Below are 46743 nucleotides of genomic sequence, written 5' to 3'. Positions count from 1 at the left end.
CTAACTTCCACTATTTAATGTGGTGGGGGTGGAATTTAGTTTTGCAATTGAGGAAAAGTGAACAATAGTTGAAATAATATACGTAAATGCAGTAATATACAATTAAGTAGGATATAATAGTCTTATACTAATGTTCATAAATTAATGTAGACTAGCATTTAGGCTAGTTATTTTTTAAAAATTAAAAAAATAAATTTAAATGTAAATAGTGGGGTTGTTAGATATGTCAGAAAAAAGGATCTTTAATGAGGAAATTGAAACTAAAGAGAAGATTGATATTAAAGAAAAAATAGAAACTAAGATTAGAAAACCCAGTAACTATATGGTGATTATTCATAATGATGATTATACAAGTATGGAATTTGTTGTGCAGGTCTTAGTTGGAGTTTTTAAAAAACAAGTTGTTGAAGCTACAAAAATTATGTTTGATGTACATAAGGAAGGTAGTGGTATTGCCGGAATATATAGCCACGATGTAGGCTTAACAAAGATTGATCAAACTATGGAAATGTGTGAAGAAAGTGGATTTCCATTGAAATTAACATTAGAAGAGGAGTAATTATGCAATTAGATGATATAGTAAATGAGATTATTACCGCAGCTTTTAATGAAGCTCAAATGTCAAATCATGAGTACTTTACCCCTGAACATATTCTTTACGCTTCTTTATTTTTCGAAGAGGGTATAGAAATAATAGAAAATAGTGGTGGTAATGTTAAAAGACTTAAAAATCAAATAAAAAAATTTTTAAAGGAAAACATAGAGGTCGTAGAAGATACAGAGCCAATACAAACAGTTGGAATACAAACAATTTTATCAAGTGCTGCAGATCATGTTATGTTATCTGGAAAAGAATTAGTAAAGATAGGCGATGTTATTGTTGCTATGTATGATGATGAGGAAAGTTTTGCTTCTTATTTCTTAAGACAACAGCAGATGAAAAGGCGAGATCTTCTTAATTATATAGCACATGGCATATCTGTAGTGGATACACTTGATTTTTCATCTGGTATAGATAGTGAAAGAGAAGATCAAGTGAGTTTCACGCAAGATGAAGAAGAGACAGAATACACTTATGATGAAGATATGGATAACCCAAATGAAAAAGTAAACTTTTTAAGTAGATTTACAGAAGAGTTAACGGAAAAAGCAAAAAAAGGACAAATGGACCCACTTATTGGGAGAAAAAACATTCTTTTAAGAACACTTCAGGTATTATGTAGAAGACTTAAAAACAATCCAGTTCATGTAGGGGAACCGGGAGTAGGTAAAACGGCCATTACTCAAGGACTTGCACAAATGATTGTTGAAAATAAAGTGCCTAAATTATTGCAAGGAAGCAAAATATATTATTTGGATATGGGAGCATTAATTGCAGGTACAAAGTATAGAGGCGATTTTGAGGAACGTATCAAAAAAGTATTAAATGAAATTAGTAAAGAAGAAAAACCAATTGTATATATTGATGAAATCCATACTATAGTTGGTGCAGGTGCAGTTTCTGGGGGATCCATGGATGCTTCAAATATTTTAAAACCATTTCTTGCGGATGGTAAGGTAAGGTTTATTGGATCAACTACTTATGATGAATATAAAAAGCATTTTGAAAAGGATAGTGCATTAGCTAGAAGATTTCAAAAGATAGAAGTTCCAGAACCATCCACTCAGGACACTTTTAATATTCTTATGGGGCTTAAGGATAAATATGAAGAGTACCATAATGTTACGTACAAGGATGAGGCTTTAAAAACAGCAGTAGAATTATCTAGTAAGTATATTAAGGAGAGGTTTCTACCAGATAAAGCTATAGATATTATGGATGAAGCAGGTGCTTATGCAAGGCTCCATGCTGGCGATAATGATGAAAATATTGTTATAACAGTGGGTGCAGTAGAGAAAATAGTTGCTGCCATTGCAAAAATTCCAGAGCAAAGTGTATCAAGTAATGAAGTTGATACATTGAAAAACTTAGATGCTAATTTGAAGAAACAGGTGTTTGGACAAAGCAATGCTATAGATACATTAGTAAAGGCTATAAAAAGATCTCGAGCAGGCTTTAATGAAGAAGACAAACCAATAGCATCTCTTCTTTTTGTAGGTCCTACAGGAGTTGGAAAGACAGAAATAAGCAAACAATTAGCTAAGAGTTTAGATATACCACTTATTAGATTTGATATGAGTGAATATCAAGAGAAACATACAGTAGCCAGACTTATTGGTTCACCACCAGGGTATGTTGGCTATGAAGAAGGTGGAATGTTAATTGAGGCTATTAAAAAGAAGCCATATTGTGTTCTGCTTTTAGATGAGATTGAAAAAGCTCACCCTGATATATTTAATGTGCTTTTACAGGTTATGGACTATGCAACACTTACAGATAACACTGGTAAAAAGGCAGATTTTAGAAATGTAATTTTAATTATGACTTCAAATGCAGGAGCTAGAGAATCTAGTAAACATATAGTTGGATTTGGAGAAAGAGTGGGTGCTAGCGGAGCAATTACTAAAGAGGTTCAGAGAGTATTTTCTCCTGAGTTTAGAAATAGATTGGACAATGTAGTTGAATTTAATAAAATTGATAAAGTTATGGCTCTTCAAATTGCAAAGAAAGCAATGAAGTTGTTTGAAGAAAAACTATTAACTAAAAATATAAAGTTAAAGGTAACAGATGCATTATACGATTGGTTAAGTAAAAAAGGTTTTTCAGAGGATTATGGTGCAAGAGAAATTAATAGAGTTGTTCAACAAGAAATTAAAACTTATTTTGTTGATGAGGTGCTCTTTGGAGAACTTAGTACTGGTGGTAGTGCCACGGTTGACATTGTTGATGATAAACTTACAATAACAAAAGACAAGTCAAAAGAAGAAAAAGAAAAACATAAATAAAAAATACAAATAAAAAGATGTTGCTAATTAAAACGGCAACATCTTTTTATTTGATTTTCTCTGTTTTTGAAAATTGGTTACTTAATATAATAATATCTACGGTCCTATTTTTAGCTTTTCCAGCTGCAGTTTTATTCGTAGCTACTGGCCGATTATCACCATAGGCTACTGCAGATATTTTTTTAGGAGAAATTCCTGCTTTTGAAATAAGTAGTTCTGTAACATTAGTTGCACGAATTGCAGAAAGCTGCCAATTAGACTTAAATTCATTATTACTCATTGGAGTACTGTCTGTGTGTCCTTCAATTCTTACATAATTATTAACGTGATTTAGTATTTTACCTATGCTAATTAGCTTTTTAGTCGACACTTCTTTAACATCTGCTGCACCAACATCAAAGAGCAGTGAAGTTCTAAGACTTACCGCAAGTCCTCTCTCATCAATTTTAGTAGAGACGTTACTGGCTAAGCCATTAGTTTTCAAATAATTATCAACATTTTTTTTAATGTTTTCCATATTATTTGATTCTAATGCATTAGCATATTCTGAAGCCTTAGTATCTACTGATTGTTTAGCAGGTACACTTCCGCTCGAATCTAAAACACTTACACCAGATCCATCTCCAATAATACTTTTACCATTACTACCATTAAAAGCTGCATTAAGTGATTGAGATAATTGTTTGTATTTAGTAGTGTCTGCATTACTTGATGCATACATAATAACAAAAAATATCATAAGTAAAGTTATTAAGTCTGAATAAGTTAAAAGCCATCTATCATTACTAGCTTCCTTATTTTCCCTCCTTTTCTTCATTATGCTGCTCCTCCATTATCTATTTCATCAAATTTTCGTGCTTGTTTTTTATCAAGGAACCCTTTTAATTTCTCGGCTAAGATATTAGGGTTTGCACCTTCTTGCATAAGAAGAACAGCTTCAATTATTAATTGCTTTTCTTTAATTTCTTCATTATTTAAATCATTTAATCTTGAAGCTAGAGGAAGAAATATTAAGTTTGCAGACCCAACACCATACAAAGTAGCTATAAATGCAACGGCTATTTTTTCCCCTAGAATAGATGGGTCAGAAAGATTGCTTAAAACTTGAACTAGACCCATAACTGTACCTATAACACCCATGGTAGGTGCAAATCCACCTGCTGATTCAAAGATTGCAGCATTTTCTTTATGCCTATCATATGTGGACTCAAGTTCGAATTCTAGTATAGTTTTTACCATCTGTGGGTCTACACCATCAACTACTAGTTGTAAACTTTTTTTTATAAATGGGTCTAATTCGTCAGTTATTTCTCCCTCAATACTTAGTAATCCCTCTTTTCTAGTTTTAAAGGATAATTGTTTAAAATAACTCACGATTTCTACCAAATCCTTTTCTTTAGCTGTGAATATAAGTTTAAGCATTGCTGGGATATTCGCTAGTTTTTTAGGAGAAGTACCAAGACCTACGGATCCAATTGTACCTCCAAATACTATCATAGCGGCACTTCCAGCTGCAAGCATAATAGGACTTCCACCTTCTAAGATGAATGCAACTATCAGTGAGCCAAAACTTATTAATAAAAATATAACTGAAAAAATATTCATAAAATCCTCCTACTATTGCAGTTTACATCATAATATAACGGTATGTAAACAAAGTTTATATTCTGAAATTAAAATAATGCCATATAATAATCTTCGAACAAAGTTATAATTTATTTAGCTTTTTAGACAAATTAATTAGATTTTTACTGATTTATTATTATTTAAATTAGATTAAAATAGTTATAGTATAATTTAATAATTAATTTCTGTTATATGATTAAGAGGTGTACATTAGGAAAATGAGAATAAAAAAACTTCAAAAGGAGTATATAATTCCTTTTGAAGTCAATGATATCTTTAAATCTTTAATTTAATGTTACTATTTTTTTGGAATAATCTCTGTCCAGTAGCCATCTGGGTCCATAATAAAATAAATTCCCATAGGTTTATTTTCATAACATATGCAGCCCATTTTTTTATGATGTGCATAAGCTTCATCAAAATTATCTGCAACTACAGCAAGATGAAATTCATTTTCACCTAAATTATATGGTTCTGTTCTATCTTTCATACAAGTAAGTTCTAGCTTATGCTCGGTTGTTTCATCACCTAAAAATGCAAGAGTAAAGCTGCCATCTGATGGATGATGACGCCTAATTTCTATAAAGCCTAAAGCATCTTTATAAAATTTTATACTTTTTTCTAAGTCCAAAACATTTATATTATTATGATCAAAAGAAAATTTCATTTAATATAACCACCTTTTTAAGAAAATTTAATATATTAGATATACTATATTCTCATTATAAACTTACTTTAAATTATATTCATAGAATTATTAAAATAATAAAATATTATTTTAATAATTTTATTTACTTGAAACCTACGTTTGTATATAATTTTAGTATAATATTATAATTTAGGCGTAAGTATATAAAGGAAACTTAAGTTTATATATTTAATTTACATATAATCTAATTAAAATAAAAATAGTGTGTTAACACTATCAATAATGTAGGGAGCGATAATTTATGAAAGAAGCAAAAATATACTATATATACCATAGTGGGTTTGTCGTTAAGACTGAAAACCATTTTCTGATATTTGACTATTATAAAGAACCTATAAAAAACAAGTTAAAAGGATTGTTATTACCTGAAAATATAAAAAAAAAGAAAAATGTGTATGTGTTTTCATCCCATAGTCATGCGGATCATTATAATCCTAAAATTTTAGAATGGGAAAAATATAATGATAAAATACAATATATACTTAGTAATGATATAAAAATTGATAAAGATAAGTCAAATTATAATTTTATGGAGGAGGGTGACGAAAGAAAATTTAAGGATGTTTACGTAAAAGCATATGGTTCAACTGATATTGGAATATCATTTTTAATAAAAGTAGATGGATTAACTATTTTTCATGCTGGAGATCTAAATTGGTGGCACTGGAAAGAAGATAGGTTAGACGAACAAATACTTGCTGAATCATTGTTTAAGGCACATATAGAGAAGTTGGAAGAAGAAAAACCGATAGACATAGCGTTTTTCCCAGTAGATCCTAGACTAGAAGAGTTTTATTTTGTAGGGGGAGAATATTTTGCAAAAAAGATTCAGCCAAGGTTACTTATACCAATGCATTTCGGAGATGCAGTTGATATTACTAGGCAATTTGCAAGCCGAATGAATAAGATTAATATAAAAACTGTTGAAATAAAATATTCAGGTCAGGAAATAACATATTAAAAAAAAATTTTTAGTTGTATAAAGTAGAAATTAGAAAGTAGGATAAGATGGATGAGAAGAGAAACTAAAAATGAAAATATTTTTAATTATATATATATTATGATTGGAGCTACAATACTTGCAGCAGGTGTAAACTTGTTTTTTGCAAATCTTAAATTAGTAACGGGTGGGGTATCAGGTCTTGCTATTGTTATAGAGTATTTATCTATTAAGAATTATGGAGTAGATATCCCTTTGTGGTTTACTAATATGGTAGTAAATGTGCCACTACTTGCTATTGCTATAAAACTTAAGGGAAGAGCATTTGTTGGTAAATCCATGTTTGCTGCAGCTTATCTATCTTTTGCATTGTTTTATACAAGCTTTATACCAACACCGAAGGTTGATCTTTTGATAGCTAGTATATTTGGTGGCGTCTTTGTTGGGATAGGCTTAGGATTTGTATTAAGAGCATCTGCAAGTACTGGGGGAACAGATCTTGCTGCTAATATTATAAAAGTTTATTTGAAAAATGTTCCAATTGCCAAAATCATATTAGCAATTGATTCGACTATAATATTATTAGGTGCTTTTGTATTTGGAATTGAAAAGGCTATGTATGCATTAATATCCACGTATATAGTTTCAAAAGTAATAGATAGTATACTTGAAGGTATAAATTTTTCAAAAGCAGTATTTATTATTTCGGATTATTCAAATGAAATAGCAGAAATTCTAATGAAAGATTTAAATAGAGGAGTAACCGGAATACATGCTACAGGTATGTATTCTAAGGGCGAAAAGCAGGTATTATTTGTAGTAGTTGGAAAAGATGAAATATTGCCTCTTCAAAAAATGGTTAAGGAAATTGACACCAAGGCATTTATAACTGTTGCAGATGTACGTGAAGTGTTAGGAGAAGGATTTACGCAGTAAGAGGGGAAAATTAAGTATTATATTAATACTATCAGAATGTTTTTAAATTTGAAAAATAGATAACATTTCCAAAGTATATTTCTAAGTCTTCATGCACAAAATAGGTTTAGAAAGGGAGTGTTTATATATGAATGATAGAATAAACAGTAAACCAATAACATTTGACCACCCAGAAAAACTTACGCAGGGAGTTTCTTTAGTAGAAGGAGATGTAACAGCAAAAAGTTTCATCAGTGAAGTTGATGGACATGTAACATCTAACATTGTTATTGAAAACAAAGCTACAGGAGAAATGGCTAAGAGAGATGCAGTTATTGGTGAAATAGTTGAAGATGAGGATGAAGAAGAAGTAGATGCATGGGAAATTGAACGAGACGATATATAATTCCTTAACGTATATTTATATAATTAAATTATAACTTTTATCCTATAAAGTAGATTATGTAATAGATCTACTTTATAGGACATTTATATATATGAGGTAAGTTATAATAAGAGTTTGACATTTATTATTAAAGACATTATAATTTAATTGTCTATATAAAGTAATTAATGCATATAATAGTGTTTATAAGGTAAATGTAAAGACTTCGACGAGAAGAGTAGATATAAAAGGTAGTTTTAGCGATTTGGTGATGGTGAGAGGCCAATACGAAATTTATATTGAAGAACATCTTTGAGTTGCTAACCGAAATCATTAGAGAGTAGGCTTAGACGGGTCCAATCCGTTAATTGTTGGGTAGTATCAAATTATATTATGAAATATAATTTTGTACTAATTAGAGTGGTCATATTTTATGACAAATTGGGTGGCACGGCGAAATTATAGTTTTTCGTCCCTTTATTATTATGGGATGAAGGGCTTTTTTTATTATGTATAAAAGTATTAAATTATAAGGAGGGCAATTTTATGGAAAAATTGTTAGTGAAACAAATTTATAGAAGTAGTGAGAAATATGCAGATCAACTAGTATCTATCTCAGGATGGATAAGAACGCTAAGAGCATCTAAAGCGTTTGGATTTATAGAAGTAAATGATGGAAGTTTCTTCAAAAACATTCAAGTAGTCTTTGAAGAGAAGTTAGAGAACTTTGCAGAAATATCTAAATTACCTATAAGTTCATCACTTACTATTGAAGGAAAATTAGTTTTAACACCAGATGCTAAACAACCATTTGAGCTTAAAGCTACTAAAATAATAGTTGAGGGAATGTCAGATACTGATTATCCACTTCAAAAGAAAAGACATTCTTTTGAATATTTAAGAACTATTGCACATTTAAGACCAAGAAGTAATGCATTTTCTGCAGTGTTTAGAGTACGTTCATTAACTGCTTTTGCTATTCATGAATTTTTTCAAAAGAGAAATTTTGTATATACTCATACACCAATAATTACGGGGAGTGATTGCGAAGGTGCAGGTGAGATGTTTAGAATTTCTACTCTTGATTTTAGTAATATTCCAATGGACAAAAACAAAAAGGTTGACTATTCACAAGACTTTTTTGGTAAAGAAACTAGTTTAACTGTAAGTGGGCAACTAGCAGCAGAGGCTTTTGCATTAGCGTTTAGAAGTGTTTATACTTTTGGACCAACATTTAGGGCAGAGAATTCTAACACAGGAAGACATGCTGCTGAATTTTGGATGGTAGAACCTGAAATAGCTTTTGCAAATTTAAATGATGATATGAAACTAGCAGAAGATATGATGAAATACATAATAAAATATGTTATGGAAAATGCACCAGAGGAAATGGAGTTCTTCAACAGTTTCGTGGATAAAGGTTTAATTGAAAGATTAAATAATGTTGTTAACTCTGAATTTGGTCAGGTTACATATACTAAAGCTGTAGATATTTTAATGAAATCAGGGAAAGAGTTTCAGTATCCAGTAACTTGGGGCTGTGATCTTCAAACTGAACATGAAAGATATTTAACAGAAGAGGTATACAAAAAACCACTATTTGTAACTGATTATCCAAAAGAAATAAAATCTTTTTACATGAGGGTAAATGAGGATGGTAAGACGGTTGCCGCTATGGACTTACTTGTACCAGGAATAGGCGAAATTATAGGTGGAAGCCAAAGAGAAGAAAGACAGGATATTCTAGAAGCTAGGATGGAAGAATGTGGTCTTAATAAAGAAGATTATTGGTGGTACCTAGAACTAAGAAAATACGGTGGAACTAAGCATGCTGGATTTGGATTAGGATTTGAAAGAGCAATTATGTATATTACAGGTATGAGTAACATAAGAGATGTTATTCCATTCCCAAGAACAACTGGGTCTGCTGAATTTTAATCTAAGAAATCTAGAAATGATATAATGTAATGTATACAGATATAAATAGAAATAAAATCTCTTAGCCATTAAGCTGAGAGATTTTATTTTTAAATGTGTTATTATAAGTTATTACATTAAATTAATTGTAGTTATATTCACATATGAAAGTTAAAATGAGGGGGTAATAAGCATGAAAACAATTATTAAAGAATATGTATTGATAACTGTGGGAATAGCACTCGTAGCGTTAGGACTATACTTTTTCTTAATACCAAATAATTTAGCAGTAGGTGGTGTTAGTGGCCTGGCTATGGTTATAAATCAGTATATGCCAGGTATTACTATTGGGTCTTTAATGTTTGTATTAAATATTGTATTATTTATTGTAGGATTTATGTTCATAGGGTCAAGTTTTGGAGTAAGGACATTGTATGCTAGTTTCGGATTATCTGGCATGATATGGGGATTAGAAAAACTTTGCCCTATGAGTGGGAGCATAACGAATGATATATTTCTAGAATTAATATTTGGTATATTAATTGGGGCCGTAGGTATGGGTATGGTGTTCAATCAGAATGCATCAACAGGAGGAACAGATATAATAGCTAAAATGCTTAATAGGTATTTTCACTTAGAGATAGGTAAATCTCTTCTTATAGCAGATTTTTTCATAACAATACTCGCAGGGGTAGCATTTGGTCCTAGAATAGGAATGTATGCCTTACTAGGAGTTATTATCAATGGATATACAGTTGATGCAGTTATTGCTGGAATTAATAATTGTAAAAAAGTTGAAGTGGTTAGTTCAAGGGGCGAAGAGATAAAGAGGTTTATAATTGAAGATTTGGAGAGAGGAGCAACGATTTATACAGCTAAGGGAGCTTATACTAATGATGAAAAAGAAATTATAACTACTGTTTTAGGTAATAAGCAATTTGTAAAATTAAAAAACCATATAAAAGAAATTGATAAAACGGCTTTTATAATTACGTATAATGTACATGAAACTGTTGGAGAAGGTTTTAAAGATATAGATGAATAAAAAAATGAAAAAAACAATCTATTGACGAAAGTCAATAGATTGTTTTTAAATATGTTGTAATTAAGCTTCAACTGGTGCTCCTGTAGGACAAACACCTGCACAAGCTCCACAATCGATGCAAGTATCAGCATCAATAACAAATTGTGAATCTCCTTGGCTTATAGCGTTAACTGGACATTCAGGTTCACAAGCTCCACAGCTTACACATGCGTCAGTAATTTTATATGACATAATAACAACCTCCTTTTTTTACTAATTTACTACATAATATCATAATTGAACTAATAAATAAAGCGTTTTTTTGAAATAGAAAACTTTGCTAAAGAATTAACAAAATATATACATTTTATAGGTATTATATCAAACATATATTTATATTTTTGTATTAAAATTAAATAATAGAAATATTAAATCTGTTAAATATATGTAACTTACAAAAAAATAGAATATTTAATCTATGAAAAATTAATTCGAAGATTAAAGTAACAGTATTAAATGAACTGAATTAAACAATAGTTACAGCTAAAAACTAAATTTAACACAGTTCATTTAACACTTATGGTAGTTAGTAACTTTTAGCTGTATCTATATAAATGATGAGCTCATCCATGTAGCTATGAGTTAGTAACTATTGATAATATTATGTGTAAATTTCACGTAAGTATTCAATATAAAATAAAGAAATATTTTTTATCATTTAGTACCCAAATATAAAATGTTAAATTGAATGAATATTAAATATTGTCATCATTAGCTACTGACTATTCAATTTATCTTTGAATTGTATGTAATTGTTTACTGGAATATAATGAAGTCAAGGTAATTAATAAATTGTTACTTCATTTACATTCACTAATATGATTACAATATAGGGCAAACATAAGTAACTTGATACAATCTTTTAATAATTTTGGAGGAGTTTTATGAAAGGTTACAAGATTAATTTACGTATAAAGAATATTTTGCAAATTATATGTAATGAGAATGAGTATATTACAACTGCTAAAATAGCAAAACATTTAGACGTTAGTGGGAGAACCGTATTAAGAGAGATACATGAAGTAGAAAAATTCCTTAAACAAAATGGAGTAAGACTTGATAAAAAGACAGGAGTTGGTATTAAAGTAATTGGTACACGCCTTGAGAAACAAAGTATTATCAACTTGTTAAATGGAGAAAAGGATGAAACAATATACTCTCCAAAAGAGAGAAAAAATATAATTATTAGTGAATTACTTCAAAATCAAGAGCCAGTTAAATTATACAATTTTACTAGAACTTTAAAAGTTACTGAAGCAACAATAAGTAATGATTTAGAAAAAACAGATGAATGGTTTAAAAGGCATAGTTTAAATCTAATTAGAAAACAGGGACTTGGGGTATATGTAGAAGGAAAAGAAAATCATATAAGAAAAGCCATGGTTAGCTTAATTTATGAAAATACAAATGAAAGCCAGCTTTTAAACCTAATAAGGCAAAATTTAGATGATTCAGTAGTTGTCGCAAAAGATATAGAAGTTTCTTCTAGAAATAGGCTACTTAATTTAATAGATAATGAAACAATAAAGAAGATAGAAGTTTTAATTGAGAACATTGAGAAAGAAAGAGATTATAAGTTAGTGGATAGCGCGTTTGTTGGGTTAATTGTTCATATTGCACTTGCTATTGAAAGGGTAAAAAAAGGAGATAAAATAACCATAGATCATGAGTTCTTAAAAGAACTTAAGACAAGCCCTGAGTATTTAATTGCATCTGATTTATCTATTAATATATCAAAGTGTTTTGAAGTAGAAATACCAGAAGATGAGATAGGTTACATAACAATGCACATTAAAGGATCTAAAAATTACAAGGAAAAATATAAAACAGGAAATAAGATAATAGGAAGTTTTGAACTTATAAAGTTATCAAAGGAAATTATTAAAACAGCAGAGATTGAAACAGGAAGATTCCTTGGGAATAATGAGGAGTTGTTAAATGGATTAGTAAATCATCTTGGAACTGCCATTACAAGGTTAAAGATGAAACTTGATATTAGAAATCCACTTCTAGAAGAAATTAAGACTAATTATGATGATTTAATGAGGACTAGTACTAAATGTGCAAAAGTAGTTGAAAAACATATAGGAATAAAAATTCCTGAAGCTGAAATTGCATTTATCGCCATGCATCTAGGGGCTGCAATTGAAAATAGTGAAAAACTAATTAAACCTATTTACAGGGTTGCAATTGCTTGTGCTACGGGTATGGGAACTTCAAGACTTCTTGCTATAAGAATAGAAAATGAGTATGACAATATTCAAATTGTAGATATTATATCTACAATTCACATTGAAGAAAATTTTCTAAAAGAGAATGAGATAGATTTCATTATATCTACAGTTAATATAGAAAAATGTTCTAAACCAGTAGTAAGAGTAAATCCATTGCTTTTTAAAGAAGATAAAGATAAAATTGCAAATCAAATAAAGGATTTTAAAAACACAAATATTAAACATTCATATAAGAAAAATAAAGAAATCAAATTCAAAGACAAATTAATTTCATTAAATATATATAGTGAAGCGATAATAGAGATATTAGATAATTTTTTCCTTAAAGAAATTCCAGAAATGAGTAGCGTTGACGCTTTAATAATTGAAGCGAGTAGAGCAATAGAGCAAGATCCAGAGACGACAGAAAAAATAAGAATAGCGTTAGAAAGTAGAGAAAAAAAAGGTAATACAGTAGTAACTGGACATGAGATGATATTGCTTCATTGTAGAACAGATATTGTACGAAAATTATATTTTGGGGCTGTAAAGTTATCTAAGGGATTAGAATGTTTAAATGGAGAAGGTAAAATAGAAAACATTAAGCTTGGAATTATAATGCTTGCACCAGAAGATTGTAGTGCACTACAAATAGAAGTGATAGGGTATGTAAGTAAAATGCTAATTGAAAGAGTGGACTTCCTTAAATATTTAAAGGCTGGAGAAAGAGATTATGCATTTAATGAATTAAATGATATTTTAAAAGAATTTTATAAGCAAAAAGTAAATAATTAATGGAGGTATGAGTTATGGATAATACATCTAACATAAAAAATAAAGGAAAAACTAAAGAAAGAGTACAAGGGTTTGGTAGATTTCTAAGCGGAATGATACTTCCGAATATTGGCGCATTTATAGCATGGGGGCTAATTACTGCATTATTTATACCAAAGGGCTGGCTACCAAATTCTAATTTTGCTAAATTAGTTAGTCCAATGATAACTTATCTTTTACCATTATTAATAGGTTACACTGGTGGTAAAATGGTAGGTGGAGTAAGAGGTGGAGTAGTTGGGGCAATCTCAACTATTGGAATTATAGTAGGATCAGATATTCCAATGTTCATGGGCGCAATGATAATGGGACCTCTCGGTGGTTATGTTATAAAGAAATTTGATAATCTTATTGAAGGAAAAGTTCCAGCTGGTTTTGAAATGTTAATTAATAACTTTTCATCAGGGATACTTGGAGCAATGCTAGCATTGATTGCATTCTCGGGAATTGGTCCAGTAGTTCTAAGTTTAAACGGTCTTCTAAAAGACGGAGTAGAAGTCATAGTAAAAGCAGGGTTGTTACCTTTAGCATCTATATTTATAGAACCAGCAAAAATATTGTTTTTAAATAATGCAATAGGTAACGGAATCTTGGTTCCAATAGGTGCACAAGAAGCTAAAACAATCGGGAAATCAGTATTTTTCTTATTAGAATCAAATCCAGGTCCTGGACTTGGAGTACTACTCGCTTATTGGGTGTTTGCAAAAGGTGCAGTTAAGGAGTCAGCACCAGGTGCGATAATAATTCACTTTATAGGTGGTATACATGAAATTTATTTTCCTTATGTTTTGATGAACCCTTTACTTGTAATAGCAGTTATTTGCGGTGGCGCAAGTGGAATATTCACATTCCAAATTTTTGGAGCAGGATTAATTGCAGCAGCATCTCCAGGTAGTATAATTGCAGTACTTGCAATGACACCTAAGGGTGGATATTTTGCGGTAGTAGCAGGAGTACTCGTAGCAGCAGTGGTATCTTTCTTAGTATCATCTGTAATAATAAAAAGTACTAATAAAAAAACAGATGGCAATGAATTAGAAGAAGCAAAATTAAAATCTAGTGAACTCAAATTAAAGAAAAAAGATGAAATAGGTGAGACAAATGGAGTAGTAGCCAAAACTTTTAATAAAATAATATTTGCTTGTGATGCAGGAATGGGTTCAAGTGCAATGGGAGCAACAACTTTAAGGACTAAATTTAAAAGGGCAGGATATAATATTAAGGTAGTAAATTGTGCAATTGAAGCTATCCCAAAGGATGCTCAGATTGTTATAACTCATGAAACACTAACTGCAAGAGCAAAGAGTGTGGCTCCAAATGCTGAGCATATATCAGTTAAGGATTTCCTTAATAATCCTGCTTTTGAGATTCTCTCAGCAAGATTAAAACCTGTTGCTGATACTAATATACAGATTCATACTGAAGACAAAAGCGCTTTAAAAAATGAAGGTAAGAATGAAAGCAAAATTCTTGAAAAGAAAAATATAAAATTAGGTCTTGAAAGTACAGATAAGTATACAGCAATTAAAATGGCAGGTAGATTATTATATGAGGGTGGATATGTAGAAGAAGAATATATTGATGCCATGATTCAAAGAGAAGATGATCTTTCCACATATATTGGTAAAGGGATAGCAATTCCTCATGGAGTTGGTGAAGCTAAGAAAAACATTAAAAAAACAGGAATGGTAGTGCTTCAATTTCCAAATGGAATTAAGTTTGATGAAGAATTAGCATATCTCGTAATTGGTATTGCTGGAGTTGGAGATGAACATTTACAAATACTTTCTAATATTGCAATTGCAATTGAAGGGGAAGATGAAAGTATTACTGATAAGCTAAAAAGTACAGAAGATGTACAGTATATCTATGATTTATTTACAATAAAATCAGAAGATTAAATTCAAGATTAAATTATTAATAATAAGAGGTGAAATATGATTACAACAATAACAATAAATCCAGCAGTTGATAAGACTATTGAAATAAATAATTTCAGTGTAGGGAATGTTAATAGAGTTGCATCTGTTAGATTAGACGCTGGTGGAAAAGGAATTAATGTATCAAAAGTAATAAAGAATTTGGGTGGTGAAAGCCGTGCAATGGGAATTCTCTCAGGCACCTCAGGAAAATTTATAAAGGATTATTTAGATGAGATAAACATTTTAAATGACTTTGTTTTTACAAAAGGTGAAACTAGAACAAATATAAAAGTTGTTGATATGCTTAATCATACTAATACTGATATAAATGAGGCTGGTCCAGAGGCAAGTCTAAAGGATTTAAGTGACGTATGTGATAAAGTATTTAATAATATAAATAGTGATGATACTATAATTTTATCAGGAAGTGTTCCTAGTAACGTAGACAAGAAAATTTATGGTAATTGGATTACTAAGGCAAAAGAAAAAGGCGCAAAAACAATATTAGATGCTGATGGGGAAATGCTTAAGGCAGGTATAATAGCTGGACCTTACCTTGTGAAACCAAACATTGATGAGCTGGGAGCTATGTTTAATAAAAAAATAGGAGGTGTTGTGGAAACTGCGCAAATAGCGAAAAGTTTGCTTAAATATGGTATCATTATAGTAGCAGTTTCATTAGGGAGTGAAGGAGCAGTATTTGTAACAAAGGAAAGCACTATATATGCACACGGTCTTAAAGTAGACGTGAAAAGTACGGTAGGAGCTGGAGACTCAATGGTTGCAGCACTTGCATATTCACTCGAGAAGGGACTTAGTTTTGAAGATACAGTGAAGCTATCTGTTGCAACAGGCGCCGCAAATGTAATGACAGAAGGAACAAAAGCGAGTGATATTAAAACAATTATAGAACTTGAAAAACAAGTAGTATTTGAATATTTATAATAAATAAAAAAGGTGGTAATATATATGAAAACAAGAGCAGTAAGATTATACGGTAAAAAAGATTTAAGAATGGAAGAATTTGAACTTCCTGAAATAAAAGAAGACGAAATACTTGTAAAAGTAGTATCAGACAGTATATGCATGTCTACTTATAAAGCAGCAATACTTGGAACTGACCATAAGAGAGTACCTAGTGATGTAGCAGTTAATCCAGTAATTGTAGGACATGAAATGGCAGGAGATATAGTACAGGTAGGTTCAAAATGGAAAAATGATTTTAAAATTGGAAATAAATTTTCTATGCAACCAGCATTAAACTATAAAGGAAGTATGGATTCACCTGGATATTCTTATAGATATTGTGGTGGAGACGCGACTTATATAATAGTTCCACATGAAGTAATGGAACTTGGGTGTTTATTAAACTATGAAGGTAAAGCATATTATGAGGCATCACTTGCTGAACCAATGTCTTGCATTATTGGAGGTTTTCATGCAAGTTTTCATACAGTAATGGGTAGTTATGAGCACAAAATGGGAATTGTTGAAGGCGGTAAGCTTGCGATGCTAGCAGCTGCTGGTCCTATGGGCTTAGGTGCAATTGATTATGCTATGCATTGTGATAGAAAGCCATCTCTAATTGTAGTAACAGATATAGAACAAAGTAGATTAAATAGAGCAAGTGCAATATTTACTAAAGAAGATGCAAAGAAAGTTGGAATAGAATTAATATTTGTTAATACAAAGGATATAGAAGATGTTCCAGCTTATTTAAGAGGATTAACAGGTGGAACAGGTTTTGATGATGTATTTGTATATTCTCCAGTTAAACCAGTGGTAGAGCAAGGAGACAAGATATTAGGTAGAGATGGTTGCTTAAACTTCTTCGCTGGCCCTACAGATAAGCAATTCTCAGCTACTTTTAATTTCTATAACGTTCATTATCAATCAACTCATACTATAGGAACTACTGGTGGAAATACAAATGATATGATTGAGTCATTAAGAATGACAGAAAAAAATATTATAAATCCAGCAGTTATGGTTACTCATATTGGAGGACTTGATAGTGCAGCAGATGCCACACTTAAATTAACACAGGTGCCTGCAGGAAAGAAACTAATATATACAAACATATTTATGGATATTACAGCAATAGATGAATTTGAGGAAAAAGGTAAAAAAGATCCACGTTTTAAAAAATTAGCAGAAATTACAGAGAGTAATAAGGGTCTTTGGTGTGAAGAGGCAGAAGCATATTTACTTAAAAATTGGGAAGCTAAATAAAACAATAAGAAATTTAACATAAAGAAAGATACAGGATTAATTCCTGTATCTTTTTTGTTTTATTATATTAAACAAAGACCATCTATTAGAATTATAATAGATGGCCTTTGTAATGAAAATTGTTGTTTTATTTAATTATTTACCCAGTAGTTTTAGTGCTTTACTAACAACATTTTCTGTTGTAAATCCAAATTCTTTATATAAAACTTCAGCTTTACCTGAAGCTCCAAATCTATCAATTGAGATAACATCGCCGTCAAGTCCAACATATTTGTGCCAACCAAAAGAAGCACCGGCTTCAATAGCAAGTCTTGTTCTTACGGATGATGGCAATATAGATTCTTTGTATTCTTTTGTTTGGGCCTCAAATAATTCTAGGCAAGGCATACTTACAACTCTTGCTTTAATACCTTTTTCATTTAATAACTTAGCACCTTCATAGATAAATTCTACTTCAGATCCAGAAGCCATTAAAATTATATCAGGGTTTTGACCAGGTGTTTCATATGTTTTTAAAACATAGGCACCCTTTAAAGCTTCTATTGATGTCTCATCATAAAGAGGAAGGTTCTGCCTTGTTAGTATGAGCGCTGTAGGAGTTGCCTTTGAAGTAATTGCAGAGTACCAACCAAAAGCTGTTTCTTTAGAATCAGCTGGTCTAAATACATTAAAGTTTGGTAAAGCTCTGAGCGCTGCAAGATGTTCTATTGGTTCATGAGTTGGACCATCTTCTCCAACAGCTATACTATCATGAGTTAGAACATAAGTTACTGGTAAACCCATAAGAGCAGATAATCTCATTGCACCCTTCATATAATCACTAAATACAAAGAAGGTTGAAACAAAAGGTTTAAGACCTCCATGGACATATATACCATTTGCAATTGCTGCCATGGCATGCTCACGTACTCCAAAATGAAGGTTAGAACCATTTCTATCTGTCTTTGAGAAATCACCCATACCTTTCATATATGTTTTATTAGAAGGAGCAAGATCTGCAGAACCACCTATAAAGTTTGGTATATATTTCGCTAATATATTTATTATAGCACCAGAAGAATTTCTTGTTGCTGCTTTACCTTCAAATTTCCATAGTTCTTCTACTTTAAGTAAATCAACAGGAATGTCACCTCTCTGCCATGCTTCATATTCTTTAGCAAGTTTAGGATTTTCTTTACTATACTCTGCATAAAGTGCGTTCCAGGTTTCTTCTTTTTTGCTTAGTTTTGATTTCACAATTTCCATATGCTTAGTTACTTCAGCTGGAACAGTAAATGGAGCAAAGTCCCATCCCATACATTTTTTCATTTCAATTATATTATCTTCACCAAGTGGTTCACCATGTGCAGATGATGTGCCTTGTTTTTTAGCACAACCAAAGCCAATAACAGTTTTAATTTTAATAAATGTAGGTTTATTTAACTCAAGTTTTGCAGTTTCAATGGCTTTTCCTATTGCATCCATATCATTGCCATCTTCTACGTATAAAACCTGCCATCCATAAGCTTCATATCGTTTGCTTACATCTTCTGTAAAGGCGATATCTGTAGAGCCTTCTATTGAAATACTATTTGAATCATACATTAAAATAAGTTTAGATAATCCTAGAGTACCTGCGAGTGATGCTGCTTCTCCAGAAATCCCTTCCATATTATCTCCATCACCACATATAGCATATGTATAATGATCTACAATAGCATGTTTTTTTGTGTTGAATTTTGCTGCAAGATGACTTTCAGCTATTGCCATACCAACTGCATTAGCAACTCCTTGTCCAAGTGGTCCAGTTGTAACTTCAACGCCGTTTGTATGACCATATTCAGGATGACCAGGTGTTAAACTTCCAAATTGTCTAAAATTCTTTAAATCTTCAATAGTTAGACCATATCCGAAAAGATTAAGAAGTGAATATTCAAGCATTGATCCATGTCCTGCAGATAGTACGAATCTATCTCTATCTTCCCATTTTGAATTGCTAGGATTATGTTTCATATGGTTTGCCCATAATGTATAGGCCATTGGTGCAACTCCAAGTGGAAGACCTGGATGACCTGAATTTGCTTTTTGTATTGCATCAGCTGATAAAACCCTTATAGTATCTACTGTTAATTGTTCAATTTTATTCAATGTAAATTCCTCCTTATGGTTTTTAATTTTTATGTTCATTTATATTATTTGTAAAGATACATGTCTTATATTAAATATAGAGGATTAACCTCAATATTATAAGAATATATCATTTTACTTAAGATAACTAGGTTAATAATTCACTGCTTTTTATAATTGCTGATAAGGTATCAGTATTATACATACATTTTAAATATACAAAATAATAAGCACTATATTATAAACGTTTCCAATAAAAGTTATAATTGCTATCATTGGAATAAAATTACTGATTAAATTTTCAATTAATATAAAAGTATAATTCTTTATATTATAAATGATCATATAAGTATATGACACAATCGACCTATCTTATATATTTTATCACAAACCAATATATATATGAAGGAACTTGATTAAAATAGTAGTATAATTAATGAATAAAGTTAAATGTTAAGTAATGTGATTTAAAAATTGTAGGGTAGTTCATTATTAATTAGTAATGAACTACCCTATTTTAAAAATAAATGTTTTATATCTGAGATTTATCAACATCTTGTTTTATTTTATTTTCAATTTCTAATAATATATTTTTTTGATAGTACATTATTAAATAACAAACAATACTTGATATAAATAGCAATACAAAGGTTGTAACTTTAAAGAATACAAATCCTACAATAAAAAAGCTTGAAAGACATAAAAGTGTAATATTAAATTTCCGAATAGTATAGTACATAGCAGTTTTGAGAATATCTTTCCAGCCCAAATAAAATCTTGAAATAATTGGGAATATATACAGATTCACTGAAAAAACAAAAACTATTATGACAAAAACTGAAACTGTTAATACTCTTGGATAAGCACTTGCAATAAAATATTTAATATCAATAGAGAGGATGCAGATTAACATTATTTCTAATGCCCCAAAAAATAAAGATTGAATAAAGTTGGTTTTATAAGCTTTAAAATAATCTTTTGTAATACTTACATCTTTTTCACGTATAATTTTGCCCATCACACTAAATAGAGCTGTTGCTGCAGGTGCTATGGGGATACAACATATAACTAAAATAGAAGTAAAACCTTGTGGAATTTTATTTGTTCCATTAGAAAAAAGTATAATTAACATAAGAACTAGTGGAATATTAAGAAGCAGAAAATATAAATTGCCTAGGAGAAACCAAAATATATAATTAGTTATTGTGTATAAAGGTCCCTCACCAAATTCTCTTTTTGATTTAGCCATTTTTCCCTCCAACTGCATTTTAAAATGCATTTATGTAAATTATTATAATAATTAAATTATTTTGTAGTCAATTAAAATGTAACATAAATAGAGTGAAATGCAAATAGGTAGAAGTTATAAAAAAGACAAATAGATTTTGGTGCTTTCTACATATTAACATAATAAATTGTAATTTTACCATAAAATATTGTATTTATATAAAATGATAAATGCTTTAGAAAAGTTAAAGTAAGATGATTAAAAAGGTACTATACTAAAAAAGCCTGCGTAGCAAGTTAAAGATACTTTTCCTTGCTGCGCAGGCTTTTTAATTTATTTGTTTAACAACCATTTAAGTACTAAAAGTGAATTGTCCTTTTGTTTAGTTGACGCAATAATTCCAATTACCATATCTTTTGTAGTAAGCCCCATTTTTTTTAATATAACGTCATCTTTGATGTCTATTCCATACACAACATTTTTTTTATTACTTCCGATAGCATGAAGTTTTTCACCTTTTAAAGAACCTAAGGTTAGTCCACTTATATTATCTAATCTTAAAAACATATCTTCTTTAGCAAATTTTTCAAACATGGTTTTATTTAAAACTACAATATCAAGTTCTCCAACGGATATTTCAGCAATAAATTTTTGCATATATTGGTTTGCCATTTGAGTATCTGTGATTTTTGAACCATCAAGGGGCATAGTCCTTACGATAGCCTGGTTTTTAGTACTTCCATCTTTAACAACAATTTTTGTTAGTTGAGACTCTAGAGTATTTGTCTTATTAGTATCTACAATGCTTGAAAGCATTGTTAGAGTAAATACATAATTTGGCTTTGTTATTTGACCATGTATAATAGAAATTATTATACATAAAGCAACTAAAGTACCAACAATATGCAACTTGTAATACTCCCAGATATATTCAGCTTTCTTTTGCTTGCTCATACCTTTTAAATCATGCATAATCTCCATCCTTTTTATTTAAATTTCTATGTAACCCAAGAATATTTTATGCTATTTTTTTACTGCTCTTGGATTATATTTAAAACAATGATTAATAAATTTTTCATCTGGCATAAATAGCAATTGCATTTTATCTTTTCCTTCGGTAACCATTGCAACATATATTGGTCCTTTTGCCGTTGTAGGATAACATTTTACTATTGAAGCAGGTTTATTTGAATAATCTTTTACAATAGCACTATCATTAAGGGCTAAAAGGTCTACCTCTTTTATATTAAAAGTAGTGACTTTTTTTCTCTTTTTCATTTCTAATATCTTTTCTACATCAATTTCACCATTTGTAAATTGATACTCATATTCTACATATAATTTTGATTTGTAAAAATAACATGCTACAGCCAAAGCAATTAATAAGATAGCAAAAATCATATTTACACTAGCAAATATGAATCCAATTAATCCAAGTACATAGGTTGATTTGCTTACTATTTTGTAAGCGGTTGTTTTAGATGTCGTCACTAGTTGCTCATAAAAATTATCCATTTTTTTGTCCCCTTTAATTATCATATGATTTATTTAGTGTGTTAAGAAAAGCATTACAAATTGTATTTTATTTAATAATTCACCTATAATTATAACATAATTTATATATTATAAAAGGGTATTATAGCTAAATTCTACAGTTTACAATTTTGGAATTAATATTAAGTAAAGCTTAGGAACATTTTTTAAATTTATAGTTGCAAAATATATTTAATAATATGATAATAAATATATATGAGTTAAAACATTATTATAAAATTGTGTAAAAATATAAAAACAATTTAAGATGGGGGCAATATTATGAGTTTAAAAGGAAAAGTTGCAATAGTGACAGGAGCATCTAGAGGAATAGGAAAAGGAATTGCTATGGAACTTGCAAAAAATGGATGCTGCCTTGTGATAAATTATAAAAGTAACGATGAAGAGGCTGAAAAAACCTATAGAGAAATTAGAGAACTCGGAGCTTATGCATTAATGATTAAAGGTGATGTAAGTAATTATGAGTTTGCAAAGCAGATGATAAAAACTACTGTTGAAAAATTAGGAAAAATAGATATTTTAATAAATAATGCAGGAATGTCGAAGGTTGGGTTATTTATGGATCAGGAGCCTAGCTTATGGAATAATATTTTAGATGTAAATTTAAAGGGAACTATTAATTGCTCACATAATGCCATAAAAGAGATGATAAAACAAAAAAAAGGTAGCATAATTAATATCTCTTCAATGTGGGGAGAGGTTGGTGCTTCTTGTGAGGTGATTTACTCTGCATCTAAGGGAGCGGTTAACGCTTTTACAAAGGCATTAGCTAAGGAACTTGCACCCTCTAATATTAGAGTAAATGCTATTGCACCGGGAGTTATAGATACAGAAATGAATAAGTGGTTAACTAAAGATGAACGTGCAACTTTAATAGATGAAATACCTATGATGAAATTTGGAGAAATTTCAGATGTTGGTATGCTCGTAACGTTTTTAGCAAGTGAAAACTCAAAATATATTACGGGACAAGTAATAACGATAGATGGAGGATTCTTATAGTTGATATGTAAATAAAATTAACATATTTAACAAATTATTTAATAAATTATTCATTCTTTCTTAAGGAATAATTAATATATGAATCTATATATATGTTATAATTATATTATCATATAGTAAGTCGTATGAAATGAAAGAAGGCTAATGTTATTATGGAATATACAAAGGGTAAAAATGTAATTTCAAAGTTATTTAAATCAGCTTTAACAATAGGTGGTTTTATTGTTTTAGCAATAACAATACCTTATATAGCTATATTTGTTATTAGAGCCTTATTAGTTATTGCAGTTTTCGGAGCTTTAGTATGGTATAGTTTAAAACTAATAAAAGGTTTTAAGAAGTTTATTTCTAAATCAAATATAAAAAATAAATCTACCCCAAAAGATAATGTTTTCAGTAGTGATACAGATATAACCAATACCACTGATATTAATTATGAGGACAGTGTTATTATTGATGTAGATTATAAAAAGGTAGTATAAGTCACATATAATGAAAAAAATAATATTATAAACTATATTTAGAAGGTCAATCTATGATATTAGATTGGCCTTTTGTATTTTTAATAATATAAAGTTTTTAATAAAAGACTTCTAAAAAGAATTGTTAAAGTTAACTTAGTGAATATTTTTTAAAAAACAGTAAACCCTATAAATAACAATACAAAAGGGAGATGTTTTTATGCCTAAAGATAGTCAACCGGATAATAAGTTTTCTAGATTAGTAAAGAGTAATTATAATACTCCTATTACTCGCGAAACTGCAAAAAACCAAAATGCTACAAATAAAAAACAATCTGCTGATAAAAAGTAAGAGCATTAGAGCATATAAACATTTTGTTTATGTGTTTTTTTAATTTTATAGGGTATTATACAATAAAAGGTAATTTAACAAACTTATTTGTATATAAAAATCCAACGACTTTCTAAAAAATATAAGATTATTTATTGCATTATCTTAATACTATGTTAGAATTTATATATATGACTATTTTGGAGTCAATAATTAATATTACGTTTATACTGTGAAGTCTAAAGCTGCAGCATGTCTGTAGCTTTTTATATTTTTAAATGCAAAGATTATGATATTAATAGTTTTTGCAAAGCCTTAGATATTATTGTATTATTTAAGAAGGAGTGAATGAAGTGAGTTTTAATGTTTATAATACCTTGTCTAGAAGTAAAGAAGAGTTTATACCTTATGTAGAAGGAAAGGTTGGAATGTACACTTGTGGACCTACGGTTTACAATTATGCACATATAGGTAATTTGAGAACGTATATTTTTGAAGACGTATTAAAAAAATCATTAGAGTATTCAAATTATAAAGTTAAGCATGTAATGAACATTACGGACGTTGGACATTTACAATCAGATGGGGATGAAGGTCAAGATAAAATGGCATTAGGAGCAAAGCGTGAACATAAAACTGTATGGGAAATTGCTAAGTTTTATGAAGATGCTTTTTTTGAAGATTGTAAAAAACTAAATATAAAAAGACCTACTATTGTATGTAGGGCTACAGAGCATATTGCGGATATGATAGAATTTATAAAAAAACTTGAAGAAAAAGGATATACTTATGTTTCTAATGGAAATGTATATTTTGAAATTGATAAATTTCCTGATTATGCAAAACTTGCACATCTTAGTTTAGATGAACTTGAAGCAGGTAGTAGAATAGAAGTAGATCCTAATAAAAAGAATCCGCTTGATTTCGTATTGTGGTTTACAAATTCTAAATTTTCAAATCAAATTATGCAATGGGAATCACCATGGGGCAAAGGATTTCCAGGTTGGCATTTAGAATGTTCTACTATGTCTGTTAAGTATATTGGTGAATATCTAGATATTCATTGTGGAGGAATAGATCATATTGCTATACATCACACTAATGAAGTTGCTCAATCAGAAGGAGTACTTGGACATAAATGGGTAAAATACTGGATGCATGGAGAGTTTTTAGTACTTGATAGTGGTAAGATGTCAAAGTCTAGTGGAAATTTTTTAACAATATCTAGTCTTGAAAAAGAAGGATATAGTCCTCTTGATTATAGATATTTCTGTCTTCAATCTAAGTACAGAAAACAGTTAGTGTTCAGTTTTGAGAGTTTGAATGATGCTAGAAATGGTTATAAAAAACTTAAAGAAAGAATTGCGCCTGTTTTAAGTGGCATCAATAAAAATGATATAGTTAGAGATGAGAAAATAGTATCGTATAAAGAAAAGTTTTTATCATTTATCAGTGATGATCTAAATATAGCAAATGCGTTTACTGTACTTTTTGATGTTTTAAAAGATAATGATCTTAATAATAAGGAAAAATCAATTCTTATAGAGGATTTTGATAAAATATTCTCACTTAATCTTATGACAATTGAAAAAGAAACTACGGATATAGATGAAGAACTTATAAATAATCTTATTGTTGAAAGAAATGCTGCAAGAGCTAGTAAAAATTGGGCAAGAGCAGATGAGATAAGGGATGAATTTATAGCTATGAATATTGAACTTCTTGATTCTAAAGAAGGAACAACTTGGAAATCTAAATAAAAAATAAATTAAGTTATATTTTATGTTTGTGAGTAATTTGAAGGTTAAACAATTGATAATTGTTTAACCTTTCTATTTTCTTTAGTTTATTATAATGCACTATAAGAAAATTTAGTTTATAATATTATATGTAGTTAAAATAATTGGAAAATATTATTAAATAGAGGTGATAGATATGGATAGAACAAATTTAAAGGCATCAATAGTAATTGCAACTATTGGCATAATTTTAATATCCGTTGTATATTTTAGACCTGTAAGCATTAATAGAGTCTATAGTGGATACATGTATGATGAAAATGATAAACTCGATAAAGCAGTAGAAATTAATCTTGATGGAAAATTAAAAAAAAACTTATCTCTTAATTATGTATTTATAGGAACTATAGAAGTGGATGGTGTAAAAAAACAAGTTGTACTAAAGAGAATATGGGCAAAGTATAATGTTTTTAAAACTGTAGAATATAGTGCTTTTATAGAAACAAAAAATGCTAAAACTAGTCAATATGAAGTAGCTGGAACAGTTAATTCATCAAAAAATTTCGATGAAATACTTATAAAATTAGACGCTGTAGACAGTAAATATAATAGTAAATTTAATATTTGTGGTCCAAGCAGTACTAGAGCCGAGGCAAAGAGCATTACAACTAAACTGGGAAAAAACAATTAATAGAAATAATATATTAAGAATGGATGGAGGAATTAAAATGTCAAAAGGAATGATTTTGAAATTAGAGCCATATTTAAGTCAAAAAATATGGGGCTGGGAGAAATGGGTGCTTTCTTGTCATGAAGATGGGAAATCAACAATAAAAGAGGGGATTTATAAAGGAAAAGAATTATCTGAAATTTTAGGGTGTGGTAACAATTTTCCTATATTAAATAAAATTATAAAAGCGGAAGATACTTTATCTGTACAAGTACATCCCAATGATGATTATGCTAAAAGAGTTGAAAATTCTAATGGAAAAACAGAGTGCTGGTATATACTGGAAGCAAAAGAGGGCGCAACTTTAGTATCAGGAATAAAGAAGGGCCTAAATAAAGAAAAGTTAAGACAAATTATAAAAGAGGGTAAATTAGAAGAGTATTTAGAGCGTATTTATATTAAAAGTGGGGATTTCATCTATATACCAGCAGGCACGGTTCATGCTATAGAAGCTGGTGTAAAGCTCATTGAAGTACAGCAAAATAGTAATATTACGTATAGGCTTCATGATTGGGGACGTGGTAGAGAGGTACATATTGAAAAATCCTTAGACGTTATAGATTATGAAGGTAAAAATAAAGGTGGAAGAATTGCGGACTTTGTAAAACTCGAGACTCCATATTTTAAAGTTGAAAAAGTTATTGTTAAAAGTAACTATATAGATATCGTTAATGAAAACTTCCACAGTTATACAGTAATAAGTGGTGAGGGAGTAATAGAAGCTAATAAAAAGCAAATGAATTTAAAAGAGGAAGAAACAATTTACATATCAAAAGGAACTGAATATAATCTTAAAGGAAATATGAGATTACTTAAATCAAGTCTATAAAAGAATTTAGAGTGAAGAATATAATTGATGTATTGTGAGTTATTAAAAGGAGTGTTTATATAATGAAGTCAATAAAATTACTCAAGAAAAGTATGATATTATTTATATTGATTTTTGTGGTTTTCGCTAGTGGATGTGAGAATATTGCACAGAAAAATAGTGATACAACCACTAAAGAGGTCAAAACACAAACAAAGATTGTTACGGAAAAAGGAGTTAATGATAAAAATCCAATGGTTACGATTGTAATGGAAGACAGTTCAACCATAAAAATAGAATTATATCCAGAAATTGCACCTAATACTGTTAGAAATTTTGTTTCTTTAGTTAATAGTGGTTTTTATAATGGATTAAAGTTTCATAGAGTAATGGCTGGGTTTATGATACAAGGCGGAGACCCAAAAGGAACAGGCAATGGTGGACCAGGTTATGCAATAAAAGGTGAGTTTAGTGAAAATAATTTTAGCAACAATTTAAAACACGTGCGTGGAGTAATTTCTATGGCAAGAACTGAAACACCAGATTCAGCTGGGTCACAATTTTTTATAGTGGTTGCTACTTCTGATAATGTTTCTTCGAGTTTAGATGGTAAGTACGCTTCTTTTGGTAAGGTTACAAAGGGCATGGAAACAGTAGATAAAATAGTATCTGTAGAGACAGATGGTAATGATAAACCTAAAAAAGATCAAAAGATGAAAAAAGTTACTGTAGATACTTTTGGAGTTAAATATGGTATTGTACAAAAAGTAAAATAGAGGATAAGCTGCGTAGTGATTAAAAATGATTAAAGATATTTAAAATAAAAAAGTATATATCCCTATAAAATCAATTTATAGGGATATATACTTTTTTTATAAAACTTGTTCTCTTTAAATTTACTATAGGAGCTATAAATATGGATACTTGTATAAAATTATATTTATAATTTATGTTACCTAAAAATTTGATCTTGATTACCAAATATTGTTACAAACTTAATGGAGTATATATCACACATTATTAAATTATTAGTATTAATTTCTTTAAGGACAATAAAACTAATTCCAACTTCTTGTAAAAGGCCTTGTCTATCTTGAAATGTATTAGTTCCAAGTAAAAAATCTACCCTTACATATTTACCAATTTGAGATTGTAACCAGCCTTGATTATATAGTGGATTATTTACTATAGGTGATGTAGGTCCAAGATCGAAAGCTTGTGTACTAGAGGGTGATGAACTAGTAGAGGAACCAGTCATAGGTCCTTGCCTTGTATCATTATTCATGCCGAATTTTGGCATAGGAGTTATTGGCGGAGTTAAAGAGGGTGAATCAGTATTCCACATTGGAGATTGATCAAAATTATTAGGTGGTGATATAAACATAAAATATCCTCCTTAAAAAATCTTATTATTATTATTATAAATATTGTAAAGTGAAGTTTATTTAAGTAGTGAAATAGCGTGATGTTGGATTGTAAAAGCAATGCTTAGCAACGGAAACTTGAAATGTACCACTACCATTGAATGGAAATTCATATGGACAACCAGGAAGAAATGGATTAAAATACCATAAAGACTCACCTGTTGTATATAATCTATGTCCAGATAAAGCCCAATCAGCGATATCATAATGTATTTGTTCTGGTGGACTTGACCAAATTGTTTGAGGATTAGCTATACCACCAAGTACAGAAGATACACAATCAAATTGTCCTGTTTGAAAAATAACTTTTCTTAAATCGCCTTGACCTATTCTAAGATATTCACCATCGGCTACATTAACTCTGTTCATAATTACAGAGGCAACGGCTTTCATTCCATTTTCTCCCTCCCCGCCAGCCTCACATTTTATTATTCGAGCCAATAACTCTCTAGCACTGTAAGCCATCGTTAGTCATCTCCTCAATTCGTTTTACAGTATTATTATATTCATAATATTAATAATGGTACTTAAAAAATTAAAAAAATATTGTCATAAACTTAGTAATATTATCTATAACATATGGTAAATTGATGGAAAGTTTGGTACAATTGCATTGTATTTGTAATCTTATTTTTAAATTAATATTATTTGTGGTAAAATCACAATAGCAAATATATAAGAGGTGGGTTATGTTAAATAGTGGGTATGTATTAGATAATAAATACGAGGTAATTAGAACCTTAGGAAAAGGCGGAATGGGTGTTGTTTATTTATGCAAAAACAAAATGCTTGGAAATTTATGGGCTATAAAAGAAGTAATAAAAGGTAAAAAAAATATAGATATTTTAACAGAAGCTAATATTTTAAAAAATTTGAATCATCCAGGTATTAGAAAAATAATTGAAACATTTTATGAAAATAATAATTTGTATATGGTTCAGGACTATGTAGAGGGACAAACGCTAAAGGAGTATGTTAAAGCAAACGGAAAAATGCAAACAGAAAAAATTTGTACAATAGTATCAGAATTATGTGATATTATAGGTTATTTACATAGTCAAAATCCGGTTATAATATATAGAGATATAAAACCGTCTAATATAATGATAATGAGAAGTGGAAAAGTTGTCTTAATAGATTTTGGTATTTCGAAAGTTTATAAATCGGACATATCACAAGAGAGAGATAGAGATATGATATGCGCAGGATCTAACGGTTATGCAGCTCCAGAGCAGTATGGTTCGGGGAAATGTTGTATGCAAACAGATATATATGGAATTGGAATGTTAATATATTTTATGTTGAAAGGTAGGAGTCCGTATACAGGAATTGAGCCTCTTTTAGATGAAAATTATGGTTTGGAAATTAATGATAAGCTGAAAAAAATAACGCAAAGGTGTGTTAAAATTAATATTAATGAGAGATATGCCGTAGTTGAAGATTTAAAAGAAGCCATTTCGCAAATATTATCAGAGGATAAATGTGAAAAATTAGAGAGCATAAATAACAATATTTGCAAGAGTGTTGCAAATAAAAAAGATAATATTAAAATTATAAATAAAGCTATATACGAGAGGCCCATTAGAGCGTTTTTCTGTTTTACATTTGTAATTGTAGCAAGTATTTATATTTTGTATGGAAATAAAAAAGTAGATACAGTTGCAACCATGGCAGATAGAAATGAAATTGTGAGGCCTATAGTAGAATCATCAAGTATAGAACAAAATGTGATAAAGAAATTTATAAATAAGCCGATGAGAAGAATTAATGTAGTTCCGATAAAAGAAGTATCTAGTTCAAATTCAATAATAACAAAATGAATAGATAAATTTATTTTTTTCTGTAATTAGCAAGAAGGAAATCTACCATCGCACTATAGCTTTTTATACCGGATCTTTGACTTGCAGATTTAAGATAAGTGTTATTTAGTTCTTCACTAATTTTTTCAATACGACCAGAATAACCTTCCCAAAAGTTTTCATTATATATCATATCATTAAGCACACCTTTACTACAAAACGCAAACAGTTCCTTATATTTTTGAGGATCATATTGTCTTAATGAACTAAGTGAATATGTTAATGCTGCAAGTGTACCAGAATATTTGAAATTTATATCAGGATTATTTATGCATGCTACATAAGCAATATAGTTTGCTTCATCTTCTTTGGCAAATCCAATTTGGTGTGCCATTTCATGACATGTCGTAAAAGGTAGATATGAATCAGGTTCTGCCATATTGATATTTGCTTCACTTGTAAAGGGAAAATAAAAACCTGTAATCCCCGTATAACACATTGGTTCTGAAAGTAATAGCCCTTTAGGTGTTCCATAAGTACCTTTTAATATTATGTATTGAAATGAGGCGTTTTCATACCCTATGTGAGCAGTTTCTAAAATGATTTTTTTGTTATAGGAAAGTTCCATTACACCATTTCTATTTTGATTTATTTTCTTTCTTAAAGTATTTGAACTAGTTATAAGGTCTTTACATAGATGTTCAAGTTCAATTGAAGTTGAATTATGTACATCTAATTTGAGTATTTTGGCTAGTGGAAGCCTTTGATAGTTAAAACCCCACAAAAGTTGAAATGAAAAATATATTAGTCCTGATGCAGCAAGTGTATTTAATAACAAATTTTTTATAATCTTCCTTCTTTTAGTCTTGTATCTTAATAAATTTAAAATTGTTTTAGAAATATACCATAATACAAACGTTGTAAAAGATATAATTATACACTCTGCAAGAGAAAAGGGGAAAAAACCTGTAATTGAGCTTATAGTAGTAACAATTATTTTATAAATAAATAAGGAATAAAATCTTTCTGTAAAATTTGGAAATGCTCTAGACAATTGAGTGAGTGAAATACCTATTGGTAGAAGTAATATTAAAAATAATTGTTTCCTAGATAAAGAAAACTTCATAAAAAACTCCTTTTCATACATTTTAAGTATGCATTGTAAGTATATATATTGATTTGTAATAAGAATAAATCATATAAAAACTCCAAGTAAATATTTTACTTGAAGCTTTTTATAGCATCATTTTTTCTTTAATAAGTCTCTAATTTCACGTAATAATATTTCTTCATTGGAGGGACCTTTTACAATTATTTTTTCTGCTTTTTTCTTTTGAATAGATTGTATTACTTTTAAAAATATAAAAAGTGAAAATGCAATTATTAAAAAGTTTATTACGGATTGAATAAATAATCCATAATTAATCGAAACAGCTACTCCACCTGCTATAGATGAGGGTATATCATATTTTAAGCTAGCAAAATTAATTCCACCTATTATTATACCAAGTATAGGAACTATAAGGTCATTAACTAAAGAAGTAACTATTTTAGAAAATGCACCACCTATGACAACAGCTAATGCCAAATCTAAAACATTTCCTTTAAGAGCGAATTCTTTAAATTCTTTAAACATATATGTAACACGTCCTTCCAAAGTAAGTTTTAACAGAATTTATTATTATGTTTTAAATTCTATTGTGTAGAGTGGAAACACTATTTAGATACATCGTATTTCCAAGATATTATCCCACGACTTAAATGGTATATATTTGTAAAATCATTATCCTCTAAAGTATCTACTGCTATTGGGCTTCGTCTACCTGACTGACAATAAACAAGTACTTTCTTGTCCTTATATTTATCAAGTTCATCAATCATTGATGGAAGAACCTGAACTGGAACAAGTTTTGCGCCTGGGATGTGACCATTATCGTATTCCTCTTTACTGCGTACATCAAAAATAATAAATTCTTTGTCGTCTTTTATAAGATTATAAGCCTCTTTTGCACTTACATCTTTAACATTTGAATCAAACATAATTTATGCCTCCTCTTGAAGAAAAATTTATAGTATTAGTATATCAGTATATCCATAGATAGTAAAAGGTAATAAATATTAATGAAAATTTGAACATCATTTAATTAGTTTTGTGATTTTTGAATTCCTATTTTTAATCTCTGCTAAAATATAAATGACTAAAGGTATTATAACTTCAAAAATAAAGGAATAATATGGGTACACATTGAAAGCCCAAAATGACATTTCCATGGTGCTATTGTAGATAATAAAAGAGAAGCTTAACATTAAAAGAGATATAGGGGTTGATATAAATTTATAATCATCAAATCCGAAAACCTTGGAAATTCCATTGCAAACTGCGAAAGTACATAAACTTACCTTAACAAAAACACATATTAAAAAAGCCATTACTACTAAAATTTCAAGCCTTTGAAGCATGGAGCCTAGGTGAATAAGGCTTACTACCATGGAGGTGGGGAAATATATTCTAGAGATGGCTTCACTACCTAATACTAAAATATTTCTAAATGTTGCGAGTAATATAATTCCTCCACCCATGAGCAAGCCAATAATGAATGTCTTTTTGTAACTTTTAATTTTAGAAATATTTGAAAATACCATTGTAAATACAACTGTTTCACCAAAGGGAAAAGAAAAGCTTGAGAAACTTCCTTTTAGAATTGGTACTAGATTATTATTTAGTAGTGGTTTCAATTTAGTTATATCAATATCAGGTATTGAAAGTATAGCTATTGTTAAAGTTATTGATATCGCAATCCAAATGAAGAATTCTGACCACCTTCCTAAAATTTCAATTCCAGCTTTTAAGCACCATATAATTAGCATAGTTAAAAAACACATAGGGATTACCACTGGCGTATCAGCAAATATTAAAATGTTAGTGAATTCTGATAGGTTTCTAAGTACTAAGGCTCCAAGATGAAAGGCATACCATATCATTAATATACTTATTATTTTGCCAGCGAATTTTCCCATAACAATTTGAAGAATATCAAATAGATCTTTTCCGGGATACAATGATAAAATTCTAGAAAACATAAGTAATAATACAATAGAACATGAAATAGCTATGATTACTGCAATCCAGGCATCTTGTTTTGCGACGTCTCCAGATCCTATTAAAAAGGTACTACCAATTAAAAAAAGTGTTATTAGTATAATACCTTGCCTCTCAGAGATAATTTCATTTTTCATTTAAACCTCCTATACTAATTACTATAATTATATAGCAAGAAAAATTAACCCATTTTACCGAATATTGAAATTATAAGGTTCTTTATTGGATTCGATGGACTTGGTATTTGTACTCCTAAAGATAGTAGTATACTGATTGTCATTGAAAATGTTATCAAAGAAAAATAGAAAATTATTTTACCTTTATTTTTTTCTTTAAATAAAGCGTCAGATTCAAATAAAACAACTATAATATATAAAATTATTATAAGTAAAAACATCAAAATTCTCCTTTTAATTATTTACCTATATAAATAGGTTTTATTGTTCTATTACTACTCTTTATTATCATGTGTACGTTAACTTTGGTTTTCATATTTTTGAAAATATCTTTTTTATTCTTTTTATAATCTTCGCTTACCTTTGGTTTATCTTCCTTAAATATTTCTCCAAAACCTAAAACATCGCTATCATAATTATTCTGTAATTTACTAATTAAAGACTGTATTTGAATCTCTATCTTTTTTTCAGCTTCGCTTTGAAGTATTTTTAAGTTCACTTCATTCATATAATCTTTTGTTCCTTGAATTTCGTGTATACTTACAACTGGGTATACATCCACTATCATGGATACTAATCCATTGTTATAAACAGGGGTTAATTTAGTCCTATTATCATTTAGTTCTAATGTTACATTATTGCTTGAACCTGAAACATTTAATAAAGTAAATAACCCTTGTTTTATTTTATTATTAACCATAAGCATATAGGAGGTTTCAGTACCATCTAAATAGCCTACTAGCTTATCTGACTTAAAAATAGCACAACCCTCTACAAGGGGAATAATAGTGCCATCGCTTAATTCATTTTTAACTGTTGTTACCGCTTGAGAATTTCCTGATGATAAACCATCTATAAATGACCATACCATTGAATTAGTGAATCTAGAAAGTACTTTCCATGAATTCAAGGCATCATCAAGATGAAAGGAAGTCACTTCGTTAAGTTTAACTTTAGTTTTTAAAATTTCAGAAGCTGTATTACCCTTTGCTATTAATAACCACATATCTGGTCTAACAAAATTAGATCTATTAGTCCAATCAAGGGCAGGAATTATACCTTCCCTTGCCAAAGACTCACTTACTATTACAACTTTCGCATCACTCCAAAAAAGTCTTAGACCAGTTTTCTCTATCATATCTCTTACTGCATCAAATATACTGTCACTTTCAGAAGTGAAAATTTGAGAACTAATGATTGAAGATACCCCTTGAGATTGCGTGGTTATAATTTCTGTTGTGAATACATATTTATTTGTTGTCATGTCTTTATCTATTGCCATACCAGCTACTATTGCTAAGGTATCTATTTCTCTATAGTTCCAGCATCCACATAATATAAGAGGGCATATAATTATAATAAAAATTATGGATACCATTTTCTTTTTCACTTAAATGCCCTCTTTCATCTTTTTTTCATACGTTTTTTATTTTTTGTAAAGAACTTAGGTCTTAAATACATATTCCACCAGGGTGCCCTAATTATCGTGTCTTTTACATCTTGTTTAGAAAAAGAAGGAATATTAGTCATATAAGGTATACCAAAGGAACGTATTGACATCATATGAAGAACTAATCCCATTACTCCAAAAATGTAACCATATAAACCTAGAAAAGAAGATAATAATAAAAAAATTATCCTTATCTCAACTATTCCCAAAGCTTGAGGTAACATAAGACTTGCAATTCCAGTTATAGCAGTAATTATTACTACTGGGGCACTAACTAGCCTTGCATTAACAGCAGCATCACCAAGCACTAAGGTGCCGACTATAGTAATTGCTCCACCAATATATTTTGGCATTCTAAGACCGGCTTCTTTAAGTATTTCAAAAGTTATCATCATAATCATAGTTTCTACAATTGAAGGAAAAGGGGCTCCTTTTCTTGCTGAATATATACTTATAAGAAGCGGAGTTGGAATAAGTTCTTGATGGAAGGTGACAAGAGCTACATATATGGCTGAAACACTAGTACCAATAAAAAAGCATAACCATCTTAGTAATCTTACAAATGATGAAAATAAAAAATTGTCATAATAATCTTCATTGCTTTGAAAAACTTCAACGAAGATTGTTGGAAGGGTTAAAACAACAGGGCTTCCATCGCAGATAACTGCAAATCTTCCCTCAAGAAGCTTACCTGCTACCACATCAGGTCTTTCTGTATTAATGATAGTCCTAAATGGAGAATATGGCGCATCTTTAATAATTTCCTCTATATAACCAGAATCTAAAATACCATCAATATCAATATTATTTAGCCTTGTCATTAGTTCTTGATGTATAGGTTCTTTTGCTATTCCTTCGATATAACATACACATATTTGAGTCTTAGTTTGTTTACCAATTCTCATGAATTCAAATTTTAAGTTAGGATTAATAATACGCCTTCTAAGTAGTGTAAGGTTCAAATTCATAGATTCTGTAAAGCCTTCACGAGGTCCTCTAACTATAGTTTCTGATTGAGGTTCTGAAATTGCTCTTGTTTGCCATCCAATAGTATTTATAGAAAGTACTTTAATTAAACCATCTATGAAAAGTACAGTTTTTCCATAAATTATTCCATTAACAATATCATCAATAGAAGTAGTTTCTTTATTGTCTGCGGTTAAAAGTACCTTTTTTATTAAAATATCAATGATGTTATTATTGTTTATATCAGACATATCACTTAAAAAAAGTGGTTTTATAATATCCTCATTAATTGCTTGTAAATTTGCCATGCCATCAATATATATAAGCATACACTTGATGCTGGTAGGTTTCCCAATCAATAACTCCCTATATACAACTGTTGTATCATTAATAAAAATATTTTTTATTATATTAATATTTTTGTCTAAAGATTTTGTTAGTTTTACATCTGAAAAGTCATTTGTATTCATATATTAAACATCCTTTATATTATAATAACTAACTGTGTATATATACTTTATCCATTTTATAAATATTTTAGTCAGATTAATGGTAAATAAAACATAAAAATATATTTCTAGTAATTTTAATAGGTAGAATTTGTTCATTAAAATAGATTTAATTAATATACTTATAATAAAAATTAATTTTTATTAGGAGGTAGCTTATGTATGCTGAATAAGTGTACAACCAATGAAGTACTTAATACTTCGCTACCTGTAGTTGCGGAGATAACAATATATACGTTAATGTCTATATTTGATTTAATGATGATAGGGAGATATGGGGGTAACATAGCAGTAAGTGCTGTGGGGTTAAGTAATAATTTAACAAATGCATTTATTGAAGTATTCATTACAGAGGGATTTTGTATAAGTAGTGTTTCACTGGTTTCTAGACTAGTAGGTGCTGGGCAATATAAAATAGCTGAGAAATTTGCGTCACTAGGATTTATATTAGGAATTGGTTTTAGTTTAATAATTACAATAGTAGTTTTTTTCTTTGGTAAAGATTTTCTTTACTTACTTGGGGCTAGAAATGAAATACTTAAAATAGGATATTCATATATAAAGATAAATTCTGTAGCCTTATTTTTTTTCATGAGTATGAAGCTTTTAAATTCCATTTTAGTAGGATATGGGAATACGTTCATACCGTTTATATGTTCTTTAATTGTACTTTTTATAAAGATTATTTTGAATTATTTACTGGTTTTTGGCATTGTGTTTAATACAAGGGGAGTAGATGGGTCAGCTATAGCATCTACAGTTGCTTATTTATGTGGATTTGTTTTTTGTTTTTATTATACAGTGTTTAAATCACAAGTTAAGTTTAAACCACTCTATATTTTTTCTGCACGTTTGACTGATATTAAAAGAATACTAGTACTTGCTATTCCATGTTCCATGGAAGAAGCAGCATTTAGTATTAGTAAGCTTATGTGCGTTGCAGTTATAATTAAATCAGGGAGTGTTTCATTTGCAGCTGATGCAATAGCTAACATGATAGAGGGAATTTCAGTTATGCCAAGTATTGGGTTTGGCATCGCGGTTATTACTTTAGTTGGGATGAATGTAGGGAAAAGAGATTATAAACAAGCAAAAAAAGTTGCGTTTAATTGTGCATTTTACGCAGTAGCTATGATGAGTGTATTTGCAATAATATTCTTATTCATGCCTAATTTTTTGGTTAATTTATTTGTAAATAATAATGAGAAGAAAGTTGCTTATTTAGCGGGAAAGTGCCTTGCAATTGGTGCAGTAGAGCAGCCGTTTATAGGTTTATCATTAGTATTTGCAGGAGCATTAAAGGGGATAGGTGATGTAAAGAGCCCATTTTTTATTAGTTGTTTTACAAGCTGGATTATAAGGCTACCTTTAACATATTATTTTATTAGTGTATTAAAATATGAAGTTACAACCATATGGTGGATAACTGCATTTCAATGGGGAATTGATGCTCTACTTATGTTTATTTTGTTTATTTATAGATTCAATAAAGTATCACAGTATTCAAAATATATTAATTTTTATAATAAATAAAGGAGCTTGTTTTTTAACAAGCCCCTTTTAAAATATTAATGAAGATATATTTTATATTTACTATTCTTTGTAATTTGAGAGTGTAGTATTAGCAGCTTGTAATGCAGATTGAACCTGATTTAAAGTATTCTGAATTTGCTCTTTATTTTCTGCTTTTTCCACTGTGTTCACCGCATCAGTTAAACAAGTAGCTGAAGTTTGAAGTTGTTGACAAACGTCTTGAACGTGTTGTTTTGCATTCTTTTCCATTTTAAATTCCTCCTTAAGTTCTTATTGGTATAATTATAGTATGGGGATTTAAATGAAAAAAAATACGCATATAAAAAAAATTATTTAATAGGCTTGTTTGTAAATCCATCAATGCGAGATACAAGTTCAGCTATTTCAGGTTTACTAAGTTGAGCATCCGCGCCAACTGCATCACCTTTATGTTTTAAATCACTTGTAATTAATGAGGAGAATAAAATAACTGGCAATTTTCTTAGAATAACATGTTCTTTAATTTTACGTGTTAAAGTATGACCATCCATTTGAGGCATTTCAATGTCAGTTATAAGAACTTGCACATCTTCCATAAAGTTGATTCCTTTTTTTGAGACTAAATTCAATAAATAATCTAAAGCTTGCTTTCCATCATCAAATATTTTTAAGTTAACAAAGCCAGCTTTAATAAGAGTATCATTTAATAATTTTCTAATTAAAGGAGAGTCATCTGCGAGTACTAGTTTAACATTAGACCTATCTTTATAATCTATATCAATGATCCTATCTTCACTAATTCCGGTAGCAGGACTGATATCAGTGATTATCTTTTCAAAATCTAGCATTAATATTATTTTATTGCTTAAAACAATATTTCCTATAACTAGTGAATTAGTAGATATATCATCTGGTTTTGTTATTTGATCCCATTTAATACGGTGAACACCTACGATACTATCAATGCTAAAGGCTACTTCAATTTTATTAAATTCACACAGAATGATTGGTGATTCAATTTCGTTTTTATGTTGTTTCTCTAAAACGTATTTTAAGTCAATTAAGGTTATTATTTTATCTCTATATAGCGTAAGTCCTGCTATGGCAGGATGTGACTCAGGGAGTTTAGTTAAATTGGTTGCATGTATTACCTCTTTAACTTTTATAATATTAATTGCATAAAATTTATTATTTATAATAAATTCAAGTATTTCAACCTCGCCAGTCCCAGATTCTAAGAGTATATTATTAGTATTCATATTTTTCCTCACTTTCAAATAGGTATAAAGATATTATTTCACAAAAATCATATGTACTTAATATCTCGAACAGAACTCATATAACTTTACATTTAAATGAAAAGTTGAATTTAAAATAATAAAATAGAATATAAAAGTGAAATTCTTAAGCTAAATATGGTAAACTGTATAGTACGTAGAAAAATGTTTACAGTATTATTTAGAGGGTGAAGTAAATTTGATATTAAATGGCGGATGGATAGAAACTACAGAAAGTATGCATACATTTATATTGTGGGGCGAAAGTGGCGAAACTAAGTGTACAAGAAGAGGTAGGAAACCTAAAAATGCACTTCCACTATATGAAAAAATGTCTTCAGTTATTGAATTACGAAGCATTATTAAAGATCAAGCAATAGACATAAAACATGGAAAATATAAATATGACTTTGAATCTAAGAATCTTCTTAAGAGGGAAATTAGGGGGATAACTTTTAATAATTTGGATGCATTTGATATGATTTTAAATATAGATAGAAATAACCTTTACGAAGTTGAGATATCAAGGGAATTAAGGTTTTGGATTATAGTAGCTAAATTTACAGCTGAGCTAATAATAAAACATAAATATTTACCATCATTAACTATTGATCGGGTAAATAAAAAAGTGAATTCTCAGTGGAGATGGCATACAAGTGATCCTGAATTTATTGATAAAAAAAAGATTTTATGCAGCAATATGCCTGTAACTTGCAAAGCATATTTCAACCTAGAAAGTCAAGAATTTGTATACACAAATAGTACTAAATTGGTAAGCAATTTTATGGATTCTATGATTGATAGTATGGTTAGAAGTAGTTGCATTGGTATAAATAATGATACTAATCATTTAGAGGATAATTTAAGTGATTTAAGTAGTGATTGGATGCGTTCTCTTTTCTCGAAATTACCAGAGATGCCTACTTCCAAAAGTGATCAGATTAAAATGTTAAAAGAATATAAGAAGTGGATAGAACCTATAAAGATTAAAAATAATAACTTTAAATTTAGAACATGTTTTAAGGTTAATCCACCAAGTCGAGAAGAAGATTGGACAATAGAGTATTTGCTTCAAGATAAGGATGATCTTAGCCTTATGCTACCAGCAAAGATGATTTTTGAAGAGTCGGTTGATACAATAACATATTTAAATAAAAAATTTAATAATCCTCAAGAGAGGTTGCTTGAAGATTTAGCAGTAGCATCGAAGGTATTTATTCCTATTGAAAGAAGCCTTTATGATGCAGTGCCAATTGAATGCAAGTTATCAGAGGAGGAAGCCTATTCATTCTTAAGGGAATCAGCTTATTTTTTGAAGGAGAAAGGTTTTGGCATTATTACACCATCTTGGTGGAAAAAACCTTCAAGGCTTTCTGTTAAATTAAAAGACAAAAACCACACAACTAATACTAATTTAGCTGTAAAAAGTACATTTAATATGGATACTATTCTTGAATATGATTGGAAACTGGCGTTAAATGGTAATGAAATAAGTGAGAAAGAATTTGAAAAAATTTCAAATCTTAAGGTGCCATTTATTCAGTTAAGAGGTCAGTGGGTACAGGTTGATATACATCAAATTAAGTCACTTGCTAAGATGAAAATTAACAAGGGGCTAAATGGAAAGATTCCAGTGGGAGAATTATTAAGGCTTAACTTAAGTGATGAAGAAATAATACCTGGAGTTAGTGTTGATAATATGGATAATCAAGAGGCTGTTGGACATTTTTTTGAAAAATTATTTAATTTGAACAATATAAAGCAAGTTGATGTTCCTTCTGGGTTTAGAGGTACTCTTCGTGAGTATCAAAAGAGAGGCTTTTCATGGCTAACGTTTCTTAGAAACCATGGTATAGGGGCATGCCTTGCTGATGATATGGGGCTAGGAAAAACAGTGCAAAGTATATGCCTTATGCTTTATGAGCGGGAAAAAGGTTTAACAGATAAACCAACATTAATAATTTGCCCTACATCTGTTGTAGGAAATTGGGAAAGAGAAATTGAAAAGTTTGCACCAGGTCTTAAATCTGCAATTCATCACGGAAATAGTAGGTGGAGTTACGAAACTTTTAGCAAAGAAATACATAAAAATGAGGTTGTGATTACAACCTATGCGCTAATAGTAAGAGACAGGGATTTATTTCAAAAGGAAGAATGGGCAGGAATTATATTAGATGAAGCTCAAAATATTAAAAATAGCGCTTCAAAACAAACTCAGTATATCAAAACTCTTAAAGCAGAATATAAAGTTGCATTAACAGGAACACCGGTTGAAAATAGACTTTCGGATTTATGGTCTATTATGGACTTTTTAAATAAAGGGTATCTATACAATTGGTCAACATTTAGAAGTGAGTTTGCAGTTCCAATAGAGAGAGATGGAGATACTAAAAAAAGTAATAAATTGAAAAAAATAATTTCACCATTTGTATTACGAAGACTTAAAACTGATACAAATATTATTCGAGATCTACCAGAAAAAATTGAAACAAAGGAATATGCATCTTTAACAAAGGAGCAAGCTACTTTATATCAAGCTGTAGTGAAGGATTGTTTAAATAAAATAGATAACTCTGAGGGAATTCAAAGGAGAGGTCTTATTATTTCTTCATTAACAAAATTCAAGCAAATTTGTAATCATCCTGTACAGTTTTTAAAGGATAATGGCGAAATTGAGGGGCGGTCTGGAAAACTTGAAAGGTTACTCGAAATGCTAGAAATTGTTATAGCAGAAGGAGATAGGTCACTAGTATTTACTCAATTTGCAGAAATGGGACACATATTGGAGTCTGAGATTGAGAAAAAATTAGGAGTAAAGACACTCTTTTTACATGGAGGAACGAGCAGAAAGAAAAGAGAAGAATTAATCAATATATTTCAAAATGACAGTGGTGAGCCTATGGTATTTATATTATCATTAAAAGCTGGAGGACTTGGTTTAAACTTAACAAAAGCTAATCATGTATTCCATTTTGATAGATGGTGGAATCCAGCTGTGGAAAACCAGGCAACGGATAGAGCGTTTAGAATAGGGCAACTTAAAAATGTACATGTGCATAAATTCATATGTATGGGAACTCTTGAGGAGAAAATAGATGAGATGTTAGAGCGAAAACAGGCACTTGCTGAAAGTGTAGTGTCAACAAATGAAAATTGGATATCAGAGATGAGCAATAAGGAGCTTCGCGAGTTATTTGTATTAGAGCATAATAATAAAGCATAAAATTCACAGATAACAATCAAAAAGATTTTTTTATGGTTGTTATTTGCATGTATATATGCAAGGAGATGTAACTTCGTGACTGGAAGAATAAGAAATGAATTTGGAAGTAATTGGTGGTCTAAAAAATGGAATAATGCAATTTCAAGTTTTACAGCAAGTTCGACGATTGACAGCGGACGTGAATGTGCAAGAGAGGGCAATGTACTGAGTTTAGATTTTTGCACAGGAGAAATAAATGCAATGGTTCAAGGTAGTAACGAAGAACCTTATAAAGTAAATATAAAAATAAGTGCTTTTACCAAGGAACAGTGGAAAAAAATAATGAATGTAATGGTAAAAAAAGCTATTTTTTGTGCTAAGCTTTTGAATGGTGAAATGCCAGAAAATATAGAAGAAGCTTTTAAAGAAGGAGGGGTATCTCTTTTTCCTAAAAAACAAATACATTTACTAAGTGAATGTTCATGCTCAGGTTTTGCAAATCCATGTAAGCATATAGCAGCGGTTCATTATATGCTTGGAATTGAATTTGATAAGGATCCCTTTGTAATTTTAAAACTTAGAGGTATGGATAAAGATGATTTTTTGAAAGCACTTAGAACTCTAAGAAGCGGTAGTGAAGGGGAACAGGTTAAGAGAAAAGCAAAGATACATCGTAGGTCGAGAAGAACTATAGAAGATTTAAAACGAGAATTTGAAAACTCTGATAGAATGGATGAAGACGTTCTAAATATGACATTTTCGTATATAACACCAGAAGTTAAACATGAAGTTATTAGGACACTTGGGATTCCAGAATTTTGTACAAATGGTGATGACTTTAAAGGTAAAATGACGGAGGCGTATACTAGCACTGAGGAGGAAACACGAAAGTATTTAACGGCATTTCAGAAGGAAAGGACCCCACTTTTATAAGTTGGAGTTACATACTCTAATAAATAGAAAACTTAAGTGTAAATATAAACCTCCTTCTGAAGTCGTTAATACTTCAGCTCCGCAGGAGATGATTTAATTAAAAAGTAAGTATTGATGTATTTTCATCATGTACTTGGTAAAGCCGAGGAGATAAATCGTATGAATAAATTAATAAATTTAACTAAAGGTAATAGAGTCTTATATGTTGCAGCAATACTTTCTATAGCAGCAGCAACATTTGTAGCAATGATTGAGCCTTTGATTATAAAAATAACAATAGATTCAGTAATAGGGAATAAACCAATGGATGTGATAAAACCTCTGCAAAAGCTAATTATGGCAGTAGGTGGTAAACAGGCACTTATAACAAATTTATGGATTTGTGCATTAAGTCTTGTAACATTAACATGTATAAGAGGTATTTTCTTGTTTTTGAGTGGAAATTTTTCTGCTCGTGCTGCTGAAAATATATCAAAAAACATGAGAGTAAAACTTTATGATCATATTCAAAATCTACCATATGAGTATCATGTTAAAGCGGAATCGGGCGATCTTATTCAAAGATGTACCTCCGATGTAGAAACTGTTAGAAAGTTTTTTGCAACGCAAATGGTGGAAATAGGAAGAGCATTTTTTATAGTAGTTTTCGCAATAATAATGATGTTGTCACTTAATAAAAATATGACGATTATTGCCATGGTAATAGTACCAATTATTTTTATATTCTCATATGTGTTTTTTTATAAAATAAAAAGTACTTTTGAAAAAGCAGATGAACAAGAGGGTGTTTTAACTACGATTCTACAAGAAAATTTAAGTGGAGTTAGAGTTGTAAAAGCATTTGGAAGACAGAATTTTGAAATTGAAAAATATGAAAAGGAAAATAAAAAATATAGAGATTTAAATTTCAAATTGGTAAAACTAGAATCAATTTATTGGTCATCATCTGATATACTTTGTATGACTCAAATTGGTCTAGTTTTGGTTTCAGGTATTTATTTTGCAGTTACTGGTGTAATAAGTTTGGGTACTTTGGTGGTATTTAATACTTATGAAGGAATGTTATTGTGGCCAGTAAGGCAACTTGGTAGAGTTTTAACTGATATGGGTAAAATGTCAGTGTCACTTAAGAGGATAACAAAAATTCTTGATGTTTCAGTGGAAAAGGAATACGGAAAGGCTCTTAAGAGTGAAATCAAAGGGGATATAAGTTTTGAAAATGTATGCTTTGAATACGAGAAAGGCCACGCGATACTAAAAGATTTAACTTTCAATGTAAAGCAAGGCGAAACAGTTGCTATTGTTGGGCCAACAGGTTCAGGTAAGTCGTCACTAGTACATCTTTTGTTAAGGCTTTATGACTATAATAGTGGATCTATAAAAATTGATGGAGTTGAACTTAAGGATATAGAAAGAAAACATATGAGAGGGAATGTAGGTATAGTGCTCCAAGAACCTTTTCTTTATTCGAGAACTATAAAGGAAAATATTAAAATGGCTAAGATACATTCAAAAAATATAGAAATATATAGTGCAGCAACTGTAGCTGCTGTACATAATGTTATAACGACCTTTGAGAAGGGGTATGATACTGTTGTTGGAGAAAAAGGTGTTACATTATCAGGAGGACAAAGGCAAAGGGTGGCAATAGCAAGAACCCTTCTTAAAGATATGCCAATACTAATATTTGATGATTCATTAAGTGCAGTGGATTCTGAAACTGATAGAATCATAAGGGGAAAACTGAAAAAGAAGAGTAAAAACAGTACTACATTTATAATTTCTCACAGAATTTCAACAGTAATGGATGCAGATAAAATAATAGTATTAAATCATGGAAAGATTGAAAACATAGGCACCCATGAAATGCTTATTAAAAAAGATGGTATATATAAAAGAATATGGGATATACAGACCAATATTGATGATTTTACGGATGATACGTTAGTAAGTTATGAGTAAAAGGCAGGTAATATTATGGATAGAATAGATAAAATCAAATCAACTCAAAAGATAGATATAGGTATATGGAGAAAACTTTTTAAATACCTGTCAGAATTCAAAAATGGACTTATATTTTTAGCACTTTTAATGGTTGGAGTGGCAGGTATAGATGTAGTAATGCCACTACTAACAAAGTATGCAATTGACAATTTTATAGTTAAAAAAACTATAGATGGGCTTACTACATTTGCATTGGTATATTTTGTTGTTATTGTTATTCAAGGACTAACTGTAAGATCATTTATAATGCATGCTGGAAAAATAGAAACACACTTAGCATATCATATAAGAAAAATTGGATTTAAAAGGCTTCAGGAGCTTTCTTTTTCATATTATGATACATCATCTGTTGGATGGCTTATGGCAAGAATGACCTCTGATATAACAAAACTTAGTGAAATAATATCATGGGGACTAATTGACATGGTATGGGCATTAGTTATGATGGGTGGATTTATAGGAGTAATGCTTTATAATAATGTAGGATTAACTATTATATGCATGAGTGTGGTACCAGTTCTCTTTTTAATAGGAATGTATTTTCAAAAGAAGATTCTTAAATCATATAGAGGTGTTAGAAAATTAAATTCACGATTAACTGCAGATTTTAGTGAAGAGATATCAGGGGCTAAAACTACTAAAACTCTTGTAAGGGAAGAAGAAAATCTAAAAGAGTTTAAACTAGATGCAGGTAAAATGAGAAGCGCATCAGTTAAAGCTGCAGTGTTTTCTGCTCTATTTCTTCCTATTGTTATATCTATGGGGAGTT

General features: G+C 29.8%; 43 protein-coding genes and 1 other annotated feature. Of the genes, 24 read left to right on the top strand and 19 right to left on the bottom strand.

Features of this window, described 5'->3' with window-relative positions; all coding sequences use genetic code 11:
• Window positions 1–223: 223 nt before the first annotated feature.
• Both Q0649_RS07080 and clpA read left to right on the top strand, forming a co-directional pair.
• Window positions 224–559, top strand: coding sequence for an ATP-dependent Clp protease adaptor ClpS (locus Q0649_RS07080; RefSeq protein ID WP_298839368.1), 336 nt, complete (start codon window positions 224–226; stop codon window positions 557–559).
• Between the two features lie 2 nt (window positions 560–561).
• Entirely contained in the window at window positions 562–2886 is a 2325-nt protein-coding gene (clpA, locus tag Q0649_RS07075) for an ATP-dependent Clp protease ATP-binding subunit ClpA (protein ID WP_298839365.1), read from the top strand.
• 46 nt (window positions 2887–2932) lie between these two features.
• Here the strand turns inward: clpA and Q0649_RS07070 are convergent, their stop codons facing one another.
• From Q0649_RS07070 to Q0649_RS07060, 3 genes are all read right to left on the bottom strand, one after another.
• Window positions 2933–3703: an OmpA family protein gene (locus tag Q0649_RS07070; RefSeq protein ID WP_298839362.1), complete on the bottom strand. Its 771-nt coding sequence runs from the start codon at window positions 3701–3703 to the stop codon at window positions 2933–2935.
• The gene (locus Q0649_RS07065; protein WP_298839359.1) at window positions 3703–4491 is read right to left on the bottom strand and encodes a flagellar motor protein; all 789 of its coding nucleotides are present in this window, start codon (window positions 4489–4491) and stop codon (window positions 3703–3705) included. Before Q0649_RS07065 ends, Q0649_RS07070 begins: the two co-directional genes overlap by 1 nt.
• Window positions 4492–4810: 319 nt before the next feature.
• Complete coding sequence (locus tag Q0649_RS07060; RefSeq protein ID WP_298839356.1) at window positions 4811–5179, bottom strand: VOC family protein; 369 nt, start codon at window positions 5177–5179, stop codon at window positions 4811–4813.
• Window positions 5180–5462: 283 nt separating this feature from the next.
• Between Q0649_RS07060 and Q0649_RS07055 the strand changes: the two genes are divergently transcribed.
• The 5 genes from Q0649_RS07055 to Q0649_RS07035 all read left to right on the top strand — a co-directional run bounded on the left by Q0649_RS07055 (window position 5463) and on the right by Q0649_RS07035 (window position 10423).
• The gene (locus tag Q0649_RS07055; protein ID WP_298839353.1) at window positions 5463–6182 is read left to right on the top strand and encodes an MBL fold metallo-hydrolase; all 720 of its coding nucleotides are present in this window, start codon (window positions 5463–5465) and stop codon (window positions 6180–6182) included.
• Window positions 6183–6233: 51 nt separating this feature from the next.
• On the top strand, window positions 6234–7097 hold the full coding sequence (locus Q0649_RS07050; RefSeq protein WP_298839351.1) for a YitT family protein: 864 nt from the start codon (window positions 6234–6236) through the stop codon (window positions 7095–7097).
• A 127-nt stretch (window positions 7098–7224) separates the two neighbouring features.
• Window positions 7225–7482: a hypothetical protein gene (locus tag Q0649_RS07045; protein ID WP_298839348.1), complete on the top strand. Its 258-nt coding sequence runs from the start codon at window positions 7225–7227 to the stop codon at window positions 7480–7482.
• 196 nt (window positions 7483–7678) lie between these two features.
• Window positions 7679–7941: a binding site (T-box leader), on the top strand.
• Window positions 7942–8007: 66 nt separating this feature from the next.
• Window positions 8008–9399: an asparagine--tRNA ligase gene (asnS, locus tag Q0649_RS07040; protein WP_298839345.1), complete on the top strand. Its 1392-nt coding sequence runs from the start codon at window positions 8008–8010 to the stop codon at window positions 9397–9399.
• A gap of 172 nt (window positions 9400–9571) precedes the next feature.
• Entirely contained in the window at window positions 9572–10423 is an 852-nt protein-coding gene (locus Q0649_RS07035; RefSeq protein WP_298839342.1) for a YitT family protein, read from the top strand.
• 60 nt (window positions 10424–10483) lie between these two features.
• Here Q0649_RS07035 and Q0649_RS07030 read toward each other — a convergent pair whose 3' ends face one another.
• Complete coding sequence (locus tag Q0649_RS07030; RefSeq protein WP_071611800.1) at window positions 10484–10654, bottom strand: DUF362 domain-containing protein; 171 nt, start codon at window positions 10652–10654, stop codon at window positions 10484–10486.
• Window positions 10655–11346: 692 nt separating this feature from the next.
• Here Q0649_RS07030 and Q0649_RS07025 point away from each other — a divergent pair.
• The 4 genes from Q0649_RS07025 to Q0649_RS07010 are packed head-to-tail and all read left to right on the top strand — an operon-like array spanning window position 11347 to window position 17663.
• Window positions 11347–13470, top strand: coding sequence for a BglG family transcription antiterminator (locus tag Q0649_RS07025; protein ID WP_298839310.1), 2124 nt, complete (start codon window positions 11347–11349; stop codon window positions 13468–13470).
• A gap of 14 nt (window positions 13471–13484) precedes the next feature.
• On the top strand, window positions 13485–15410 hold the full coding sequence (locus Q0649_RS07020; RefSeq protein WP_298839307.1) for a PTS mannitol transporter subunit IICBA: 1926 nt from the start codon (window positions 13485–13487) through the stop codon (window positions 15408–15410).
• Window positions 15411–15446: 36 nt separating this feature from the next.
• Window positions 15447–16376 carry a 1-phosphofructokinase gene (pfkB, locus tag Q0649_RS07015; RefSeq protein WP_298839304.1) on the top strand — a complete coding sequence of 310 codons (930 nt, stop codon included), beginning with the start codon at window positions 15447–15449 and terminating at the stop codon, window positions 16374–16376.
• Between the two features lie 24 nt (window positions 16377–16400).
• On the top strand, window positions 16401–17663 hold the full coding sequence (locus tag Q0649_RS07010) for a zinc-binding dehydrogenase (RefSeq protein ID WP_298839301.1): 1263 nt from the start codon (window positions 16401–16403) through the stop codon (window positions 17661–17663).
• A gap of 135 nt (window positions 17664–17798) precedes the next feature.
• On the opposite strand, the gene tkt is transcribed toward Q0649_RS07010, so the two are convergent.
• The 4 genes from tkt to Q0649_RS06990 form a co-directional block, all read right to left on the bottom strand.
• Window positions 17799–19829: a transketolase gene (gene tkt / locus Q0649_RS07005; protein WP_298839299.1), complete on the bottom strand. Its 2031-nt coding sequence runs from the start codon at window positions 19827–19829 to the stop codon at window positions 17799–17801.
• A gap of 472 nt (window positions 19830–20301) precedes the next feature.
• Window positions 20302–21018, bottom strand: coding sequence for a DUF624 domain-containing protein (locus Q0649_RS07000; RefSeq protein ID WP_298839296.1), 717 nt, complete (start codon window positions 21016–21018; stop codon window positions 20302–20304).
• A 312-nt stretch (window positions 21019–21330) separates the two neighbouring features.
• Window positions 21331–21969 carry a hypothetical protein gene (locus Q0649_RS06995; protein WP_298839293.1) on the bottom strand — a complete coding sequence of 213 codons (639 nt, stop codon included), beginning with the start codon at window positions 21967–21969 and terminating at the stop codon, window positions 21331–21333.
• A 51-nt stretch (window positions 21970–22020) separates the two neighbouring features.
• A complete protein-coding gene (locus tag Q0649_RS06990) occupies window positions 22021–22512 on the bottom strand; it encodes a DUF6106 family protein (protein ID WP_298839291.1) in 492 nt (163 codons plus the stop codon).
• A gap of 300 nt (window positions 22513–22812) precedes the next feature.
• Between Q0649_RS06990 and Q0649_RS06985 the strand changes: the two genes are divergently transcribed.
• The 7 genes from Q0649_RS06985 (at window position 22813) to Q0649_RS06955 (ending at window position 28398) form a co-directional block, all read left to right on the top strand.
• Window positions 22813–23553, top strand: a complete 741-nt coding sequence (locus tag Q0649_RS06985; RefSeq protein ID WP_298839289.1) for an elongation factor P 5-aminopentanone reductase — start codon at window positions 22813–22815, stop codon at window positions 23551–23553.
• A 152-nt stretch (window positions 23554–23705) separates the two neighbouring features.
• Window positions 23706–24035, top strand: coding sequence for a hypothetical protein (locus Q0649_RS06980; protein ID WP_298839286.1), 330 nt, complete (start codon window positions 23706–23708; stop codon window positions 24033–24035).
• Window positions 24036–24234: 199 nt separating this feature from the next.
• Complete coding sequence (locus Q0649_RS06975) at window positions 24235–24366, top strand: hypothetical protein (RefSeq protein WP_298839283.1); 132 nt, start codon at window positions 24235–24237, stop codon at window positions 24364–24366.
• A 332-nt stretch (window positions 24367–24698) separates the two neighbouring features.
• Window positions 24699–26105, top strand: a complete 1407-nt coding sequence (gene cysS, locus Q0649_RS06970) for a cysteine--tRNA ligase (protein WP_298839279.1) — start codon at window positions 24699–24701, stop codon at window positions 26103–26105.
• A gap of 175 nt (window positions 26106–26280) precedes the next feature.
• Window positions 26281–26775, top strand: coding sequence for a hypothetical protein (locus Q0649_RS06965; protein ID WP_298839277.1), 495 nt, complete (start codon window positions 26281–26283; stop codon window positions 26773–26775).
• Between the two features lie 37 nt (window positions 26776–26812).
• On the top strand, window positions 26813–27643 hold the full coding sequence (locus Q0649_RS06960) for a type I phosphomannose isomerase catalytic subunit (RefSeq protein WP_298839274.1): 831 nt from the start codon (window positions 26813–26815) through the stop codon (window positions 27641–27643).
• 233 nt (window positions 27644–27876) lie between these two features.
• Window positions 27877–28398, top strand: a complete 522-nt coding sequence (locus Q0649_RS06955; protein WP_367179359.1) for a peptidylprolyl isomerase — start codon at window positions 27877–27879, stop codon at window positions 28396–28398.
• A gap of 176 nt (window positions 28399–28574) precedes the next feature.
• Here Q0649_RS06955 and Q0649_RS06950 read toward each other — a convergent pair whose 3' ends face one another.
• Complete coding sequence (locus tag Q0649_RS06950) at window positions 28575–29006, bottom strand: hypothetical protein (RefSeq protein WP_298839267.1); 432 nt, start codon at window positions 29004–29006, stop codon at window positions 28575–28577.
• Between the two features lie 61 nt (window positions 29007–29067).
• Window positions 29068–29511 (bottom strand): cell wall hydrolase, encoded by a 444-nt coding sequence (locus Q0649_RS06945; RefSeq protein WP_298839265.1) that lies wholly within the window; start codon window positions 29509–29511, stop codon window positions 29068–29070.
• A gap of 224 nt (window positions 29512–29735) precedes the next feature.
• On the opposite strand from Q0649_RS06945, the gene Q0649_RS06940 reads away from it, so the two are divergent.
• Window positions 29736–30866 (top strand): serine/threonine-protein kinase, encoded by a 1131-nt coding sequence (locus tag Q0649_RS06940; RefSeq protein ID WP_298839262.1) that lies wholly within the window; start codon window positions 29736–29738, stop codon window positions 30864–30866.
• Window positions 30867–30876: 10 nt separating this feature from the next.
• Here the strand turns inward: Q0649_RS06940 and Q0649_RS06935 are convergent, their stop codons facing one another.
• The 7 genes from Q0649_RS06935 to Q0649_RS06905 form a co-directional block, all read right to left on the bottom strand.
• A complete protein-coding gene (locus tag Q0649_RS06935; RefSeq protein ID WP_298839259.1) occupies window positions 30877–31971 on the bottom strand; it encodes a DUF3810 domain-containing protein in 1095 nt (364 codons plus the stop codon).
• 117 nt (window positions 31972–32088) lie between these two features.
• The gene (mscL, locus tag Q0649_RS06930) at window positions 32089–32481 is read right to left on the bottom strand and encodes a large-conductance mechanosensitive channel protein MscL (RefSeq protein ID WP_298839256.1); all 393 of its coding nucleotides are present in this window, start codon (window positions 32479–32481) and stop codon (window positions 32089–32091) included.
• An 80-nt stretch (window positions 32482–32561) separates the two neighbouring features.
• Window positions 32562–32885, bottom strand: a complete 324-nt coding sequence (locus tag Q0649_RS06925; protein ID WP_298839252.1) for a rhodanese-like domain-containing protein — start codon at window positions 32883–32885, stop codon at window positions 32562–32564.
• Between the two features lie 96 nt (window positions 32886–32981).
• The gene (locus Q0649_RS06920) at window positions 32982–34082 is read right to left on the bottom strand and encodes an endospore germination permease (RefSeq protein WP_298839249.1); all 1101 of its coding nucleotides are present in this window, start codon (window positions 34080–34082) and stop codon (window positions 32982–32984) included.
• Window positions 34083–34126: 44 nt separating this feature from the next.
• Entirely contained in the window at window positions 34127–34342 is a 216-nt protein-coding gene (locus Q0649_RS06915) for a hypothetical protein (RefSeq protein ID WP_298839246.1), read from the bottom strand.
• 17 nt (window positions 34343–34359) lie between these two features.
• Entirely contained in the window at window positions 34360–35511 is a 1152-nt protein-coding gene (locus tag Q0649_RS06910) for a Ger(x)C family spore germination protein (protein WP_298839243.1), read from the bottom strand.
• Window positions 35512–35525: 14 nt separating this feature from the next.
• Window positions 35526–37007 (bottom strand): spore germination protein, encoded by a 1482-nt coding sequence (locus Q0649_RS06905; protein WP_298839240.1) that lies wholly within the window; start codon window positions 37005–37007, stop codon window positions 35526–35528.
• A 201-nt stretch (window positions 37008–37208) separates the two neighbouring features.
• Here Q0649_RS06905 and Q0649_RS06900 point away from each other — a divergent pair, with 201 nt between their 5' ends.
• Window positions 37209–38579, top strand: coding sequence for an MATE family efflux transporter (locus tag Q0649_RS06900; protein WP_298839237.1), 1371 nt, complete (start codon window positions 37209–37211; stop codon window positions 38577–38579).
• 60 nt (window positions 38580–38639) lie between these two features.
• Here Q0649_RS06900 and Q0649_RS06895 read toward each other — a convergent pair whose 3' ends face one another.
• Window positions 38640–38828, bottom strand: a complete 189-nt coding sequence (locus Q0649_RS06895; protein ID WP_298839235.1) for a hypothetical protein — start codon at window positions 38826–38828, stop codon at window positions 38640–38642.
• Window positions 38829–38908: 80 nt separating this feature from the next.
• Window positions 38909–39817: a chemotaxis protein gene (locus Q0649_RS06890; protein WP_298839232.1), complete on the bottom strand. Its 909-nt coding sequence runs from the start codon at window positions 39815–39817 to the stop codon at window positions 38909–38911.
• A 217-nt stretch (window positions 39818–40034) separates the two neighbouring features.
• Between Q0649_RS06890 and Q0649_RS06885 the strand changes: the two genes are divergently transcribed.
• The 4 genes from Q0649_RS06885 to Q0649_RS06870 form a co-directional block, all read left to right on the top strand.
• Window positions 40035–43058 carry a DEAD/DEAH box helicase gene (locus Q0649_RS06885; protein WP_298839230.1) on the top strand — a complete coding sequence of 1008 codons (3024 nt, stop codon included), beginning with the start codon at window positions 40035–40037 and terminating at the stop codon, window positions 43056–43058.
• Window positions 43059–43133: 75 nt separating this feature from the next.
• Window positions 43134–43970: an SWIM zinc finger family protein gene (locus tag Q0649_RS06880; protein ID WP_298839227.1), complete on the top strand. Its 837-nt coding sequence runs from the start codon at window positions 43134–43136 to the stop codon at window positions 43968–43970.
• 159 nt (window positions 43971–44129) lie between these two features.
• Window positions 44130–45932 (top strand): ABC transporter ATP-binding protein, encoded by a 1803-nt coding sequence (locus Q0649_RS06875; protein ID WP_298839224.1) that lies wholly within the window; start codon window positions 44130–44132, stop codon window positions 45930–45932.
• 15 nt (window positions 45933–45947) lie between these two features.
• Window positions 45948–46743: ABC transporter transmembrane domain-containing protein (locus Q0649_RS06870; protein ID WP_298839221.1), on the top strand; the 796-nt coding region annotated here is incomplete at its 3' end.

It is taken from the genome of uncultured Clostridium sp., assembly GCF_937920395.1.
GTDB lineage: Bacteria > Bacillota > Clostridia > Clostridiales > Clostridiaceae > Clostridium_AD.
The sequence above is the reverse complement of the archived record's forward strand: the minus strand, read 5'-3'. Positions and strand labels throughout refer to the sequence as shown.

Excerpts from the sequence above, each read along its gene's own strand:
- Q0649_RS07020 (WP_298839307.1), top strand. The coding sequence starts at position 13,485 with ATGGATAATACATCTAACATAAAAAATAAAGGAAAAACTAAAGAAAGA.
- Q0649_RS07035 (WP_298839342.1), top strand. The coding sequence starts at position 9,572 with ATGAAAACAATTATTAAAGAATATGTATTGATAACTGTGGGAATAGCA.
- Q0649_RS06935 (WP_298839259.1), bottom strand. The coding sequence starts at position 31,971 with ATGAAGTTTTCTTTATCTAGGAAACAATTATTTTTAATATTACTTCTA.
- Q0649_RS06905 (WP_298839240.1), bottom strand. The coding sequence starts at position 37,007 with ATGAATACAAATGACTTTTCAGATGTAAAACTAACAAAATCTTTAGAC.
- Q0649_RS07025 (WP_298839310.1), top strand. The coding sequence starts at position 11,347 with ATGAAAGGTTACAAGATTAATTTACGTATAAAGAATATTTTGCAAATT.
- Q0649_RS06965 (WP_298839277.1), top strand. The coding sequence starts at position 26,281 with ATGGATAGAACAAATTTAAAGGCATCAATAGTAATTGCAACTATTGGC.
- Q0649_RS06975 (WP_298839283.1), top strand. The coding sequence starts at position 24,235 with ATGCCTAAAGATAGTCAACCGGATAATAAGTTTTCTAGATTAGTAAAG.
- asnS (WP_298839345.1), top strand. The coding sequence starts at position 8,008 with ATGGAAAAATTGTTAGTGAAACAAATTTATAGAAGTAGTGAGAAATAT.
- Q0649_RS06875 (WP_298839224.1), top strand. The coding sequence starts at position 44,130 with ATGAATAAATTAATAAATTTAACTAAAGGTAATAGAGTCTTATATGTT.
- Q0649_RS07065 (WP_298839359.1), bottom strand. The coding sequence starts at position 4,491 with ATGAATATTTTTTCAGTTATATTTTTATTAATAAGTTTTGGCTCACTG.
- clpA (WP_298839365.1), top strand. The coding sequence starts at position 562 with ATGCAATTAGATGATATAGTAAATGAGATTATTACCGCAGCTTTTAAT.
- Q0649_RS07050 (WP_298839351.1), top strand. The coding sequence starts at position 6,234 with ATGAGAAGAGAAACTAAAAATGAAAATATTTTTAATTATATATATATT.
- Q0649_RS06920 (WP_298839249.1), bottom strand. The coding sequence starts at position 34,082 with ATGAAAAATGAAATTATCTCTGAGAGGCAAGGTATTATACTAATAACA.
- Q0649_RS06950 (WP_298839267.1), bottom strand. The coding sequence starts at position 29,006 with ATGTTTATATCACCACCTAATAATTTTGATCAATCTCCAATGTGGAAT.
- Q0649_RS07060 (WP_298839356.1), bottom strand. The coding sequence starts at position 5,179 with ATGAAATTTTCTTTTGATCATAATAATATAAATGTTTTGGACTTAGAA.
- Q0649_RS06960 (WP_298839274.1), top strand. The coding sequence starts at position 26,813 with ATGTCAAAAGGAATGATTTTGAAATTAGAGCCATATTTAAGTCAAAAA.
- Q0649_RS06940 (WP_298839262.1), top strand. The coding sequence starts at position 29,736 with ATGTTAAATAGTGGGTATGTATTAGATAATAAATACGAGGTAATTAGA.
- pfkB (WP_298839304.1), top strand. The coding sequence starts at position 15,447 with ATGATTACAACAATAACAATAAATCCAGCAGTTGATAAGACTATTGAA.
- Q0649_RS06995 (WP_298839293.1), bottom strand. The coding sequence starts at position 21,969 with ATGCATGATTTAAAAGGTATGAGCAAGCAAAAGAAAGCTGAATATATC.
- Q0649_RS06895 (WP_298839235.1), bottom strand. The coding sequence starts at position 38,828 with ATGGAAAAGAATGCAAAACAACACGTTCAAGACGTTTGTCAACAACTT.
- Q0649_RS06980 (WP_298839286.1), top strand. The coding sequence starts at position 23,706 with ATGGAATATACAAAGGGTAAAAATGTAATTTCAAAGTTATTTAAATCA.
- Q0649_RS07000 (WP_298839296.1), bottom strand. The coding sequence starts at position 21,018 with ATGGCTAAATCAAAAAGAGAATTTGGTGAGGGACCTTTATACACAATA.
- tkt (WP_298839299.1), bottom strand. The coding sequence starts at position 19,829 with ATGAACATAAAAATTAAAAACCATAAGGAGGAATTTACATTGAATAAA.
- mscL (WP_298839256.1), bottom strand. The coding sequence starts at position 32,481 with ATGTTTAAAGAATTTAAAGAATTCGCTCTTAAAGGAAATGTTTTAGAT.
- Q0649_RS07045 (WP_298839348.1), top strand. The coding sequence starts at position 7,225 with ATGAATGATAGAATAAACAGTAAACCAATAACATTTGACCACCCAGAA.
- Q0649_RS07080 (WP_298839368.1), top strand. The coding sequence starts at position 224 with ATGTCAGAAAAAAGGATCTTTAATGAGGAAATTGAAACTAAAGAGAAG.
- Q0649_RS06925 (WP_298839252.1), bottom strand. The coding sequence starts at position 32,885 with ATGTTTGATTCAAATGTTAAAGATGTAAGTGCAAAAGAGGCTTATAAT.
- Q0649_RS06955 (WP_367179359.1), top strand. The coding sequence starts at position 27,877 with ATGGTTACGATTGTAATGGAAGACAGTTCAACCATAAAAATAGAATTA.
- Q0649_RS07030 (WP_071611800.1), bottom strand. The coding sequence starts at position 10,654 with ATGTCATATAAAATTACTGACGCATGTGTAAGCTGTGGAGCTTGTGAA.
- Q0649_RS06945 (WP_298839265.1), bottom strand. The coding sequence starts at position 29,511 with ATGGCTTACAGTGCTAGAGAGTTATTGGCTCGAATAATAAAATGTGAG.
- Q0649_RS07070 (WP_298839362.1), bottom strand. The coding sequence starts at position 3,703 with ATGAAGAAAAGGAGGGAAAATAAGGAAGCTAGTAATGATAGATGGCTT.
- Q0649_RS06890 (WP_298839232.1), bottom strand. The coding sequence starts at position 39,817 with ATGAATACTAATAATATACTCTTAGAATCTGGGACTGGCGAGGTTGAA.
- Q0649_RS06990 (WP_298839291.1), bottom strand. The coding sequence starts at position 22,512 with ATGGATAATTTTTATGAGCAACTAGTGACGACATCTAAAACAACCGCT.
- Q0649_RS07055 (WP_298839353.1), top strand. The coding sequence starts at position 5,463 with ATGAAAGAAGCAAAAATATACTATATATACCATAGTGGGTTTGTCGTT.
- Q0649_RS07010 (WP_298839301.1), top strand. The coding sequence starts at position 16,401 with ATGAAAACAAGAGCAGTAAGATTATACGGTAAAAAAGATTTAAGAATG.
- Q0649_RS06900 (WP_298839237.1), top strand. The coding sequence starts at position 37,209 with ATGCTGAATAAGTGTACAACCAATGAAGTACTTAATACTTCGCTACCT.
- Q0649_RS06985 (WP_298839289.1), top strand. The coding sequence starts at position 22,813 with ATGAGTTTAAAAGGAAAAGTTGCAATAGTGACAGGAGCATCTAGAGGA.
- Q0649_RS06915 (WP_298839246.1), bottom strand. The coding sequence starts at position 34,342 with ATGTTTTTACTTATAATAATTTTATATATTATAGTTGTTTTATTTGAA.